This window comes from Tateyamaria sp. syn59, from assembly GCF_007995245.1.
Taxonomy (GTDB): domain Bacteria; phylum Pseudomonadota; class Alphaproteobacteria; order Rhodobacterales; family Rhodobacteraceae; genus Tateyamaria.
Window position 1 is genome coordinate 1 of record NZ_VCBA01000020.1, and the last position, 45,997, is coordinate 45,997.

General features: G+C 57.9%; 45 protein-coding genes. 23 read left to right on the forward strand and 22 right to left on the reverse strand.

The genetic code is table 11. The features are described 5' to 3' along the window. The 3 genes from FD715_RS20800 to FD715_RS20815 form a co-directional block, all read right to left on the reverse strand. A partial coding sequence (locus FD715_RS20800) for a hypothetical protein (protein ID WP_223275019.1) occupies nt 1–810 on the reverse strand: 810 nt, incomplete at its 3' end. Then, nucleotides 807–1,259: a hypothetical protein gene (locus FD715_RS20805; protein ID WP_147114674.1), complete on the reverse strand. Its 453-nt coding sequence runs from the start codon at nt 1,257–1,259 to the stop codon at nt 807–809. The genes FD715_RS20800 and FD715_RS20805, both read right to left, overlap by 4 nt. 238 nt (nt 1,260–1,497) lie before the next feature. After that, nucleotides 1,498–2,442: a toll/interleukin-1 receptor domain-containing protein gene (locus FD715_RS20815; protein ID WP_147114677.1), complete on the reverse strand. Its 945-nt coding sequence runs from the start codon at nt 2,440–2,442 to the stop codon at nt 1,498–1,500. A 333-nt stretch (nt 2,443–2,775) separates the two neighbouring features. On the opposite strand from FD715_RS20815, the gene FD715_RS20820 reads away from it, so the two are divergent. Then, nucleotides 2,776–4,155, forward strand: coding sequence for an IS1182 family transposase (locus tag FD715_RS20820; RefSeq protein ID WP_147114678.1), 1,380 nt, complete (start codon nt 2,776–2,778; stop codon nt 4,153–4,155). A gap of 387 nt (nt 4,156–4,542) precedes the next feature. Then, nucleotides 4,543–5,163: a hypothetical protein gene (locus FD715_RS20825; RefSeq protein WP_147114681.1), complete on the forward strand. Its 621-nt coding sequence runs from the start codon at nt 4,543–4,545 to the stop codon at nt 5,161–5,163. 115 nt (nt 5,164–5,278) lie between these two features. Here the strand turns inward: FD715_RS20825 and FD715_RS20830 are convergent, their stop codons facing one another. Together FD715_RS20830 and FD715_RS20835 are read right to left on the reverse strand one after the other, a co-directional pair. Continuing rightward, complete coding sequence (locus tag FD715_RS20830; RefSeq protein ID WP_147114684.1) at nt 5,279–6,478, reverse strand: glycosyltransferase family 2 protein; 1,200 nt, start codon at nt 6,476–6,478, stop codon at nt 5,279–5,281. 25 nt (nt 6,479–6,503) lie between these two features. Next, complete coding sequence (locus tag FD715_RS20835; RefSeq protein WP_189799588.1) at nt 6,504–7,319, reverse strand: UbiA family prenyltransferase; 816 nt, start codon at nt 7,317–7,319, stop codon at nt 6,504–6,506. A gap of 300 nt (nt 7,320–7,619) precedes the next feature. Between FD715_RS20835 and FD715_RS20840 the strand changes: the two genes are divergently transcribed. Both FD715_RS20840 and FD715_RS20845 read left to right on the forward strand, forming a co-directional pair. Then, nucleotides 7,620–8,810, forward strand: a complete 1,191-nt coding sequence (locus FD715_RS20840; RefSeq protein ID WP_147114690.1) for a hypothetical protein — start codon at nt 7,620–7,622, stop codon at nt 8,808–8,810. Next, nucleotides 8,807–9,358, forward strand: a complete 552-nt coding sequence (locus tag FD715_RS20845; protein ID WP_147114692.1) for a hypothetical protein — start codon at nt 8,807–8,809, stop codon at nt 9,356–9,358. The genes FD715_RS20840 and FD715_RS20845 overlap by 4 nt, the downstream gene beginning before the upstream one ends. 722 nt (nt 9,359–10,080) lie before the next feature. Here the strand turns inward: FD715_RS20845 and FD715_RS20850 are convergent. From FD715_RS20850 to FD715_RS20875, 6 genes are all read right to left on the reverse strand, one after another. After that, nucleotides 10,081–10,434, reverse strand: coding sequence for a hypothetical protein (locus FD715_RS20850; RefSeq protein WP_147114695.1), 354 nt, complete (start codon nt 10,432–10,434; stop codon nt 10,081–10,083). Between the two features lie 3 nt (nt 10,435–10,437). Beyond that, on the reverse strand, nt 10,438–11,352 hold the full coding sequence (locus tag FD715_RS20855; RefSeq protein ID WP_147114698.1) for a hypothetical protein: 915 nt from the start codon (nt 11,350–11,352) through the stop codon (nt 10,438–10,440). Next, nucleotides 11,349–11,627, reverse strand: coding sequence for a hypothetical protein (locus FD715_RS20860; protein WP_147114701.1), 279 nt, complete (start codon nt 11,625–11,627; stop codon nt 11,349–11,351). Before FD715_RS20860 ends, FD715_RS20855 begins: the two co-directional genes overlap by 4 nt. Before the next feature lie 58 nt (nt 11,628–11,685). Beyond that, nucleotides 11,686–13,428 (reverse strand): heme peroxidase family protein, encoded by a 1,743-nt coding sequence (locus FD715_RS20865; RefSeq protein ID WP_147114704.1) that lies wholly within the window; start codon nt 13,426–13,428, stop codon nt 11,686–11,688. A 225-nt stretch (nt 13,429–13,653) separates the two neighbouring features. Then, a complete protein-coding gene (locus tag FD715_RS20870) occupies nt 13,654–15,987 on the reverse strand; it encodes a hypothetical protein (RefSeq protein ID WP_147114706.1) in 2,334 nt (777 codons plus the stop codon). Next, the gene (locus FD715_RS20875; protein ID WP_147114709.1) at nt 15,981–16,982 is read right to left on the reverse strand and encodes a phosphatase PAP2 family protein; all 1,002 of its coding nucleotides are present in this window, start codon (nt 16,980–16,982) and stop codon (nt 15,981–15,983) included. The genes FD715_RS20870 and FD715_RS20875 overlap by 7 nt, the downstream gene beginning before the upstream one ends. 24 nt (nt 16,983–17,006) lie before the next feature. On the opposite strand from FD715_RS20875, the gene FD715_RS22615 reads away from it, so the two are divergent. Further along, nucleotides 17,007–17,312 carry a hypothetical protein gene (locus FD715_RS22615; protein WP_189799589.1) on the forward strand — a complete coding sequence of 102 codons (306 nt, stop codon included), beginning with the start codon at nt 17,007–17,009 and terminating at the stop codon, nt 17,310–17,312. An 18-nt stretch (nt 17,313–17,330) separates the two neighbouring features. Then, on the forward strand, nt 17,331–18,980 hold the full coding sequence (locus tag FD715_RS20885) for a hypothetical protein (protein WP_147114712.1): 1,650 nt from the start codon (nt 17,331–17,333) through the stop codon (nt 18,978–18,980). 10 nt (nt 18,981–18,990) lie between these two features. Here FD715_RS20885 and FD715_RS20890 read toward each other — a convergent pair whose 3' ends face one another. After that, complete coding sequence (locus FD715_RS20890; protein ID WP_147114715.1) at nt 18,991–22,815, reverse strand: hypothetical protein; 3,825 nt, start codon at nt 22,813–22,815, stop codon at nt 18,991–18,993. Between the two features lie 1,376 nt (nt 22,816–24,191). Continuing rightward, nucleotides 24,192–24,746, reverse strand: coding sequence for a fasciclin domain-containing protein (locus FD715_RS20895; protein ID WP_147114718.1), 555 nt, complete (start codon nt 24,744–24,746; stop codon nt 24,192–24,194). Nucleotides 24,747–24,913: 167 nt separating this feature from the next. On the opposite strand from FD715_RS20895, the gene FD715_RS20900 reads away from it, so the two are divergent. From FD715_RS20900 to FD715_RS20920, 5 genes are all read left to right on the forward strand, one after another. Beyond that, nucleotides 24,914–25,714 carry a cytochrome b/b6 domain-containing protein gene (locus FD715_RS20900; protein WP_147114721.1) on the forward strand — a complete coding sequence of 267 codons (801 nt, stop codon included), beginning with the start codon at nt 24,914–24,916 and terminating at the stop codon, nt 25,712–25,714. Then, entirely contained in the window at nt 25,707–26,498 is a 792-nt protein-coding gene (locus tag FD715_RS20905) for a molybdopterin-binding protein (protein WP_147114723.1), read from the forward strand. Before FD715_RS20900 ends, FD715_RS20905 begins: the two co-directional genes overlap by 8 nt. A gap of 88 nt (nt 26,499–26,586) precedes the next feature. Next, nucleotides 26,587–27,063: a hypothetical protein gene (locus FD715_RS20910; RefSeq protein ID WP_147114726.1), complete on the forward strand. Its 477-nt coding sequence runs from the start codon at nt 26,587–26,589 to the stop codon at nt 27,061–27,063. Nucleotides 27,064–27,193: 130 nt separating this feature from the next. Continuing rightward, a complete protein-coding gene (locus FD715_RS20915; protein WP_189799590.1) occupies nt 27,194–27,712 on the forward strand; it encodes an RNA polymerase sigma factor in 519 nt (172 codons plus the stop codon). Further along, entirely contained in the window at nt 27,709–28,224 is a 516-nt protein-coding gene (locus FD715_RS20920) for a cupin domain-containing protein (RefSeq protein ID WP_147114732.1), read from the forward strand. The genes FD715_RS20915 and FD715_RS20920 overlap by 4 nt, the downstream gene beginning before the upstream one ends. On the opposite strand, the gene FD715_RS20925 is transcribed toward FD715_RS20920, so the two are convergent. Next, nucleotides 28,221–28,682, reverse strand: coding sequence for an A24 family peptidase (locus FD715_RS20925; protein ID WP_147114734.1), 462 nt, complete (start codon nt 28,680–28,682; stop codon nt 28,221–28,223). The genes FD715_RS20920 and FD715_RS20925 overlap by 4 nt on opposite strands. 235 nt (nt 28,683–28,917) lie before the next feature. Here FD715_RS20925 and FD715_RS20930 point away from each other — a divergent pair, with 235 nt between their 5' ends. Together FD715_RS20930 and FD715_RS20935 are read left to right on the forward strand one after the other, a co-directional pair. After that, nucleotides 28,918–30,546 (forward strand): DUF4331 domain-containing protein, encoded by a 1,629-nt coding sequence (locus FD715_RS20930; RefSeq protein ID WP_147114738.1) that lies wholly within the window; start codon nt 28,918–28,920, stop codon nt 30,544–30,546. A 25-nt stretch (nt 30,547–30,571) separates the two neighbouring features. Beyond that, nucleotides 30,572–30,787 (forward strand): hypothetical protein, encoded by a 216-nt coding sequence (locus tag FD715_RS20935; RefSeq protein ID WP_147114741.1) that lies wholly within the window; start codon nt 30,572–30,574, stop codon nt 30,785–30,787. Between the two features lie 53 nt (nt 30,788–30,840). Here the strand turns inward: FD715_RS20935 and FD715_RS20940 are convergent, their stop codons facing one another. The 7 genes from FD715_RS20940 to gspL are packed head-to-tail and all read right to left on the reverse strand — an operon-like array spanning nt 30,841 to nt 37,428. Continuing rightward, the gene (locus FD715_RS20940) at nt 30,841–31,656 is read right to left on the reverse strand and encodes a general secretion pathway protein GspK (protein ID WP_147114744.1); all 816 of its coding nucleotides are present in this window, start codon (nt 31,654–31,656) and stop codon (nt 30,841–30,843) included. Continuing rightward, nucleotides 31,653–32,093 carry a prepilin-type N-terminal cleavage/methylation domain-containing protein gene (locus FD715_RS20945; RefSeq protein ID WP_147114747.1) on the reverse strand — a complete coding sequence of 147 codons (441 nt, stop codon included), beginning with the start codon at nt 32,091–32,093 and terminating at the stop codon, nt 31,653–31,655. The genes FD715_RS20940 and FD715_RS20945 overlap by 4 nt, the downstream gene beginning before the upstream one ends. Next, nucleotides 32,090–33,190, reverse strand: coding sequence for a penicillin-binding protein activator (locus FD715_RS20950; RefSeq protein ID WP_147114749.1), 1,101 nt, complete (start codon nt 33,188–33,190; stop codon nt 32,090–32,092). Before FD715_RS20950 ends, FD715_RS20945 begins: the two co-directional genes overlap by 4 nt. Next, on the reverse strand, nt 33,187–34,392 hold the full coding sequence (locus FD715_RS20955; RefSeq protein WP_147114752.1) for a type II secretion system F family protein: 1,206 nt from the start codon (nt 34,390–34,392) through the stop codon (nt 33,187–33,189). Before FD715_RS20955 ends, FD715_RS20950 begins: the two co-directional genes overlap by 4 nt. Continuing rightward, complete coding sequence (locus tag FD715_RS20960; RefSeq protein ID WP_147114755.1) at nt 34,389–35,864, reverse strand: GspE/PulE family protein; 1,476 nt, start codon at nt 35,862–35,864, stop codon at nt 34,389–34,391. The genes FD715_RS20955 and FD715_RS20960 overlap by 4 nt, the downstream gene beginning before the upstream one ends. Next, complete coding sequence (gene gspM, locus FD715_RS20965) at nt 35,861–36,307, reverse strand: type II secretion system protein GspM (protein ID WP_147114757.1); 447 nt, start codon at nt 36,305–36,307, stop codon at nt 35,861–35,863. The genes FD715_RS20960 and gspM overlap by 4 nt, the downstream gene beginning before the upstream one ends. Beyond that, nucleotides 36,304–37,428 carry a type II secretion system protein GspL gene (gene gspL, locus FD715_RS20970; protein WP_189799592.1) on the reverse strand — a complete coding sequence of 375 codons (1,125 nt, stop codon included), beginning with the start codon at nt 37,426–37,428 and terminating at the stop codon, nt 36,304–36,306. The genes gspM and gspL overlap by 4 nt, the downstream gene beginning before the upstream one ends. Before the next feature lie 95 nt (nt 37,429–37,523). Here gspL and gspG point away from each other — a divergent pair, with 95 nt between their 5' ends. The 8 genes from gspG to FD715_RS21010 all read left to right on the forward strand — a co-directional run bounded on the left by gspG (nt 37,524) and on the right by FD715_RS21010 (nt 43,608). Next, entirely contained in the window at nt 37,524–38,000 is a 477-nt protein-coding gene (gspG, locus tag FD715_RS20975) for a type II secretion system major pseudopilin GspG (protein WP_147114763.1), read from the forward strand. After that, on the forward strand, nt 37,997–38,467 hold the full coding sequence (locus FD715_RS20980) for a prepilin-type N-terminal cleavage/methylation domain-containing protein (RefSeq protein ID WP_147114766.1): 471 nt from the start codon (nt 37,997–37,999) through the stop codon (nt 38,465–38,467). Before gspG ends, FD715_RS20980 begins: the two co-directional genes overlap by 4 nt. A 2-nt stretch (nt 38,468–38,469) precedes the next feature. After that, a complete protein-coding gene (gene gspI / locus FD715_RS20985; RefSeq protein WP_223275020.1) occupies nt 38,470–38,838 on the forward strand; it encodes a type II secretion system minor pseudopilin GspI in 369 nt (122 codons plus the stop codon). An 86-nt stretch (nt 38,839–38,924) separates the two neighbouring features. Continuing rightward, on the forward strand, nt 38,925–39,683 hold the full coding sequence (locus tag FD715_RS20990) for a hypothetical protein (RefSeq protein WP_370455437.1): 759 nt from the start codon (nt 38,925–38,927) through the stop codon (nt 39,681–39,683). 27 nt (nt 39,684–39,710) lie between these two features. Then, a complete protein-coding gene (gene gspD, locus FD715_RS20995) occupies nt 39,711–41,606 on the forward strand; it encodes a type II secretion system secretin GspD (RefSeq protein WP_223275021.1) in 1,896 nt (631 codons plus the stop codon). 10 nt (nt 41,607–41,616) lie between these two features. Further along, nucleotides 41,617–42,180, forward strand: a complete 564-nt coding sequence (locus FD715_RS21000) for a sigma-70 family RNA polymerase sigma factor (protein ID WP_147114779.1) — start codon at nt 41,617–41,619, stop codon at nt 42,178–42,180. After that, entirely contained in the window at nt 42,177–42,839 is a 663-nt protein-coding gene (locus tag FD715_RS21005) for an anti-sigma factor domain-containing protein (RefSeq protein WP_147114782.1), read from the forward strand. Before FD715_RS21000 ends, FD715_RS21005 begins: the two co-directional genes overlap by 4 nt. A gap of 43 nt (nt 42,840–42,882) precedes the next feature. Continuing rightward, on the forward strand, nt 42,883–43,608 hold the full coding sequence (locus FD715_RS21010) for a DUF4198 domain-containing protein (RefSeq protein ID WP_147114785.1): 726 nt from the start codon (nt 42,883–42,885) through the stop codon (nt 43,606–43,608). A gap of 253 nt (nt 43,609–43,861) precedes the next feature. Here the strand turns inward: FD715_RS21010 and FD715_RS21015 are convergent, their stop codons facing one another. Beyond that, nucleotides 43,862–44,779, reverse strand: coding sequence for a LysR family transcriptional regulator (locus FD715_RS21015; protein WP_147114789.1), 918 nt, complete (start codon nt 44,777–44,779; stop codon nt 43,862–43,864). A gap of 94 nt (nt 44,780–44,873) precedes the next feature. Here FD715_RS21015 and FD715_RS21020 point away from each other — a divergent pair, with 94 nt between their 5' ends. Then, nucleotides 44,874–45,302 carry a DUF6326 family protein gene (locus FD715_RS21020; RefSeq protein ID WP_147114792.1) on the forward strand — a complete coding sequence of 143 codons (429 nt, stop codon included), beginning with the start codon at nt 44,874–44,876 and terminating at the stop codon, nt 45,300–45,302. Beyond that, nucleotides 45,292–45,997: class I SAM-dependent methyltransferase (locus FD715_RS21025; RefSeq protein WP_189799593.1), on the forward strand; the 706-nt coding region annotated here is incomplete at its 3' end. The genes FD715_RS21020 and FD715_RS21025, both read left to right, overlap by 11 nt.

Sequence of the window (45,997 nt, forward strand, 5' to 3'; positions counted from 1 at the left end):
CACTGCCAACTGATCAAGCGCTGCTATGATGTCGGCAGGCAGTTGATAGAGGTGCCAAAGCTCTTTTTCCTCTAAGTGCCGCGCAAAGGCATCGGCGTGATCTGCTGCATAAAGACGCGCAAATTCGATGATCTCATTTCTGGACAACGGTAACAGCGCGAGAACTTTTACAGGTTCTTCTGTATCGTCACTTGTTTCCTGGCCGTCATCCGGCTGTGTGCCGCTATCACGGGCAATCACAGCGGTGAATATTTCTTCCCCAGAGGGAGCCTCGGAAACCTCGGCGATTCTTTCTATGGGCGCGACCAAAGCGGCCACAGCCTGTAAATCCAGTTCGTCAGTCCAATCATTAGGTCGACATGAAACGAAGAAGCGCGCTCGGTGCGTCTGGGCACCTACCGCAGTCTGGATTTTTCGCAAAGCCCTACGAAGCGTGCCTTTGCGCAATTTTAACTCGTCGACCGCGTCCAAAAAAAACACAGCCTCTGCGTCAGACGTCTCTAGCCAGTCTCGAAATTCTTCCTCTTCCTCTGCGGTGATTGAGTCCAAAAACTCTCCGTCTTGAAGCAATTCAAGTGGAACAATAAACGCAGCTTGTCCCTGATCTTGGAGCGCTTGCTTTTGCTGCTTGAATTCATGGGTCTTACCACACTTCCCCTCACCTAAGACGACGACACAGCGGTAAGCATAAAGGTCGCTCCAACGTAGGGAGCCGTGCTCATAACTCCCCCAGATAGATAAATAGTCAGGGTCACGCAGTTGCTCTTCTGATGGGTGCGCAAAACGACGTTCAAATGGGACATGGATCATGTCGCGGTCCACAGGACACGCTTGTCTTGACCCTTCCCAAGAACAATCTGCCAATTCGCAAACTTAGCCTTTGCTTCTCCCGTTGAATCCAGTCCTTCGTGCAAGGTGATTTGGACTTGACCGAACGATCTTTCTGATCTCGCCGCCACAACAAGTTTTGTGTCGGCCCGAGTCACAGAAAGCAATGGCGCTTCAGAGGAGTATTCGTCAACGAAGCTAGTCTCATCGATCTCAATTCGTACAGATGGAATAATCAGTCCACCCCAGCTTTCGTTGCCTTCGGTCTTGAAGAACATTGATTTATGCTGCCCTGAAAGAAACACCGCCGTCGGCAGGTCGTCGAGTTGGCCAACCAGCAACGTTTCCTCATACTTTGAGGTCGGCAGGATCAAGCTGAGCGGGTTTGCGTTACCGATTTTTCCGACTGTGAATTCACTTGGCGACAGCATTTTTCCTCTCAGAATAATGGCCCATGGGCGACAACTGGGATGATCATGAATGGCCCTGCAGTTTCGATTTTCGCATTCCCACTAATCCCAACCCTTTCGAATGTCGGTTCGGCGGCACTCGGGACAATGTACAGCTTTGGTCGGGCGATTGTCGCGGCGAGCTTCGCGTTGTTCGTCCTTGCTAAGCACAGCGGTTTCGAAACGGTGACCGCAATTGTTGCAGCGAAAGCGAGCAAGTTTAGGCATGACTAATACCTGCTTGCTCAATGAACTGGTTCCATAAGTACTCAGCAGCTTGGTCAGGATTTAGCCGGCTAGGCTCATTTCCGAACATTGACATAGTCACAACCAGGAATTGCTCGTATTCGTCGGACGAGACGTTGAAACCGCCGTTTGCCGTATTGTCTGCTGCGTTCTCATTGAATGAAAAATAGATGTCACCAAGCGCGAACCCCGCGTTTCGGCAGTGCACTGTGATATGTGCAGTTCCATGCTGCCGGCCACGATTGACAACGGTGCTGCCAAAGGAGTTCGTGCCTCGGTCTACAAATCTGCCCCGCAACCCCTCGACCGCGTCGATCTCACCAATCGCCAGCTTGAAATAGTTCCTGATCGCAGTGAACGCCGCGTCGCGATATTCACTGCGGTCGATTTCGTCGAAGTCGCGTTGAACGCGATAGCGAGGGGCGGCTTGTGGTGTTGTCGCCGGCTGTTTTTCATCAGCTGTTGAATCGAGTCCGTTCGACACAATCGCATCGATTATCCGGCGAATTTCCTGTATGACATCGAGGTATGCAGTATTCGCGTTTATCCATTCGGAGATCGGTAGACCGTCCTTCGGCACTGCTTTCAAACGTCGGAGCTGAGGCATTGCAGCCCAATCGCACGGTTCGACGATGATAGGTACAACCCGTGCTGCGCCCGCTTCGTGCCGCTCCAAGGCTCGTTGCATCTCCCGTTCGACACAATAGTTGGACGCTATGAAGTCGGGGCTAATCATCAGCAGAAAAAGCTCAGCTGCCTCTAGCTCTTCGCTGATTTCATCATCCAATATCTCGCCCGCCAAGATTTCGCGGTCGTACCATGTTTCGATCCGACCCTCCCGCTGAAGGTTCGCAAGATGAACATGCAGGCGGTCAAGTGCGTCTGCATCTCGATGGGAGTAAGAAATGAAGGCTCTCATGTGTCTGCTCGAAATGTTTGTATTTTGTTCTAATTTATCCAGGCGCGTCTAGATCGGCAACTAAGATTTGGGAGTTACTGCCCAATTCGCAAGTGGGGTATCACTTCCCAACCAATGTGTGCTCTTGTAATGCTGCAGTGCAGCGCGAGTTATCAAGGCCAAGGCCAAGGCCAAGGCCAAGGGCAGGTCTAGGCCGTCCTCATCGACGCCAGCCGGGCGTTCAGATGCTGCGTTCGCTCCGAGGTCCGCAGTGAGCCGATTGTGTTGAAAAACTCCTCTTGAGCGACGCCTTGGCGACTGATTCACTTCTCATGAGGCATGGGAGTTCTGGCAATGATGGGGCCGAGGCAGGTGGCGCAGGGCGCGCTGTTCTACGAGTTCTCGATCGAGGATCACGTGCCGCCAGATCACCTGTTGCGCGCGATGGACCGGTTCGTTGATCTCGTTGATATGCGCAGTTATCTGACGCCGTTCTACAGTTCGACAGGCAGGCCCTCGGTCGATCCCGAGCTGATGATCCGGATGCTGATCGTTGGCTATGCTTTTGGTATCCGGTCGGAGCGGCGGCTCTGCGAAGAGGTGCATCTGAACCTGGCGTATCGCTGGTTCTGTCGCCTCGATCTAACCGACCCGGTGCCTGATCACTCGACCTTCTCGAAGAACCGCCACGGCAGGTTCCGCGATAGCGATCTCTTCCGGCACCTATTCGAGAGCGTCGTCGCCCGCTGCATTGCCGAGGGCCTGGTCGGCGGAAAGACCTTCGCGTCAGATGCGAGCCTCATCCGGGCGGATGCCAACAAGCAGTACGCAGCAGCTAGGGCTGACTGGGACCCAGACCGGATCAATGTTCAAGCGGCACCCCGTGCCGTGCGCGAATACCTCGACGTGCTCGACGATGCCGCCTTCGGGGCGGCGAGCGAGGTTGCCCCGAAGTTCACCTCCTTCGCTGATCCGGCCAGCCAGTGGACCGGTGCCAGGAAAGGACCGGCCTTCTTTGCCTACTCCGACAACTACCTGATCGACACGGAACACGGCGTGATCCTCGACGTCGAGGCCACCAGGTCGATCCGCACGGCGGAGGTTGGTGCCACGCGGACGATGATCGAGCGGACCGGGGATCGCTTCGGCCTGACCCCGGAACGGCTTGCCGCCGACACAGCCTATGGGTCGGGCGAGATGCTCGGATGGCTTACGGAACGACAGATCGAGCCGCACATCCCGGTGATCGACAAGTCGGAGCGGCAGGATGGAACCTTCTCGAATGCCGAGTTCCGCTATCACCCGGAGCGAGACGAGTATACCTGCCCCGGTGGAAAGGCTCTCAAGAAGTATTGGCGCCAGATGAAGAAACCCCGCGAAGGGGTAAGCAAAGACGGCTTCAAAAGATACTACGCCCGACAGCAGGACTGTCGGGCTTGTCTGTTGAAGGAGAGATGCACGCCAAACCAGCCTGCGCGCAAGATCGCCCGGCACGTCCACGAGGCAGCACGCGACTTCGCCCGAACCATTGCGACCACCGACGCCTACGCCGATGCAAGCCGACGACGAAAGAAGGTCGAGATGCTCTTCGCCCTCCTCAAACGCATCCTCCGGCTCGACCGGCTGCGCCTCCGTGGACCCAACGGCGCCAAAGACGAGTTTCTCCTCGCCGCAACCGCCCAAAACCTCCGGAAACTCGCCAAGCTGGTCCGCGGGAAGCTGGCACCGGCCTGAAAGAAAGGCTGAACCGCACGCGACCGCGATCTGACCCCGTCACTTGAGTCGACTTCTTCAACACAATCAGCCCAGACTCACCGATGCCGCATCGACGACGAACGGCCGTTCTCTAAAATGAGCCACCTGCTCAACGCCGGCTCAAAAGACACCATGACATTGAGGCCGCTGGATCCTGATTGGCAAAACTTTCATTCACGGACATCTTTTTGGTGGCTCTTCCAGCAGCGTTCGCGCTTGGATAGGTTGTATTGGCATGGGCTTGACCGAGGCGGCTAGGAGCCGTTTGCTCAAATCACCAACAAACGGCATGGTTAATAGTTGAGACGAGAACTTGAGCGACATTGTTGCAAAGCCCTTGACCCACTTAGAATTTGTTGAGGAACAATGAACAAGCGCCGCATGTTTCTGAATGTCTTTGCAACGTTGCTGGTCTTTATTTTCATTTCCTTATACCTCGCAGAGGGCGCCATCTTTGTTTTTGTCAACCAAATGATAAGTGATATTACAGCTTCGCACGTAGTTGTAACCGATAGAGCGATTTTGGCGTGGACAACGGTCTATGTTGCTCTGTGCGGACTTGCACTTCCGACACCTGCTGAGCTACCATTAGCATTTTCAGAAAGAGTTAGTCTTGCAATGATCATTTTGGCATCAGCGATAAGCAAATCGATTGGCGCAACGATACTCTTTATTGTTTGCACCTCCGGGTTGAAGTTCGGAAATCACGATGCCTATGTTATGCAAAAAACACTTAGAAACGGGTGGGTAGGCAGACTATTCCATGGTGATCGTTTGGGTTTCATTTATGCTCTTTGTCAAGCGATCCCCTTCGCTCCGATGCGTTCCGCAACCGTTGCTTATTCGATTGTCTCGCCGCTGACATTGAAGACCGTGGCCATTGTAGCTGTTGGGAGTTTTTTTGGCACAGTCTCCCGAATGCTAATCTTTGCCGGTCTCGCTTTGGCTGGCTTTTCCTTACTAACGCAAACAGGTGTTCTGAGATAATAATCTGCTGGCGCAGTGGACACCAGTAATGTCGTTTGCATCGGAGCGAAGCAACAGAGGGTTGCCCGTGCAGTGGGGTTCGTTGCAGGCAGCACCCAACAAAAAACCGGGACACTCAAAACGTTTTACGCGTAGCGGGCCAGTTAGATCCTGTTCCCAGCGCAAAGCCAAAGATCGAAAGCGACTTCAACAAATCAATAAGAACCAATTGCGCGCTGAACCAAATTCGATGAAAAAGCGATACGTTGCGAGACCGACTTGAAGCTTCAAACACACTGGACATGCGACTTGATTTGGCATGCTTTCTTACCAACAGCTCAGAAGTGGCAAACTTGATCAGTACCGCAACCAGAAGCCATCCTGTAGACCACGGCAATATCAGGATCGCTGTGAAGGCAACAGGAAGAAAGAAGGTTACCCATACCAAGTAGCCAGCGATACGAATCTTCTGGTGCCTGGTCAGTTTTTTCGACGCAAGGACAGTGAACAGGTGCATGCGACATAAGTGCCCCCAGCCAAAGCTCCACCGGGATCTCTGTTTGAGTAGCTCCCATCGGTCCATGGGCGCAGCTTCAATGGCAAGTAAACGTGGCTCAAATCGAATTTTTCCCCCGCGACACAGTAGTCGAATTGTTGCGTCTATATCTTCGAGCGCCGTATCGACGCGGAAGCGAAGGCCTTTGATAGTCTCTGAGCGAAAATAAGCGTTCGTTCCACGGAATTGGCTGGTGCCTTCTTCTCCTGAAGAAAACGTTTCGCTCATACAGGCAGACACGAGAGACTCGTACTCACAAAAGAGACCGAACGAATTGAGACTTTGAGAAGCTGTGATATTGGATCCCTGAACGCAATCGGATTCCGCCAAGTGGTGCGAAATTAGGTCGAAATCAACTGCCTTTACGGGCCTCGAGTCGGCATCGAATATCGCGATAACTCCGCCGTCAGTTGCCAAGATGGCGTTTTCAAGGTTGTTAATCTTGGAGCCGTTCCCTTCTGTATGCCTCACTTCCAATCGGCAAGATGAGAAGTCAGCGTTGCCGTGCCATCTTCCGTTGCTAGAGATGAACAGTTTTCCGCCAGAGCCAGGGAAACTTTGGTTGAATACGCGTGTCCATTCGAGCGCAAATACCTCATCTTCAGGCACCTGGACCGGCACGACAACATCAATCTCATCTGCTTGCCTATTATTTGATGGGGTGTACGGTTTCCTGGGAACTTTCAGGCTTAAGGACCTAGCACGATTGAACACGACAAGATCCGGCAGAAGAAGGATCAACAATGCAAAGATTCCGCTAAAGAGCACTTGCACTGTCATCAAGTCGATCCCCAATGCTTGCCACCTACGAAAGGCTGATCGAAATGGCAACAACGGCAAACAACATGCCAAGGCGAGTTAGCAGAAGGCCTCGACCTGGTTCGGCCAAATAGATTTTGAAAGCGATTGCGTTAGCCAATGCAGATGCAGTCAAGAGCGCGGTTGACCAAATGCCGCTTGCCATCAGCGCCCCTAGTGTTGGGATGAGAACCAGTGCTCCCCAACAAGTATACTCAAGAAATTTTGGGTCCAACAACTGATCAATGGTCCAGACTCCCCAGTCGCGGTCACTTTCGGCATCTTGAAGATCGATAAGCAACTCCCGCGTAACGATAAACAAGAAGCCAAGACCGAGGATCGTAGCATCTGGCGCTAGATCGAGTGCAACCGAACTGAGGGCAAAGGGGCTCATGCACAGTGCCCCAACCCAAATCGGCTTGACCAGTGGATGAACACGCCCAAACGGAGAATAAAGCAGCAAAGCAGCCATCGTGCAGATCAGCACTAGAGTCGCGCTTGCGCCAAAAGTTGAAAGCGTTAGAACGAGCGCAAAAAGGCACGCAACCACGGTGGCAAAGGCAGCAAATTGTGGCGAAAGCTCTCCGGACGCAATCGGACGCATCTTCCCAGCTTGCCGATCCATATCTGCATCGTAGATGTCGTTCCAAACAAAACCCGACATTGTCACAAGCCACATGCCCAAGAACAGTGAAATGAGTTTGCTCGACGACACGTCGCCAGAACCTACTGCAGCAAGGGCAGCAGCGACGCCCGCGATAGCGGAGACAGGCCACCGTCCCGTCGAAAGAAGCATTCCCAAGATTGTGTCAGTGTTGTTCATCAAGCCAATCTGGTCAAAAGTACCGTCGCGTGCAACAAATTTGGAGTTTCTGATGCCAATAGTTCGGAAGCTTTGACTGAACCAAATTTCTAACCGCATGTTGAACCATGGAGATGAGACGGGCGATAGAAGTTGGGAATACTAAAGGAGTACCTAGTCTGGCCAAGGACAAGATCACTGCGCTTGGAGTTTTCGCGAAGCTTCGGGTATGATCTTCCAACGGCCTATCGCTCGAAATCCACCAACTTTCTAATCTGGAACCGAGCCTCTTACCGCCGGTTGGACAGTGTCCCGAGCGACATGGGCAGCGTCCAAAAGGCTAAGCTGTTCAATCAGTCGCTGTGGGGCGGCTTGGCATTGGCTACTGCTGACGACGAAGCAGATAATGGGAGCATTAACCCGCAGCAATTCCGAGAGCGTTTGCGCTTCATTTTTGAACTCATTTGGGCAAGCTTTCATTACTTCATCGGCGAAGAATTCGCCGAGCGTTTACGCGAACAAGAGATCTTGTTGTGCCCGATCCGAAACATAGAGTTTTCGCCAAGGGACGTCGAAGATCTCAGACATTTCGTTTTTCAGAATGCTCCCAAGCCACACACGATTGAACTCGATGTCAATACGTATGGAGCCATTCTCTTTGGTCGATCTTTAGCGGCGTACGTGAGTCTACTTCATGCCGGAGGTACGAGTTCCCGAAGAATTATTCATCTAGTCCACCTACTCTCAGTAACGCTTCATGAGGGCATCGAAGGGCAAGTCAGATCTTTGTCACTGATTGATGGAAGAAAGCTATCATTCAGGGAGTTTTTAGGGGTATCGCAAATGCTAGCTGTTCCAATTGCGAAAATACTTACATTCATCCGATCACCAGATTCATGCGAGAAGCTAAGAGCTCATTATAAAAGGTATGATCCTACCATTTTTCAGTTCATTCTCGACGATGTGCCCGATTACTTCGAGGACTCATCAACGGGGAAAACTGGAATTCTGCATGCTCTAATCTTAGAGCAAGCCGACTTGGGACGAAAAGTTCTCGCGGCCATGGAGAAAGGACGAGATTCAGTACAACTAGTTGGCGGCGCTTCGATGAATTTCTTGTGCCAAGGGAATTGGTCTTCGACCGCCAACTATGCGCGCACCGGTCACCTGCAGGTAGAGGTGCCGCTCAGTGAAATCCGATGTGCACTTGAAAACTGCCAGATGGATGTTGATATGGAGCTTGCGGCTATCGCCTCAAAAAGGATTGCCTTGGGTCGCCGATTGGCTTCTGCTTTAGATCGCAAGGATCTGAAAGAGTGCGCTAGGGTACTTTTGCAAAGCAAGGTCTTAAAGAAGGTCATCTCAGGTGTTTGGGAAGACCAGACACGAGTTCAGCCAGTCGAGGGTGTGACGTCAAAGGCTGTGAGCCTTTTCCCCTTGGTCACAGGATTCTTGGTTGCAAAGTGCCATTTGGCTGCTTGGGGTTACCGTGCAAGATGGAGAACGAGATGAGCAAATTGATGTCTCCGTCGGACGACGTAAAGTTCGCTATAGAGCGCTATAGCGACATTGTGAAGTTGCGAGCAGCTCAGGTGTTGGCATTGTTCATCGTCTATGCATTTTCCCTTCGCGGTTCGGAGGAGTTCCTCGATGGAGCATCCATTCTGGCGTTAGCGATACCTTTCGCGGCATGGATTTTCGATTTGATTGCGAGACGTCAATATATGTGTCCCTACGCATATGCTGCTGCTCACTACGCATTCCACGAATGTGAATCGCAAGACAAGCGGGAAGCGGTTGATAGCGTACCTAATCTCGTTCTTGACTTTGCAATGGGTCCACGCTCGGAAGCTCATAAGATATTTATGGAAAGCGACGACGAAATGACCCGTCGACGGCGATTCCAAGCGTGGTTCACTTGGAAGGATCAATCTGTCGCTGGACTAATTTTTGCTACATTTTTCGTAATCGCTCTCGCAGCAACTGGAGCTTTTAACCATTCCGAAGAGAATGTCTCAGTTCCCCCTGAGACAGAGACTTCTGCCCCTGCTGACGGCTGAGGCCGATGTCGGAGTTCGCATGCCAGCGTCTTTCTAACCAGAGGATTTTCATCCTCTGCTCCACAACCTAAAAACGTGGGCCCCGTGTCGATGCACAAATCTAGCATAGGCCTAGCACAGATTGGTTCCGGTCCAACAATATCAACGGCGAAACCCACCATGACGCGCACTGGAAATCCACTGCTACACGGTTGTTCTCAAGGTAATCTGACTGCCTTTGGCAGCTTAAAGATCAAAAGCAATGATCACCCGAGTGGACACGCGTCGGCACAGGGCGAACGGCAGCAAGGTCCCGCGATGCAGTCATCGGGCATGCGACTGGTTTTGCAGCTGCAGCGAATGTCTTCTTCGACGGGCTGCGCCGCAGCATGCCAAAGGGTGGGTGAATGGCCGGTTTGGGCCGTCCATGGCCGGGCGTTTTAGCAATTCAGGCCGAATGCTGCGAAGGCTCTGAGGTCGGCTTGGAACCCAACCTGTGAATACGGTTTCTTCGCTGCGCGTGCTCGCAGTGTGGAAACCGCTTCAAGCGCTCGGTTGCGGACGCTGCAGTGCTGCGGGAAAACCGGTCGTTCGAAGGCCACGCAGCGATGATTTGTCCGGTAATGAGCAAAGTGCGGACATACTGGACGTTCAGTTGGCGGCCTCAGCCTTTACATTTAAGTGCGCAAGAATAGCTAAGCCTCTGTATTCGCACATTGATTGGGTCCGTCCCGAAAGGGGTTTCACGCTAGAATTGAAGCAAGACGCCCGAGGATCTGAATCAACGTCGTTGCCTGTTTCAACACCTTGTCCAGATTAGCCATTGCTTTGTCTGCCGCCTTGGCATCGTTGGTCAGGCTTTTCAGCTTGGTCAGTGTCGGCCCCAATGACGCCGAGCGCAAGATTCTGTTCCTTGCGTTCACCGTGACGAGGTTCTTGCGTGTGATCGCGATCCGTGCCGATTTCAGGTCACTCAGGACCTGTGGATCCGTTGTGGACGCCCGCGCTGCTTTCAACCGTGCCATGACATTGCGCCTTACGACGATTATCTGGTCGATTTCATTTAGCGCGGATTGCTGTTGTGGGGTGAGAGGCATGGCTTAGCTCCGGTTGCGCAGCGCGGTCAGAATTTCGTCGATCTGCGACAAGGTCTGCAGAACTTCAGCGCTGTTTCGGGTTCCGTTGAGATGATCAAGGAGCAGGGCATGATGTCTCGCGAGGGCTTTTAGGGCCGTCGCCGGGGACTTCCCCTGTTCATTGCGAAATTCAGTATGTGCCGATTTCATCGCTTTGACCGCTGCGCGATGTGCGATCGGGTCTTTGTTCCGTACCGCGTCGTCTGCCTGCTGCCAGGCCAAGAGCAGGCGGTCCTGCGCCTTGCGCATCGAGCTGTCCTCTCCGTCGAAATAAACGGAGGCAAATGTCACACCCTCCACGATAACCGGATGGGCTTTTGCCACGACACGACGCAAGGCGGTAGTACGGTATTGGTTTGCTGCGAAACCGGATAACGCTGGCACCGTTCCCTTGTTCCTGGCGCCAAAGTCGGCCAGTTTGCCCAGCGCGTCCGAACGCCCCTGCCCGGTCGTTTCGAGCGCTGCCAAAAGTGCGGCGCTTTGGGTCTGAATGGAGTCGGCTGTTGTGCTTGTCGCAAGGTTCGCCAGAGCCGCAAAGTAACCATCCAACAGATCGACAAACTCGAGAACGCTGTACGCGTTCACATCCCCGAGGGTCGGGTCCGCGAAACTGATCAGGCGACAGTCAGGCATTTGCGCATCGGGGTCGATATCATCCAGCGGATCGCATCCGCTCAGGTCCAGGACAGCCTTGTTTCGCGCGATCAGAGCCTCTTCGGCAGCTTGCCTGTCAGCAGCGGCGCGTTGGGCCAGGCTGGCCTGCAGCGGTTTTTGCAGCTCGCGGGTCAGCGTCTGCGCCGTTTCGATGTTGGATGTGACATCGGGGGTCGTGCAGCCCGCGAGGGCTGCACTGCACAATAAAAGCGTCAGACGTGTCATGGGGTTGGCCCCGCGACCGGGTCTTCGGCGACAAAGGTTTCAATACCGTCATGCGGTGACGGTGGTACGCTCCAACCCACCACGAAGGGCACAACAAACAGGATCACGGTCGCGAGTGCACCTGCAACTTCTGCCGGTATCGGCTCAGACACGATCCAGGTATTGAGAACCCACAGGACTAGAACGGTCAATGCCGAGGCGAGGCTGGTTGCCATGACTTTGCGCGCAGGCATGATCCTTCTGGACATGCGCGTTTTGACGATTGGTTCGGGCATTCTGGATTTCCTTTTCTGCTGAAGGGACGCACGCGGAGCGATGCCGCGCGGGCATGGATCACATCAGGCCGGCGGCACGCATCATGTTGGGCATTCCGTCGATGCTGATGCCGCTGGGTGTGACCGAGTGTTCGGGCCGCCAACCATCGCCGCCCGGCGCCGCGTTCAAGTAACTTTGAGCATCGTGACGCAATAGGCCGATCAGGGTGTCGGCCACCAGAAGTGTTCCCAGGGGACCCAACCGGTTTCCGTTTCCGACAATTTCGGCTTCCTTCAGCACATAGAACCACAAGGGGGTATGCTGGTGGAAATTGCCGGCCTGAATGGCACTGGCCGTGTGGCCGGAGGCGATTTGCTCGGCGGTGAGGGGATCGATATGGATGTCATGTTCTGCTGCAAGCGCTTCAAGACATCCCTGCGCGGTTGGAATGCTGAGTCGATAGCCACGGCGCAGGTTTCGCTTTGCCAGGTTTTTCATGACCCCAAAAAGACCCACCGGTTCGTTGTCCATTTTGTGAAGTCGGGGCACCAGCAACGTGTCGATCTTGCGCGCGGCGCGGTCCGGCATGGCGGCTGTCGGTTCGAAAACAAAACGTTCCTGCTCGATCGGCCAATGCTCGGGCAACCGCAGTTGGGACATGCCTGCACTGGTGAACTCAAACAACTGCTGGAACGTAGCCCGCTGGGTCAGCGGTGCATCGCCGCGGCCAAAATTCCGGCTCCAATCATATTCGGCGCGTACCATGGTGTGTCCAAAGCGAAACGCGGCAACCGAAAATTCAAGCGGAAGCGGCATGGCGTCTGGATGTGCCGGCGGGTGACGTTCGAAAAAGGCAGAATAGACGGGCGCTCCGGCCGCCCGCACCGTCTCGAGCATGTCAGGATCGCTGATCGAAGGCAGGTAGGCGTTCATCACCAGCCACTGATAGATCCATTGCGTGGTGGTCTTCGCCCAGGCATGTATTGCTTCGCGATCGTGCAGTGGCAAAGATGCCGGCGCGGCATCCACGATCTTGTTGTGAAGGCGAACCATGGCAAGGTGAAATTGCGCAACGGCCAGGTTCTCGTCATTCCGAAGGTCGCCGATGATGGCGCGCTGATCGCGCGGAGTACCGTCCGCATTGAAGAACGCGTCTCGCAGCTCTTCAGGGATGCTTGCAAGGTCATCATCGGTGATCTGGCCGCTCTTGCGGGCCCAACCCAAACGCATCAGGTCTCGGGCCCGATCCTTGGGAAGCGGGATCTGAGGAAATGGGCTGTCGCTGTCCGTTCCGGCCTCTAGTTTGGCCCGGTCCTCAGGCCAGCGCAGGGCCTCTTGCATCGCTCGGGCAAACGCGCCTTGCAGAGGCGCGCCGCCATACAGGCTGTCCAGGTTAAGAGCACCGAAACGCAAATTGCCAAGGCCGGCTTGGACCTTATCGCGACCGACAGGCGTGACAGTTTCGACGTCGATGACTGACACCCCAGTCTCCCGGTCGGTATTGGCCGTGATATCGTGATCAATGAACTGACCCATGTAAGTGAACACAGGCGGGATCGAAGAATTGGCAGCGCTTGGTGGCTGGTTATCGATCATCTGCACGGCCAGCGCGTCAAGCGCGGCGGTCTGGTCGTGGTCTTCGGGCAGGCCAGTGGCGTCCGGGAAACTGTACGAAAACAACCCCAATCGGTTGCCCACGTCATAGGCTTCGTCCGGGCGAAAACCACATGCAGCTGCGGCTGACATACACTTACCGTCGGGATAGGCCGACATATCGGCGTCGACAACCGGCTGGATACCATGACCTTTAATGAAAAGCATCGAATGCGCTCCTTGATATTGCTTAGTCAACGGGCAAGCTGCAGAAATTTGCTTGCCGCCTCATATCTTCAGGATGCCGGCAAACCGCGTGTCGAAGAAGCAGGGGCCGCGTTAAAACTCGGTTAGAACTGCGTGAATTTCCATGGGTTCACAGGCAGCGGCCCAGCTACAAAAAAAGGCGCAGCGGGAGGAGCGCTGCGCCTTGGCCGGTGAAGAGAGATCGCGCTAGCGTCTTCGCTCCCGGACCCCACGATGGAACCGACCCAGTTTTTCTGGCAATTTTGATGCGTTCATGCGACCGCTGCCCGCTTTCACATCAACAACGCGTCCGGGATAACTAGCCGCCTTTTCTTCTTTGTCCGCTTCCACCTGCAGTTCCTGAATCTTCTTCTCGGGGATGAAACTCACGGTGCTCATCAGATGATCGACAAATCGGCGTGTCATCATCGCCGCGGCGACACTGGTGCCCTGCAAGGCCACAGCCGAACCATCGCGTCCACCGGCAGCGATGCGGCCGAAATGCCCCGTACCATCTCTGCATGGCATGGATGCCGTGGGCTCGCCCGGTACGGTCGTTCCTTCGCCACGTCCGCGCGATGCAAATTTGACGCCGGTCGAGGAATAGGCTTCCATCCGGCCGTCGCTGAACCGATGTCCTGCAGTCAGCAACGTCCAGCGTTCCTTGCCAATTGCATTCAACGTGCCGTGGCGCCGAATGAGGTTCGAGCTGTCGAGTGGCACGGGCGCGCTTACCTGATCCATCGGGTAGGAGTAGCTGTCCCTCTCACGTCCGGTCTCATCAAAACGCTCATAGTCCTGATGATCGAAATAGCTGCGCTGGTTCGTCACCGAATTCGGCTTTTCCGTCTGGTCGGTCTGCGTGCTTACCACCACCAGCATTGGGGCGCTTGAGCGATTGCGCAGGCGGATACGCCATAACCCGGCAAGCCCCAAGGTCGGCGGCGCCGCACCGGTGTGCATCTGGGTCCATCGGGTCGCCAGCACATAGGCCTGTCGCCCGCGTTCCCGCGCAATGCGCGCTTGCTCGTTCTCGCAACTGGTGTCTGATGAATCCGGCTTGTCCTGCTCTGAATTGCCCATTGGCAAGGCATACAGCCGGGCGAGGGGACCTTTACCCGCGCACTGAAATGTCCTCTGCAACTTGCCGGTGGCACTGGTCAGGTCCAGCCGTTCGCCGGTTGGCGCCGTGATTTCTATATCCAGCGGTGCGGGCGCAAGCGCATCATCGGGCTTGGAGTACTCTGCCCAAATCTCAAGGAAATTAGCCGACTGATCTTCGGGTAACACACGCCAGTCGATGGACACCACCGCCCCGGCCTGAAGCCGCGTACGGGCGTTGCCACGCTCCAGGTTTTCGTTTCCTGCTGGCATCGAAAGATAGATCGGCTTCAGCTTGGCCCTCTCGCGCGCCATGTTTAGATCGCGAAGTACCTCAGCCAGCAAATCCGTTCCATCCCGCGAACTCGCTTGTTTGCCGAAGCTGAGATTGACGACGGTGTGGTACCCTTCTTTCCTGTCTTCGCAGGATGGGCTCTCGGTTTTTTCTTCACCGACGCGTTTTTTGTTGGCAAACCAGACGGCATCCGACAGGATCGCAATGCGAAGCAGCCCGAAGATTGCAAAGAATTCAAGATGTTGTGCTGCGTGGCCAACCAGTTCGCGTGATGGAAGATTGACCGCAATGATGCGGCGCGACGCAGCTTGCGACTCATTGTCTTTAACCGTCGCATCATACCCTGCGGCACAATCAAGAATGTGCGTCCCGTGCGGCGCAGCCAGCCCAAGCTCTCGGTGTCCCAGCGTGCGCCAATAATCTTCGACGCACGTGGCGCGGTTGAAGCCCTCTTCGTCAAAATGCTGATCCAGCGTGTATTCGTGGATCAGGTCGTTGATCTCGGTCGCCAAGAGCTCTTCCCCGAAAGGCAGGTAGCTTTGCACGCCGTTCTCCACGCTGCGCCGTGGTGCAGTTTGCTGCCAGGCCGCAAGGAAACGCGTCTTCGTTTGGTCCTTTTGTCGGGTGCGTTGCTGACCCAAAGCCACACCAAGGTCGATCACACCGATAATCGCGCCGTTTTCGTCCAGATGGAATGCGTCGTCTAGTTTGGACTGCTTGAAGGCCTGTTGAACCGTTCCGGTATCGAGGATCGAATGGAAGTACTTCAGCAATGCGTCTGAATCTTGGCTATATGCCGCATCTATCGGAAACGGCGGCATGGCACCGATGGACGCGCGCAACCGGAACAGCACTTTTATGATCAGTTCGGTGTAAATCTTGTCCAGCAGGCCGAGCCGGTCGTCAGGCGGTGCGTTGACGATTTGGTCCAAAAGGGTCTGCAAGGCCGCTTTGTCGACGTCATCACGGGGCGTATCATCGGTCCCGCTGAAAGAAAGAAACTGCTCGCGACCAGGGATATCGACAAAGGCAAGTTTGCCGCGCGCGCCACGGGTTATCGCCGTCAGGCCCATCAACACTTCATCCCAATCGATATAGGGCGAATCGCTGTATTCGGCCCAGTCGGTCCACATCGGCTTTACCATTCCCGACCCACCACAACCTTGTATGCCGCGGTGATCGGACCCTGCACGATATGGTAGGGTTCGTTTCGCACCCAATCTGGCGGCGTGCGCGGTAACAGGAAATCGGTATCCAGCTCGTCGCTGCCGGGCACATCATAGTTACCGCGCCAGTTCAGAACTGGGTCTTGCCCTTCGGCGTCTGTTTCAGGGTTGAAGGATGCGCTTTGCAGCATGGACCAAATCGCTTCGCCCATCATGCACCCCAGGACCATGCCTGCACCGCTGTCGATCGGATAATGTACGCCTGCCACGGTACGATTAACGGCAACGCGATGGGCCAGACGGAACGGCATGGTTTGTGCCGCGACAGCTGCATGCGCGGACGTCCCGGAGGTCAGCCGCTCAATCAGCGTCGCCATGGCAAAGGCTTCGGTTGCATGACCGCTGGGAAAGCTTGAATGATCCGGCGTCTGGATAACCGGTTGAACACGTGACGACAAATCAATCGGGCGCGGGGTCCAAGTCAGCCACTTCACCCTCATCTCTATGGCATAGACCACCTGGTTGGCCGCGCTCAGAAATTCGAGCGTGTGCTGCCTGCTTGCCGCGTCCAGGCGGGTCACCGCCCCGAAAAAGGATGTGATATCATCTAATTGGCGATTGATTTCCGAAAGCCGGTCAAATCGAAGATCAGCGTAATTTCGCAGCCAAATAAGCTGCTTTTTAAGGACATCATGTTTCGGCCCGGTTGTTTCAAAGATCGGTTTATGATCGGCGACAACCGTGGCGTGTCCCGGTTTGAATTTCGTCGGGTCATCATCGGCTTCCGGGCCACTGCCCGTGACATTGAAACGTGCTAACAATTCGGCGCTGAGCAGATCAATACGCCGCGTCGGATCCAACGACTTCAACGGGTCGTGTGCTGGAGGAATATTGCAAAACGGATTCTTCGTGTCCGGCTTTCCGTCCCAATACCCAACAATGGCATCATGCGTGGTTGCCAGTGCTGCATTCAAAATCGGGGACGACCCGCCGCCGGCATGACCAAGACCGCCCGCGCCACCGCCACCGGCCCCGCCACCGCCTGCACCCCCGCCGCCAGCACCGCCACCACCGGCACCACCACCGCCTGCGCCGCCGCCACCCGCACCGCCGCCACCTGCACCGCCGCCGCCTGCACCGCCACCCATTGCTGTCATATCTATTCCTCCAGTGTTTTCTTGCTCTCAATTGCAGCGGGAGATGTCGAAACTGTCAAATCCGCGTATATTTCTTCACGAATAATTCACGAAAGCGGCTCTGCGTTTGATTTGAATCCGGTTTTGTGGTCTATTCTGCGCAATTGATCCAAAGGGTATTGTGTCGTGCCGAACGACAATCGAACATCGGCAAGTCGGCTGCAATTCAGTTTGTTTGGCAGCTTCTCCATTCGCGACGGCAATGGCAGGTCTGTTTTGCCGAAAGGGTCAAAAACCCGCGCGCTTGTCGCTATTCTAGCGACCTCACAGGATCTGTCTCGACCACGCGCCTGGGTTCAAGACATCCTCTGGAGCACCCGCGGGCAAGAACAGCGCGCCGCCAGTCTCCGTCAAAGCCTTGCTGAATTGCGGCGCTGCTGGGCTGACTATCCCGGTCTCCTCAATGCCGACCGGCAACGCATATGGCTGGATCCGGCACAGACGGAAATTCTTGCTGACCAACAGGGCATCTTCCTTGAAGATTTGAGCGTGCGCGACCCTGCATTCAACGCGTGGCTCGGGTTGCAACGCCTGCAACGCGCGGACCCAGAGATGCCGAACCTTACCGAGGCGCAGGGCGACGCGTCCGATGATCCGTTTCGCAAACGCAGGATTGCCATCGCATGTGATCCCGCGCTGGACTCGGCGACAATAAACCTGGTGTCCACAGCTCATGATGTGCTGAACAAGACGTTGTATGAAACCGGAACAGTCGACCTTGTGCGTTCTGGAGCGCTTGACCGTGTCCACCTGGACAGGCTGATTTCGATCGTTAGCACGCGCTCCGGTGACGAAACAGTACAACTGCGTTGCGTGATAGAAGCCCCGAGTTCGTCCCGCGTGATCTGGACTGGTCAATGCGCGGTTGTGGGCTCAAGCGTGGAACCGGCAGTTAATGCGCAGTTGCTGTCGTTCTGCAATCAGGTTGCAGAAGCTGCTTGCCAGTCTGGTGTGGCCCTGCATGCCGGCGCAGTGAAACCAGACGCGCAAGAGCATCCGGACCTGACCAGCAGGATTAGTCTGGCGGTCTCGTCGATCTTCTCAATTCGCAGCGATCTTCTGAGTTCCGCGGTCAATACGCTCGAAGGTCTTCTGGCAGATCGCCCGCAACCGATCCTCTATGGATGGTTGGCCCAAGCCTATACAATTCAGTATGTTGAGCGATACCGGCCCGCCGACGCCGAATTGCGGGAACGCTGCGAAGCCGCATGTCGCGAGGCGCTGGCAGGCGGCGCGCAGAACAGCAATGTTCTTGCGACGGTCGCGAACGCGCGCACGAACATCAGTCGAAACTATCTTGCCGGGCTGCAACTGGCCGAACAAAGCGTCCGCCTGAACGCCGCAAACCCGCTGGCATGGTGGGCGCATTCGAATGCCCTGCAATGCGTGGGCAGATCCGAACTGGCGTATCGTGCTGCGCGCAATGCACAGGTGCTGGCGGAAACAACGCAGCTTCAGTTCTGGACGGATTTTCAGGTGTCCGTGACCGCTGCATTACTGGGGCAAACTGATGTGGCGATCCAAAACGGGGAACGGTCGGTCGCGCTGGTGCCCGATTTCCGCCCGCCGTTGCGATATCTGACGGCGCTCTATGCGATGGGTGGTGATCTTGATGGCCTGTCACGGTCCGCATCCGCGCTCAAATCGGTTGAACTGGACTTCGACATAACGCAGATGATCGAGGACAAGGATTATCCCATCGGCATGATGCGGCGCTACGGTCAGAATTTGACCCGTGCGCTGCGCGACGCGTCCCGAGACACGGGATTGTTGTAGGAACAAGCGGCTACTCGCAAACGTAAACAAGCGCGGCCCGATGACTTGGATCATCCTCTGCACCGGAAAGGCCGCGCTCCGTCAGCCAACCGGCCTCGCCAAGGTTCAGGGCGATGGGGTCGAGGTTCGGGTTCAGTTGCTTCAATCCGGCGGCAACAAGGTTCGCGCGCGCCTGCGACAGCGCCAGATTGTGCAGCGGGTCACCTTGCCCGTCCGCAAGCCCCAGAACATACAACGGCTTCTGCTCACTGGCCTCTAGCAGCAGCGCGCCACGCACCCCGTCTGGCTGATTGATTGGCTTGCCCCGCACACTCCAATTGCCCGCCCATACCAACGGAGTCTGATCACGCGCCGGTTCGTTGACCTCAAAAAACCGCGTTGCCAAGTGATTGCACTTTCCAAGTGCGCCGACCAGCCCGCCTGCGGTCATGGACAGGTCGATGTCTACAAGTGGCCGCGACATCAGACCGCCAAGCCAGGTTTGGCGTTGTTCCGGGAACGTTTCGAGGAGGCGGCGGGCCAGCGCCATCTCATGAAAAAATTGCTCGGCATTCGCGCGCACGACCACCGGGTCCGCGTGTCCCAGAGCGCCTAGACGCGTCTCGATAAGCCCGATATCCTCCAAGATTTGGTTAATGTCGGCGGTCAGAGGTACTTGGCGCGGTTTGGCGGATATGGACACGATTTCGTTCACTTCCCGCATTCCTTCAAAGAAACTGTCAGCGTTGACGCCTACGGAAATGCTCGAATGCGCCTTCAGGTCTTCCAGGGCGGCAATGGTGCTGTAAATCTCGTCAGTAAAATCGGACAAGTCCTCACGCAGGTTTCCGAACCCGTCCGACATGATGTTGATCTGCGCTCCCTGCGCGCAGTGGCGCAGGAAGGGGAACATACAGACATAGGTGGTGCCACCCTTGGGCCCGCCGCCCCGGGGCAGACTGTCCTCTATGCGGCTCAAGCGTTCCACGACATTGGCGTATTGCTGCGCGATCTGGTGCTGCGCGTGTCCCAGCGATCTGGCGTTTTCCGTGCTGGTGACCTCAAGGCAGTCGATCAGGCTGGCGGCAAAAACAGCTTGGTGCAGCAGCTGCAACTTACCTGTCTTCACGGCATTTTCCATCTCATCCTCCATCGCAATGCACCCTTTATGGTCCGGCATCGACATGGGCGATTGGGCTTGGGATGACGCGTCGACAAGCTGCGTGGCGGCCTGTTCTGCTTCGGCATAGATCGGAGGTTCGAACCCACGTTCTGTCCTTCGTTCGCCGATTCTATTCAACATGCTTTGCACAGCCGAATAATCAGTTCCAACATCCGGTTTCATGCCGTTGAGCGGGCTCAGCATTGACACCAACGCCACAAGTGTGGCGTTGGTTGCCGATTTTTCACCAAATTGCCTGTCGGCCCGCGCCCGCTGGTTTTGGAGGCGCGCGCGCAGCGTTTCGATCTGACCGGTGATGCGATGCACAATGGGCGAGTTCGGCACAGCGCCGAAATGGGTGCCCGCCTTCCAGTTGTCCTCGATGGCATTGACCCAATCCAATCGGTCTTGCACCAACCCGCGATCAACAAGGAGCTGCGACAGCATCACATAAGCTTGGCGCAGGAGCCCGGCAGCCACCACAGGCAACGTCCATACGGCATTGACCAATGCTGAACGAAAACTGGCCGCGCCCGGTTTCAGCGTTTTGTCCGGGGTCCAGAATTCAATCCAAGCGGTTAGTGCTTCGACCCAAACCATGTCAGGGCGCGGAACAATTGCGACAACGGCTACAAGAAACAGGATGGTCGGGCCAATGCAAAACGCAGCCCGGTGGCCGAAGGACACGTTCAAAAGCCACAGGCGAAAGCGTTTCCACGGGCGCAGATCGCTATCGGACAGGTTCTGGTCGCGGGTCATGCCAATCGTCATGCCGATCAGCAGAAACCGCCATAACGCAATCAAAAAGAACACGAACGAAAAGAGCCACAAGTCGGTGCGCGACAGATATGGCGCGGCGTACATCGTGCCGATGGCACCGAACAACCAGATCAGGCTCAGCACCAGACTGGACACCATGAAATACGAAACCAGCCGGCCTAGCGCATCGGCCGTGTTCAGCCCCTTGCGATCTTCCGACAACGTGTCGCCCAGGCCATACATCGTTTCCAGCTTGAGCTGGGTGAGATTATGGAACCTGTTTTCGAGCATCTGGTACAGTGTCGCGTCTTTCGGAGGTGCCTGTTCCCAACCAAGCATCCAGTTTTCAGGCTTGGCACAGTCCCAGGCCGTGCCGCTCATTGCCTTTGCCAACCCGGATCCCGTCGATATCCGGGATGTCGCGGCACGGCCCCTGGGCTTGACCTGAAGCGGCCAAACACAATTGCCCGGTATTTCAAGTCGCGTCTCGTCTGACAGAAGGGCCTCAGGATATTCGCGCGCGTGACCCAAGCCGTTGATGGCGTGATCCAAAATGGCAACCACCAAAAGCGCCATCAACCGTGCGGTGTTGATTTCAGATTGGGGTACGTCGGGTACACCGGTTGTGCTCTTGCGCAATGTGATCGCGATATAGACCAGCCCATCAGCCTTGATGGAGGCCGAGATTTTTCTGCCGGGTACCTGCTCCAGCCAATGCGTAATATTGCGAAGACCTGCGTGTTGCTCAAGCCCCTCAAGTGCAGTCAGGCTCAGTGTTTCGGAAGCCATGGATTGTCCGCGCATATCCGCTGCAAATTTGGTGACGACTTCACGGATGCTTTTTTCCTTCGCGGGCAGGTCGATCTGCTCATTGGGCGACAACCATGCTTTCGCGGAATGCGTCAGCGGAATGCGGTCGGCGAAATACATATGCTTGACCGGGGCTGTCAGCTCTTCCGAATATGGGTCTAGCGAACGTGCTGCACGAGCCTGCTTTTTCAGTTCGGGCGATGCGCCGGTCCATTTCTTCTCAAAATCAAAAGCCCCGCCGTCCTTGAATGATCGTGATTGCAACCAAATCGAACCATCGGGATCGACCACGGTCGAGATTCCGTTGATCGTCTGATCGACACGAAAAGTGTTCGAGTTCAGAAACTCGGGCGCGATTTCGTGTCGCGGAATGCGTTCGCCGTCGCGTAGAATGCGCATCACACGCTCGGGTTCGTTCTTGCGCCGCCAGATGCTTCCGCGAATCCGGCTGCCTTTTTCTTCTTCGAACCGCACTTCGAACGCGTTCAGTTCTTTGGCATAGGCCTCGTGCAGCGCATTCCTGAAACTCACGGTGGATGTCCTGCGCAGGTTCACTGCGTGCCCGTCGTCCATTTGGTTCAGCTTGCGGACCACGTCTCCGTTGAAGGCGCGGTACCACATACCGCGACGCTTCTTGTCTGTCGGATGTATCGTTCGCAGGGCCGCCGTCAGTTCTTTCAAGCCACGTTTCGCCGACCTGCGTACATTTGCACGCGCCGCCGCAAGCGCTTCAGCCTGTGCCTGTTCCATCAGTTGCGCCTGGGCCACCAGCCTTGAAACAACCGACGGCTGAACCTGCAACCGCCCTCTCAGATCCTGTCCCGCATCGTCCAGCAGCGCTTGGACAAGCCGTGCATCTGCGGACACAAACGCCGCTCCCATCTCAGCGAGTTCCAAATCTTCGATGTTTTTCCAATCACTGACCACATCTTCGGCCTGCAAAGGGTGGACGATCAATTCCAGTCGCTTCTCGCGGACGGCTTCGACAGCACCCTGCACCGTGGCAATTGCGGAACTGAATGCTTGCGCCTCGGGGCTGACAGCCTTCAACTTTGTGCTCGAAATCGCTGAAACCAGATCGCGCGTGTGCGTAAACGCATTCGCGACAAAGTCGAATAGCGCCATGTGTTTCCCTCCGTATCGAAATCGGCGCGCCAAGCAAAAAAGTACACGCCGCAATATTGCGGCGATGTCACGTGGCAAGGTGCCGACAGATCAACGTTTCGGAAGGAATTGACAGGTTTTTTACGGATTTTTTACGAAGCAAAGCTCGCAGAGACCCTTGTTCCGCGGTGCCGGGCAAAATACCCTGTACGGGTATCGTGAACCTCGTGATGGTTTTGGGCGTCTGCGTTTTCTTGGATTACCGGTCCGTTCCGTGTAGGTACCTACTTTCGTGGTGCCTGCTGGTCGTTCGCTAGGGAAGTGGATTTGCAACTTCTGCTGGGCGTTCCAGCGCAGGGTTGTAAGGCCGAAATGCTTGTTACATTCCACGGTTCAGCTAGCGGTCGAACCACAATTCCACTCGAGCTGAACTGCTTTGCCTCGCGGCACCGTTCTGCGCGGAGCGTAGAATACTGGTTGATGACTACCGTTCGTGCGCCATGATGCCGATCTCAGCCGTAATTTTATTCAAGAGCCAGCGCTCGCATCAACACTGCGCATAGACATCGTCGGGTCACGCGATGGTATTTCGTCCGAAACCTGGCATCCGGTTTTAGTCAGGTTTGTCCTGCGACCTGCGAGTTGCCACCATGATCTTAGCCGTGCCGCGCGTCGATGGCTGGTTTTACCGCTACCGCGCGGCGGCCTTTGCTGGGCAAATGCAACGATTCTCGTGCTGCACGCGCGCACAACGCAAAAACAACGAGCGGGTTGGGGCTCACAGTAGGCATGCGGCGACGCAGCGCCGTCGGGTTCAGGACGGATTTCCGCTCCGCGGACACTTGCTGCATAGCAAAAGATTTGGTGCCGCACATGCGAAGGGATGCTGCGTCAGCGAAGGTTGGAAAACGAACGGTCGCTTTGTCCCGCAACTCGCTGGTCTGACCAGGTTGCGGCGAATGTGCGGTCTCGGTACGGACAGTGTTAACGCTGGTGAACGTCCGGTTCGGTGACCTTCGCTGCGAGGCAGCAGTCTGCCTGCCGCAACCGCAATAGGATGCTGCGTCAGCAATAGCCGCATGTGTACAAGTCTGGTTCTCCCGCGAACCGGACCTTCGAGGACGTGGCAGCCTCGCATCCGCGGCGAATGGCAGGTTTAGTGAAGCTGCGCTGCAGCGGTGAGCAGTGTCACGAACGGCGGGATAGGGCCGGTCAACCCTTTGAAACCGCAGCGCGCGAGACCATTTCGGTTTTCTGTAGGATTATCGAGGCCAAGGAGCGGCCTTCAGATTTGCGGACGATCTGTTGATTGCGCCCGGTTCGAAAAGGCTTGTACGCGCCATGCTTGGATTTCCGGGCAAGTGCTCAGTATGCCTCCTCGCCCGGAAAGTGTCCTGCTATTTCGGCAGCAAGACCTTGTTTACCACGTGTATGACCCCGTTGGATTGATCCACGTCGGCAATCGTGATCTTGGCCGCGTTGCCGTTTTCATCGAAGACAAACACGTTGTTGCCGCGTACTTGTGCGGACAATGCGTCGCCTGACAGGGTTTCGAGGTGGACAAAGCCGTCGCTGCTGCCTGCCGCTTGGGCTTTGATGTCTTGGGCCGAGATGTCACCGGCCACGACATGCGCGGTCAGGATCTTGGTTAGCTGATCCTTGTTTTCGGGCTGCAACAGAGTTTCAACGGTGCCAGCCGGCAGGGCAGCAAAGGCGTCATTGACAGGTGCGAACACGGTGAAGGGGCCGTCGCTCATCAGCGCATCGACTAGTCCCGCTGCTTTGACGGCGGCAACCAGCGTTGTGTGGTCTGCCGAGTTCACGGCGTTTTCGATGATGTTCTTGTCGGTGAACATGGGGGCGCCGCCGACGTCGGGGTTTGCGGCATATGAGGCAGTTGCGCCCAGTGCGAGGCACAGAAGGGCGGCGGCAGTCTTGCGGGGGGTGAACATGAAAATTCCTTTCGATTGGTTCAGGTGTCCCGGTGGGAACAGCGGACAAGACGGGGCGGGCGGCGAAAAAGTTTCGCGGGCGCAATTTTCACAGCAAATGGGACGTGCGCTGAAACTCTTGGCGCTCAGGCGGCGTACAGCCTGACACCCTAGAGGAGACCGAAATCATGGATACATCCATTTCACCCGGCCCGCTGGTGCGCCGCCACACGCGCATCACGCGGATCACGCATTGGACATGGGCCATCTGCCTGTTCTTCCTGTTGCTGACCGGATTGCAGATCTTCAACGCGCATCCGGTGCTGTATTGGGGGGATCAGTCAGGTTTCGACTTCGACAATCGGGTTCTGTGGATCGGGTCCGAAGACGGGCGCGGGTTCGTAGAGCTGTTAAACAGGCGGCTCAGTGGGCTTGGCATCTTTGGCGCATCCGATGGGACGCTTCGCGCCTTTCCGCATTGGGCCACGATCCCAAGCGGCGTGGACCTTGCGACAGGGCGGGTGATCCATTTCTTCTTTGGCTGGGTTTTCCTGGCGACATTGCTTGTGTGGTTTGCGGGCGCTGTTGTGGCGGGCCACCTGCGCCGCGATCTGCTGATGGGACGTGCGCATTGGAGTCTGTTGGGGTCCGACCTTGTCGATCATCTGCGGTTTCGCTTTCGCCATGGCAGGCGGTACGGGCCGTTACAACGGTTGAGCTATGGGCTTATGCTGTTTGTTCTGTTTCCGCTGATGATAATGACCGGGTTGGCGATGTCGCCCGGCGCGAATGCTGCTGCGCCCTGGTTGCCCGAGATACTGGGCGGGCGGCAGTCGGCCCGAACCTTGCATTTCGTCGCTGCCGCCGCGCTGTCGGGCTTTTTTGTCGTGCACATTGTGATGGTGGTCCTTGCCGGACCATTGAACGAGATGCGTGCCATCGTGACCGGCTGGTACCGCGCAGATGCAGAGGAGACGCACGATGCCTGAGCCGATCCTGACACGCCGGGCCCTTTTGCGCGCTGGCATGAGCGGTGCAGCCTTGTCTGCCCTGGGCGGATGCAAGGTGCTGGATGGTCTGAGCGCACCTGACCACCAGTTGCGCCGCTTCATGGAGCGGGCGAATGATCTGACGAAGGCGATGCAGCGCGGTGTGCTGGATCGAGACGCGCTGGCGCAAGAGTTCCAGCCTGCCGATATTCGTCAGCCGCAGCGGCCCAATGGTGTCACCGATCCGCAGGACGACGCCTATCTCGCGCTGAAGTCCAAGGACTTTGCGAACTATCGCCTTCAGGTTGGTGGGATGGTGCACCAGCCTTTGTCGCTGTCGCTTGATCAGCTTCGGGCCATGCCGGTGCGCCGCCAGATCACGCGCCATGACTGTGTCGAGGGGTGGAGCTGCATCGCCGAATGGGCAGGTGTGCCGCTGGCTCATGTACTGAGCCTTGCCCGTGTGCGCATCGGTGCGCGATACGTCCTGTTCCATTGCTTTGATACGATCGAGCGGAGCCTGACCGGCGCGGTGCGGTATTACGAAACCATCGACATGGTGGACGCAAACCATCCCCAGACCATTCTCGCATGGGGCATGAACGGAGCGGCCTTGCCGGTGCCCAACGGTGCGCCCCTGCGGGTGCGGGTGGAACGCCAGCTTGGGTACAAGATGGCCAAATACATCCGCGCCATCGAACTGGTCGACGGGTTTTCGGACATCGGGCGTGGGCGCGGTGGGTATTGGGAAGACCGCGGCTACGAATGGTATGCAGGCATATGAGTTGGGTGACGTGAGGGCAGGTGAAACTCACGGGTCGTGGTGCCCGTATGGTCAGGCACACCCGCACGTTTCCCGCGAACAGTTCGGCATGAAGAAGTTGTTACATCGTTTGCGCGCCATCTTGCGACCGGCGCGGACGTCGCGCCCGGATGTGGACGCGGCGGCACCGTTGGTGCATCTGCTGAAGGACGCGGAGCCTGCGCCAGACCTTCTTGCTCGCATCGAAGCCCAGATTGATCAGCCGGACTATCCGCGCAAGGACCTAAAAAAAAGTGGCGTCATCATTGCCGCTTTTGCGGCCGGTTTGGTTGCTGGTGCAGCCGTGGTGTTTGTGGCGCAAGACAGGCAAGAGATCGTGGCGCGCCCAAGCGCGGATGCGTCTTGGGTGCCATTGGGGTCGGTTACGCTTCGCGGTGCGGGATTGCGCGGTTTTGTCCGCGCGAAATGCGAAGGGCACACACATTTTCTGATCACCATGCACGGCCATGCGCCTACCGATGACCATGACGAGGCGGTGCCCTTAATGGGCGCGGACGAAAAAATTCTTATGGAGTGCATCTTTTGATCCGTGGGCGCCGTAGTGCTAAGAAACGGAGCGAGCGAAAGGACCGGCTGTGGGTGTGACCAAATTGGTGCCCAGGTCTCAGGAACATGGAGGCGCGAGGGCGAAAATGGGGGCGGCGGATCAGTCCAGAGTGCTGGCTGAACTGCTGAAAGCCTGTGCGGCAGGCGACCGGGTGGCGTTCCGACGATTTTATGACGTGAGTTCGCGTTATGTGTTCGGCGTGGTGCTGGGCATTTTGCGAGACCGCGAGATTGCCAGCGAAGTTGCGCAGGAGACGTATGTGCGGATCTGGAAGCGGGCGGGACACTTTCAGGCCGATTGTGGCAACCCGCTGTCTTGGATCGGGTCCATCGCCCGCAACTGTGCAATCGATCGGTTGAGATCCGAACGGGCGCGCGGCTTTGTCCAGTTTTCAGACGAAATCCCGGATATCAGCGGTGATCCCGACCCTGCGAGCACGACCCTGGATACGATGGTGATCCGCAAGCTGCTTGACGAACTGCGACCCGAATACAGGCAGGCGCTGCTGCTGAGCTATTTCCAGGGGTATACCTATATCGAGTTGGCCAGCGTAATGGATGTTCCGGTTGGAACCGCCAAAAGCTGGGTGCGCCGCGGAATCGCGGCTTTGAAGGAAGCAATGATATGAAAAAGTCCGACGCCGCACATTCGGCAGATGTATTGAGCGCTCTTCTGGGTGGGTTGGACACGTCCTTGCCCGGCACGCGTCCCGATCTTGCGGACGAGGCCACGGCCTTTGCCCAGCACCTTACTCCGTTGCTGTCGCGGTTGCCCGAGGCGGCACCGCCGGAGGGTCTGTTCGATGCTATTGAGGCAGAACTTGATGGCGAGGCAGAAGCCCCCTTTCAAAGCGTGCGCGCCGAAGAAGGGGAATGGGAGCAGCGGACAGAAAAGGTCTGGAAAAAGGTGCTGGCCCAAGACACGGAAACGGGCCGATCCATGTACCTGTTGCGGTGCTTGCCGGGGGCGTCGATCAGGCCACATATCCACGAACGCGCCGAACATCTGTTCATCCTCGAGGGTGAGTTGTGGATCGACGGCAAACTGTATTCAGCCGGAGATGCGCAAGTTGCCAAGCCGGGCAGCGTTCACCCCGAAATCACCATGCCTGCCGGATGCCTTGTTCTGGTCAGCGCCTAAGCGCTGATCCGTACCAGCCATATCACCCAAAATGCGCAGGCCAGCCACGGGCCAAAGGCGATCCTGCGTTGCCGTGTCAGAACCGCGAAGGCCAGTGCGCTGACCGCCGCAATCGCCACAAGCACAGGCAGATCACGCAGGCCCAGCCATGCGCCCGCCGCGGCCAGTAGCTTGGCATCGCCAAGGCCGAGCCCATCCTGTCCCGTCCGTCGAAAGAACAGCGCACCGATCCCGGCAAAGATGCCGTAGCCCAGTGCCGCAGCAAGCAGTGCAATCGCAGGCGTGACCAGAGCCGACCATGGGCTTAGGCCCAGCCCCGCCGCAACAAGACCAAGACTGGCCGCGTCGGGAATCTGGAAGCGGCGCAGGTCCACAAGGCTGACCCAGGCCAGCGTGCAACCGAGCCCAACGGAGGCCAGCATTTCCATCATGCCGACGTGTTCCAGTCCGATTGTCATGTGTTGGCCCCTTGTGCTTCTGACCCCCTATACGGATGCGCCCACATTCTTGTTTCAGAACCTGAAACTATTTCTGTTGCCGCTCCGTCTTGTTGGATGCAGCACCTGAAGTCCCAAAGCAGCGCGCCAATGCGCCAGGGCTGAAATCCGCTGTCGAACAGCTTTTTCACGCAAGAACGGTTGTTTTTGCGACCGGAGAAGCTGTGCGCAAAAACGATCTGAGAGGACAAGACACATGAAGATCAAAAAGGCATTGACCCTGACCTCGGCCCTGGTGGCCGTCGTGGCGGCCGCAACAGGGCCTGTCGGGGCGTCATCGCACCGCGAGGCACCTGCCATCACCGAGCATCCGAAAGTGGATGGCACCGATTTCTATATGTTCCGCAGCTACGAACCGGGCCGCGATGGCTATGTGACGTTGCTCGCGAACTACCAGCCGTTGCAGGTGAATTATGGCGGTCCCAGCTATTACACCATGGATGCGGACGGTATTTACGAGATTCACATCGACAATGACGGCGATGCGATCGAAGACCTGACCTTTCAGTTCGATTTCGAGAACCAGCTGGCCAACAACGGCGCGGGCATCGGGCTCGACATCGGTGGCGTAAACGTTGCTATCCCGCTCAAATATGCCGGTCCCATTCTGCCCAATGACCAGTCTTTGCTGAACGAAAGCGAAAGCTATGAACTGACGCTGATCGAAGGCGACCGCCGCAGCGGGACGCGCAGTGCCATCACGCGGTCGGGGTCGGGTCAGACCACCTTTACCAAGCCACTGGATCATGTCGGGTTGAAGACGCTGCCGGATTACGACGGCTATGCGAACCAATTCATCTATGATTTCGACATGTCGGGTTGTGACCTGCCGGGCCGTGTCTTTGTCGGCCAGCGGGCCGATGCGTTCGCCTTGAACCTCGGTGAAGTGTTTGACCTGATCAACTTTGTACCCATCGAAGGCGACAGCGTGCCCGGTGCGGGTGACGGGGCTGGATTTGACGGCGGCATTACCCAAAGCCGGGTGAACGACGACGTGTTCGGCAAGGTGAATGTGACGACGCTTGCCCTAGAGCTGCCGATTTCCTGCGTGACCGAAGGTGATGATCCTGTGATCGGGGCCTGGACATCCTCAAGCCTCGCGCAGGGTGAGTTGGAAAATCCGTCGCCCAGCTACGAAGACACGTCTCGGGTGGGCGGCGCGCTGGTCCAGCAATCGCGCCTGTCGACGCCGCTGGTCAACGAGGTTGTCATCGGGATCACCGACAAGGACCGCTTCAACGGCTCAGAACCGATTGATGATGCAAGCTTTGCCACTTACGTGACAAACCCGACCTTTCCGCGCCTTGTGGAACTGTTGTTCGGGCCTGACCTTGGACTGGTAGATAATGTTGCACCCAAGAACCTGCCGCGGACCGATCTGGTGGCAACCTTCCTGACCGGTTTGCCGGGCCTGAACCAGCCGCAAAACGTGACAGCGTCCGAGATGATGCGTCTGAACACAGCTGTCCCTGCAACGCCGCGCGATGATCAGCATACATTTGGTGTGGTGGCTGAGGACCTTGCCGGATTCCCAAATGGGCGCCGTCCCGGGGACGATGTGATTGATGTGATCTTGCGCGTGGCGCTGGGTGCGTTGTGTCACCCTGTTCCTCTGGGCGCCGAGTTGGGTGTCGAAGGCGCCGAGGAAGACACCGCCACCGACCTGATCAACCTTGGCTTCTGTACGCCGGATCAGGCGCCGATTGGCAATGTCGCTCTGACAGATGGCGCACCAATTTCGGCCAGCGAACTGCAAAACGCTTTTCCCTATCTGAACTCGCCGATCCCCGGATCGCCCAACGGCACTGTGGCTGTTGCCAACTGATCACATGTCCAGAAAGGAGCATCGCATGAACCAAACATATCTGCGCCTTGTTTTTGGGGGTCTCGGTCTGGCCATCCTTGCAGCCTGTGGCGGTGGCAATGCCAGAGGTATCGGCGAAAACATCGGAAGATTGGGCGCCACTTTCCAGCAGGCGTTTGCGCAGGGGCCGAATGACGTGCCCATTGATATCGCCAACGCCGATCTTGTTTTGAGTTTGACGGAAGACCCGTTCGAGCTTTGACACTTAGGCAATTCAAGACATGGCGCCGCCGGGATCATCCCGGCGGCGTTTTCTTATGGCAAGGCCAGGCTTTCAATGACACCGGTGTCAGGATCGCGCACCAGTCGGCGCACCAGAATGGCACGGGCATCACCGATAGACGCCAGCGCCCGAACGTCGAACACATGTGATGTGTATCCGGCCAGTTGGGGCTGCGACAGGCCAAGTGCCGCCAGGTCGTTTGCCGTCAATTCCCCTTGTCCCTTGCGGCGCGCGACAAGAACGCGGGCGGCAATGGGGTTGCGTGTCAGCGCCACCATCAGCGGTTCGGACACGCTGTTGAGGTTCAGTGGGCCGGGTGTGTGCGTGGCAGTGACATGGGGCAGGAGACGGTTCACATCGGACGGCGCGATCCCGTGATCCAATAGCACCTCTGGGCCAGTCAACGGACCATGCCGCGAGACGATTTGCGTGATCTGACTGGCCAGAACGTTTGGCAATTCGAGCGCGGCAAGCAATGCCGTGAACAGTCGGACTTCTGGCAACGCCGCGGGGTGCAGTGTGTTGAGATCGAACTTGCCGCGAGCATCGGTGATCGAGACTTCGAACTGTCCGAAATCCAGGGCAATCCTCTCTTGTGCCGCGCCCGCCCATGCTTCGTTCAGGTGATCGGCCTCTGGGTTCTCTCGCGCATCCCTGCGCAGGCCGACCGCAACAGATGTCACGCCGCCTTGCGCCAGCGCACGTGCCTGGGCGGCGCTGGTCGCCTCCTCAAGGCGCAGGATTGACCCATCCTGGTCCCGCAGCATGACCTGCACAAGGCTGGCGCCAACCGCGACGACTGCCAGAACATTCAGAAGGCTGACGCCCGAGTTGCGATCACGTCTCATTCCAAAGGCAGGGCTGCGAACGGGACCAGTCGCCAGACGTCCGATTCCGGGAGCTTGAGGGAGATCACGCCGGGCGCGTGATTGGACAGAATGGCGGGGTCGTTCAGGATGCCCTGCCGCACGACCTGCCCATTTGCGTCGGTCAGCACACGAACAATGCCGGTGCCTGATGCCTGCCAGGTGATCAGGTGTCCGGCCACCTGAACGTCAAGCACCTCGTTCAATCGCATGTGTGTTGCATTCGCCAGGTCGAGGGTCAGCAACCGAAAGGCCCTGTCTTGCGCCTCAAGTCGGGCGAGCCGACCTGAGACGGAGGCTTCGGCGCGTGTCACACCTTCCAACAGTGCAAACCCCGCCACACCGATCAGGGCTGAAATGGTAAGCGCCACCAGCATTTCGACAAGCGTGACCCCTGCGTTATGCCGGCGACCTGTCATAGCACCGGGCGCACTGTACCTTCGTCGATCCGCAAAATGGCCAAGGCGCGTTCGCAGGTCTTGTCCCGATCAAAGCGGGTGTTCCCCAACAGCCCCTGATAGCCGGTGCGCGTGCTGAGCGTTCTGGCGCTGCCCACCGATTGCGCGAGGCCCACGGCATCGACTGCAAGTGCCGCAATCACACCCATCTCTTCGTCAAGCTGGGCGCGGAAAACCGCGGACATCCGGTCAAAGCGAACCGGATCCGGACCAGTGAAACAGGCCTTGTCCAACCGATCGAATTGGTCCTGCCCAAGCCCGGACCATTGCAGCGATCCGATGGTGGTTACGCCTGTTTGGACAGCAGCTTCGGCCTGGCGGAGCGTGGTGTCACCGGCTTCGGGAACATAGACGATGTCCGGCATTGATCCGCCTCCCGCCTGGCGCAACGCCTCGTCCATTTGGTCTGGTCGGGTGGTTGCTGGAATGGATGGTAAAGGGGAAACGCGCGCGCCCCGCGCGCCAAAATGCAAGGCCTGGGTTGCGTGGTGACCCAGCGTACCACCTGTTTCAAGAACGGTGATGCGCTTTGCGCCGGCGCCTTGTGCAAAACCGAGAACCGCGTCGACGGACTGTGCTGGCGTCACGCCAAACACCCACGCGCCTGTGGCGCTTAGCGCCGTGTCATTGGACAGCGACATCACGGTAACCGGCCCGGCGGCTTCGACCACAGCAGGAGTTTGATCGCGGAACAGGGGACCCACGATGATGTTGGCCCCTTTGGATACGGCATCATGCGCGGCCTGGGCTGCCGCCTGCGGCGTTTCCCCGGCATCAAGCACCATCGTCGTTTTTGGAGTGCCGCCAAAATCCTCGGCCAGCCATACCGCCTTGGCCATTTGCTGACCCAACGTCGCCCGCGCTCCGGACAAGGGGAGCAGCAAGGCAACACTTGTATCCTCTGTTGTGCCGAACGTTCGACGTGCAGGTGTCGTAGCAAGTGAACAGGCTGCCACAACCGGGGCCGTTGCCAGCATAGCCAGGCATCTGCGGCGATGGATATGTGGATTTTCCGACATGTTAGAACCCCCTCGAACTGGCGTTGGCGCGGTCATCATCCGACTAGCGAATTCAGGTTGACGATGGGCAGAAGGATTGCGAGTACCAGAAGCATCACGACTCCGCCCATCCCCAGCAGGACCAATGGTTCCACCAACCCGACCAGCGTTTTCACGCGCGCCTGGAGCTCTTGCGCCTGATCGTGCGCAAAACGGCCCAGCATTGCGGGCAAAGTGCCGCCCGCTTCGCCGCTGGCGATCATAGTGATCATCATCGGTGGAAACCCGGTCTGGCGCGACAGTGCGCGTGACAGGACCGCGCCATCACGAACGTCGCGAGTGACATCGCTCAAGATCCTTCGCGCAGTACTGTTGCCGACCGTTGCCGTGGCCGCAGACAGGGCTTGGGCAAGCGGTACACCGCTTTGCGTCAAAGTGGCGAGCGTGCCTGAAAACTGCACGATGGTCATCTGTCGCGCCAACCCGCTGCGCCACATCGCATTGTGGCAGACCCGCTGGGTCACTGTGTGACGCAATCCGACTGTCCCGCCAGCAATCAGCGTCAGCATACCGCCGATCACCAGCGCCGCGTTGCCCGTCAGAAAATCGCTGAGGCCGATCATCAGTTTCGTGAGTGGTGGCAGATCGGCACCCCGCGCAGCAAAGACGCGGACAATGTCGGGCAACAGGAATGTGAGCAGGCCAATAACGACTGCGACTGAGACAACTATCAGGATGGCAGGGTAAATCAGTGCCAATGCGACCGTCTGGCGGTTGCGCAGCCGTCCTTCGACATGGTCGGCAAGATGCGCCAGAACCGCACCTTGCCGACCTGCCTGCTCGCCTGCCTGTACCGATGTCAGATAGAACCGGTTAAACCCGGCACGTGAATCCCTGAGCGCTGTGCTGAGGCTTGCGCCATCAACGATGGACCGGCGCAATGTCCTGCATGTCGCGCCAAGCCGTGGCGTGGCCTGTTGCGCCAGGGTTCCTAGCGCGGCTTCGACCTGCACGCCGCTGCCCAACAGCGTTGCCATCTGGCGTGTGAAAACTGCAAGATCGGTGGCCGAGAGAGCGCGCGCGCCGTGGCGGTGAAAAAGCGCTGCGACATTGATGTACCATCCATCGGCGGGTGATACGGACAACGGCAACAGTCCTTTGTCGCGCAAGGACGCGCGCGCGGCTGCGTCCCCCGCTGCCTCGATCCGACCGGCATGTGTCTTACCCGCGGTGTCCACCGCCTGATACCGGAACGAGGTCATCTTCTGGCATCCGCTGATGCGTCGAACACGACCCGCGCGACTTCGTGGGGCGTGGTTAGACCATCGCGTATCTTGTCCAAACCGTCCGACAACAGCCCGCGATGCGTAGGGGCAAGGCATTGCATCAATTCCGCCTCGGACGCGCCATTGGTGATCGCAAGTTCAAGGTCCGGTGTGACGTCGATCAGCTCATAGAGGGCAAGGCGACCGCGAAAGCCGGTATCGTTGCACGCCGCGCATCCAGATCCGGCTAGAGTGGTTTCGCCAATGACCAAGGCATCAGACAGGAGACGGGCTTCGGTTGCGGTGATCGTGCGCGGGGTGGCGCAGCCTGCGCAATTTTGCCGAACCAGACGTTGCGCAATCAAGCCGCGCAGCATCGGCGCAAGCAGGAACCGCTCGACCCCGAGATCAATCAGGCGCGCAACAGAGCCAATGGCGGAGTTCGTGTGCAGTGTCGACATGACCAGATGTCCTGTCATCGCGCTTTCAACTGCGACCCGCGCGGTTTCACCATCACGAATCTCACCAACCATGATGACGTTTGGATCCTGCCGAAGGAGCGCGCGTAAGCCGCGGGCAAAGGTAAGCTGCGTGGCAGGGTTCACCTGCATCTGCGCGATACCGGGCAGCGCGTATTCGATCGGGTCTTCGATCGTCATGATGTTGCGTTCGTGATCGTTGAGCGCGTCAAGACCGGCGTAAAGAGTTGTGGTTTTTCCGGATCCGGTTGGCCCGGTGACCAGGATCAGACCGTCAGGACGGTTGAGCATTGCCTCAAACGTGGTTCGCATCTGGTCATTCATGCCCAACCCGGCCACGCCGGTTCGTGTCTGGCCGCGGTCAAGCAGCCGCATGACCACACGTTCGCCGTGTTGCGTGGGAATGGTCGAAATGCGCGCATCGAGGTGAAATTCTGCCACCCGCAGAGACACGCGCCCATCCTGCGGCAGACGCTTTTCAGCGATATCGAGGCGCCCCATCACCTTGACGCGGCTGACCAGTTGCGGTGCCAGGCTGCGGTTTGATGTCAGTGCCTCGCGCAGCACACCGTCGACGCGAAAGCGCACGACAAGTTGCGTTTCCTCAACCTCGATATGCACGTCCGAGGCCCGGGCGCGGATCGCTTCAAGCAAGATCGCGTTGATCAGTCGGACAACAGGCGCATCCTCGCGTTGGTCTAGAAGGTCGTCGACCGACGCGGCCGTATCGGCAAGCGACGCAAGATCAGTCGAGCCGGCGTCAGAAGCCTCTTCCGCCGCACCTGCCGCCGCACTGGCACTGTCACGATAGGTTTCTTTAATGATTTCGGCCAGATAGGCGACCGACGCGACCCGAAAGTCCAGGGTTTGTTCAGTGGTGCGTTGTGCCTCGGCCAACGCAAGAAGCGGAGTTTGCGATGTGAAGTGGCCCTGATCGTCCGTGACGACCATATCGTTGGCCCGTGCAAAGCTGTAAGGCAGCGCGGTCATTGGCCGTCCTCCATCACGATCCGGGCGGACACGATACCCGGTTCCGGGCGGCGCCCGATTTCGGCTGAATAGATTTGGACGCCCGCGTTGGTCGTGAGGGTTTCAAGCCACCCAAGAAGCACCGGGAACGCAACGGCGTCCAAGGACACCGACAGCGCCGTTCCCTGTGGATCAAGGCGGCGAATGTCGATGGATGCGTCGCGGGCAGACGCCGTGATCCGTTCGCGCAAGGGGGCGGTTGGTTCAGCGATTGGCGTGGACGCGGTGTCGGGCAGTTGGTTCAGAACGCTCCAAAGAATGTCGATTTTTCGCAATTGCGCGAAACTATCGGCCCGCGACGCAAGAGAGGGCGAAATCACCACGGTCCATGCGATAACACCGCCGATCAGAATTGCCGCTCCTGCACCAAGCGCGCGTTCTCGGGGGGACAGTTTGCGGATCATGTTGCCTCCGACAGGGTCAGTTGCATTTCAGCGCCAGAAACGCCGGTCGACGCCGCCCCACTTGTGACGATCAATCCACCCGCGCGCAGCGCGTTTTCGGTCTGTTGCAGGGCGACTAGGTCAGCGGCGCTGATCAGAATGGTCAGGGTGCCAAGGCTTGCGTCGTAGCGAACGTCACGAAATGAAATGTCGTCGCGGCTTGTTAGCGCATCGCCGGTTCTTGCCATCAATCGCAAGAACGGGTCGGGCGATGCGCCCGTAGCCGTACGTTCCGCAAGGGTTGCGGTCAGTATGCGGGTCGGAAGACTGAGATCCAGTAAAAGACCCCGCGCAGAGGCATGGTCGACAAGTGCAGCGGTTCGCTCCGTCGTCATATGGTCCAAGGCGCGCGCATCTGCTTGCAGAACCGCGATATGTGCAAGGCCCGCAAATGCGCTGGCGGCCATGGCAAACCCCAGATGTGTGCGCCAGCGTCCACGCATTGATGACCGGTTCAAAGCCAGGTCGAGGGCGAACACGGTTTCACTAACGGGGGGTAAAGTGCCGTGGCGCTGCGCGATGCACACGTCGACAGGCGGCGTGCCGTGCCACAGCTCAAGACGCGGGCGATCAAAGGCGCGCCATACGTCACTGAAGGCGTCGAAGGAAATCACACATCCGCTGCCATCAGACGTCCGGATGTACACGGCACCGGGGCTGCACCAAATGCCCCACGCCGTCTCTTCGAGAGGCTGGGGAACCGCGCACAGATCGGGCAAGGCGGCTCCAGCGCTTTCAGTGTGAACGTGTTCGCTGCTGCGGTTGATCGCAGCACATAAACGAGTCGATCCTAGCAAGACAGGCCCCACTGCGATGTGGGTCTGGTCGAGCGATGTCGCCAGGAATGGTTCTGCCGCAAAACGGGCGGCTGCGCAGCGCTTGCGCCCGGATTTCAGAGGCAGATCCAAAGGAAGCAAAAGGACGGCGGCACCCGGGATCACGCGGGGGGAAGGACGGTCCGAGGCCGCCGCCGCACGCATCAAGCGCGCTTTCAGTTCAGGATCGGTTTCGCGAAAAACATCGCGCGATGGCAGGGGGAACACTGCCGTCGAGCCGATTTCCGAGCAACCAGGATCATCCATGCTAACATATTGATTTAGCATATTTTTTTACCTTTACGGCACTGATTTTCGCGCCTATGTAACCGACAATACGAGCCGCAAAGGGAAATAGTTTCATGTTGGATCTGACGTCTCATACCCGCAGTGCACAGACCAGGCGCGACCCGCTGGCCGGTGTAACGCTGATCGAAATGATGGTGGTGCTTGTGATGATTTCCGTGGTTGCCGCACTGATTGTGCCGAACGTGATCGGGCGCCCGGATGAGGCGCGCGTTTCGGTCGCCGCGACCGATATGCGGTCGATTGCCGGGGCGCTGCAGCTCTACCGATTGGACAATGGCACCTATCCGACGACGGCACAGGGGCTGGATGCGCTGGCGGTCCGGCCCGTAACCCCGCCTTTGCCAAGGACCTGGCCTGTGGACGGCTACTTGACCGTCGTGCCGCTCGATCCATGGGGCACGCCCTATGTCTATCGCGCAGAGGGGGGCCGATTTGACCTGATCTCGCTCGGGGCAGATGCCGCGATTGGAGGTGAGGGTGTGAATGCCGACATCCCGTTGCGGGATGCGCAAGCACGGGCGGGTCTGTGACCGCCACACGCGTCAGAACAGCGGGTGTGAGCCTGATCGAAATGCTGGTGGTTTTGGCGCTATTTGGTGTTGTTGCGGGCGCAGTTGTGATGTCGGTCCCGAGCGGTGCGCGCGCGACGTCGACCGATGCTGCGGCACGGGCGCTGGCCGCCCATCTGGATCACGCCGTTGATCACACGCTGATCACTGGCCAAGGATTTGGCATCGTGCGCGATGGCAAAGACATCCGATTTGTTCAACGCGGGCCGAATGCCACTTGGGTGGCGCATTCCGACAAACGCCTCGGACAGATGAAACTTTCTGCTGCGCCCTCCCGTATCTCAATCAAAGAAGCAGAGGTTTATGCCGTGTCCGCCCAGCTGATCCCGAACAGTGCAATACCGCTCCGCGTCGACTTTGGACGGGGCAACAGTCTGGAAACCGTACTATTTGACGGGGTTGGCGTGCATCGGCAGCCAGGGTCATGACCATGGCTGCGACTGCGACAGACGGGTTCAGCCTGATTGAGACGCTTGTGGCGATGAGCGTACTTGCTGTGTCGTCCTCTGTCATTCTGTCAGCAACAGAAGCGCACACGCGGTCCGTTACCGCGGTAACCGAGCGCACTCTCGCCCGTTGGGTCGCCCAGAACGCGATAACTGAGATTGAATTGGGCGGCATCCTTACACCATCCGTGCAGCTGGGCGGCACCAGTTGGATCGTGCGGCTGGAACGCGCAGCAACCACTGACCCCGATCTTGGACGCGCAGATGTCATCGTAACGACTGCGTCCGATCCGGGTGTCGTACTGGCCCGATTGACCGGCTTCATAGACCTCGAAAAAGGCGCGGGCCAATGATGCGCGCAGGCACAGTTGCGCGGGTGGCTTTGGTTTGCGGCGCCCTTGGATCGGTTGTTTGGGCTGCGGTGCCGATGACACGTCATATGGCTGGAATTGTCGTGCTTGACGCGCACACGGCGCCTGCCGTGCCTGTCGCTCACAGAGAAGTTGCACCTGACCTGACGGCCATACTTACGCTCGCTCCGTTCGGGCGCGTGCCAATTACGCCGCAGACACCCGATCAGGGTATCTCGGACCTGCCCGACATTGTCCTGCGGGGCATATTTGCGGCGCGTGACGCGGATTCGACCGCACTGCTTGATGTTGATGGCGAACCGGGGCTGTACCGTGTGGCGATGCAGATCGCCGACCGGTTGGATGTGGTGCGGATCACACCCGCGCTGGTCGAACTGGCCGATGGCGCGCGCACGATCACACTGCGTTTCGACACCGGTGCCGCGATTGAGGACACACCACAGGTTGTCGAAGGTTCGTCACTGCACGAACGCCTGTCGACCGATCTGGTTATCCCCGCGACATACGAAAAACCGAACAAGCCCGAAACAACAGCCGAATATATTGATTACTGGCGCCACAGGGTGCGCAAGAATCCACAGGCCGTGCTTGACGAAATTGGACTGCGACCGACGGATCAGGGCTATGTGATTGCGGAGACCCATGACGTGGGTGTGCGCCTTGCCGGTTTGCGGTCGGGTGATCTGGTTCGGACGGTGAATGGCCGTGCCGTTGGTGATCCGGAAACAGACCGCCGTTTTTATGACGAGATTGCCGCGGCCGGGCAGGCCCGGATCGAAGTGGAACGCGGTGGCCAGGTTCTTTCTTTCTCATTTCCGTTGAGGTGACGCATGTTTGGTCGGCTTTCCACACTGATGCTTATCCTCGCCCTTGCCGCACCTGTCTCGGCGCAGACGACTGAGGCGACCTATACGATCAACCTGCGTCAGACTGACATCACCATTCTGACAGAGCAAATTGCCGATATCACCGGTCGCACCTTGATCTTGCATCCCGACCTGCGGGGGGAGATCACCGTGGTGTCGGCTGAACCGCTGGACAGTGCAGGTGCGTGGGAACTATTCCAGTCGATCCTGCGCGGCCGGGGGTTTCACGCTGTCCAAAGTGGCGTTGTCTGGCAGATCGTGCCTCTCGAGGCGGCGCGTGCCGCCGCGCGAGTCGAGATGGGAGAGACACGCGCGGGCAGTCAGGATTTTGTAACACGTCTGATCCCGCTTGATAATGTGCCTGCCAGCGAAGCCGTGCGCGTGCTGCGCCCCCTTGTAGCGACTTCGGCGTCGCTCGAGGCATTGGAGGACCCGAACGCCGTTCTGATCACAGATACCGCAGAAGGGGCCGCGCGTATCCTGAGCATCGCGCGTAGCCTTGACAAGGACGAGGCGCGTACGTCGCGTATTATTCAGTTCCGCAACACTCAGGCTGCGGTGGTCGGGGCTGCGATTGCCGAAGTGTTGGGACCGAATGCAACAGGCGCGCGGCTGTCCGTCGATCCCGGATCGAACACGCTGATCATTCGTGGCACCGACGACGAACTGGACGAGGTCGAAATGCTGGCCAAGGCCATGGACGTGCCGCCTGTTACAAACCCGCAAGTGGCGCTGACGACGCGGGTTTTTCCGCTCCGGTTCGGCGAAGCCGAGCAATTGGCCGGAATTTTGACAACGGCGCTGACTGGTGCAGGCTCTGCCGCCACCAACGCGGTTGCCGGAGAGTTGCAGCAGAACGGATTGAACGCGGCGGCACCTGTGTCTGATGTGCCCGACGTGACCGTGGCAGCGGACGAAGCGCAGAATGCGATTGTGGCCCGCGGGACCAAGGCGCAGCTGGCAGACGTCGCCGCCTTGCTGCAACAGCTTGATCGCAAACGCGCCCAGGTTCTGATCGAAGCGGCAATTGTCGAAGTGTCGGGTGAGACGGCGCAACGGCTGAGCGCGCAACTGGGCCTCGGAGAGCTTGCACTACCGGGCGGGTTGGCGGCCACGTCCTTCGGCAACGGGGGTGCTGCTTTGGGAACCTTGCTGGCTGCACTGGGAACACCGAATGCCGCCCTGGCCACGGCGGGGGGCAGCGCAACGATCGGCGGCAACAGCTTTGGGCTTTTGCTGCAGGCGTTGAGCCAATCGACAAATGCCAACCTGTTGTCGACCCCATCGCTCATGGCGCTTGATAACCAGCCTGCCTCGATTGTCGTCGGGCAGAACGTGCCGTTCCGGACCGGCACATTCACAACCGATGGAAACACCGTTCAACCCTTTACCACCATTGAACGGCGCGACGTCGGACTGACCATGAACGTGCTGCCGCGGATCAATGACGGAGACACCGTGCGGCTGAACATCAGTCAGGAAGTGTCATCGCTGGTGAATGCGAATGTCGAAGGTGCGGCCGACCTGATCACAAACCGTCGGTCCATCGAAACCAGTGTGTTGGCCCGCAGCGGATCCACCATTGTTCTGGGCGGGCTGATCACGCGCGATGATCTGCAAAGCCTGCAAAAAGTACCGGGTGCAGGGGACATCCCGCTGCTCGGCGACCTGTTCAAATCGCGTAGCGGCAGCAAGACGCGCCGGACACTGTTCGTCTTTCTGAAGCCGACCGTCCTGCGGTCCGAGCAAAGCCTGAAGCTGACCTACGAAAACCGTCTGAACACTTTGCAACAGGCCCGGTCCAAAAGTGTGGAAGGCACCCGAAACAACAGGGTCACGCGGACCCAGAAGCCTGTCAGGCTGGAAATCGGTGGGATGTACTAGGGGGGGCGTGATGGACGCGACACCAAGTATACTCGATGACCTGGACGGGCTGATTGCGCGTGTTGCGCTGGCCGACCGTCAGGCATTTGATCAATTGTATGCCATGACATCCGGCAGGCTGTTTGCGGTGGCTTTGCGCATGATGAAGAACCGCGCCGAAGCCGAGGACGTTCTGCAGGACGCCTATGTCAGGATCTGGCAGCGCGCAGGCAGTTTTCGTCCCGGAGACGGGCGGTCCATGCCATGGCTCGTGACCATAACACGCAATCTGGCCATAGACCGGATGCGCTTGCGTTCAGCGCCTGTGGCCCCCATCGAAATGGCGCAGGACGTACCTGATGCCGGACCCACGCCCGAAGCAGCTTTGGCCCAAAGCGAAAGTCGCGCCCAGATCGACGCGTGCCTTGAAGAACTGGAAGACCGGCGGGCCGAAGCCGTGCGTGCGGCCTATCTGGAAGGCTGGTCTTACCAGGAACTTGCAGATCGTTTCGACACCCCGTTGAACACCATTCGGACGTGGTTGCGGCGCAGCCTGTTGCGTCTGCGCGATTGCTTGGAGCAGGCACCGAGATGACGGAAGACACCGAAACACGCGATGATGACGGCGCACTGGCGGCCGAGTACGTTATGGGCCTGCTCACAGCAGAAGAACGCAAGGCGGTGGAGCTACGACTTGGACGCGACGCTGAGTTCACAGCCCAAGTAGATGCCTGGCAGGCTTATTTTGCTGGACTGAACGAGGAGTACGGAACTGTGCATCCCCCAAGCCGGGTGAAGGCAAGTATCGACAAACAGCTGTTTGCGCCCAAACCTGTCTGGCGCAACTGGTGGAGCAGAACGGGCTTGGCAGTGGCCATGAGCCTTGCGGTGGCGATGCTTGGCTTGCTGTTGCTGACCATGCCCGGCGACACGCGACTTGTTGCGCAACTGGCAAGCAGCGAAAGCGCCTACAGTTTTTCGGTATCGGTGGATGATCGCAGTGGCGTTGTGGACATTGCATTGACCGGCGGCGAACTGGCGCTGGATCGGACCTTTGAGTTGTGGGTCATTGCCGATGACGGGGTGCCACGATCAGTCGGCACATTTGATCAGGCGGGACAACTGCCGCCGCTCGGAGCAGCCAGCCTTCTGGAAGGCACACTTTTGGCTGTCAGTCTCGAACCGGTGGGAGGGTCACCTACTGGCGCACCAACCGGCCCGGTGCTTGCGACAGGAGCGCTTGAGGATGCTTAGGTTCCGGCCTTGCTTTCTGGTTTGTCTTTCCATCGCAAGCACGGTGGGCGCGCATGAATTCTGGTTCGAACCATCAGCCTCTCACAAGGCGACAAACCCGTCGTCACTAATGGTGGACGTTCTTGTTGGCGAAAACTTTGCAGGCATGGTCTTTCCATTTGAGCCGCGCGCATACCAAGGGGCGTACTGGATCGGGCCAAGGCAGGTCGTCGCCCTGCACACACGGCCGCTTTCGGAAAAAACTCCGATGCTGGTGTTTCAGGGTGATGGGCTGCACACGCTTGCTGTTGCCACCTACGCCACCGACTTGGAACACGAAACAGTCGAAGACTTTCAAGCCTTTGCGCGAGAGATAGGCGCCGGGGATGTCCTTGCGACCTTTCCACCCATTCCAAATAAAGACGGGGGCGTGAAGGAAAAGTACCGACGATTCTCAAAGATGCTGATACCGCACGGTCAAACGGAGGTTGGAGATGTCCGCCACGGGTTTGAATACGAGTGGGTGAAATCGCCCACTGGCCTGACACTTTTCGCACTGAACCACCCGGCAAAACATCACCCGATTGATCTGTTCTGTCGGTCCTCGGACGCGAAAGTCACGTACGAAAGGCACGTGACTGACGCAGATGGTGAGGTTCCGTTTCTATCGGGCAAATTTGATCGTTGTCTGGCGAATGCCGTGTTTCTTGAGGCGTCCCGGTCCGGTCAAGCGTGGTCAAGTACTTGGGTTTCGTTGACATGGGAGCCTAAAGTCGAAAAGCCGCTGTAGGATGCATTTTCTTAGGCGCCCTGAAGTGTTGCAACGAGCGCCAAAAGGTGGAACCGATGCAAAGCGGAAGCGTACAGGTCCTGTACAGGCATTGGTAGTAGACGAAAGTGCCGGGACCCTCCCACATAAGCGAGCGCGCTCATACGCAGAGCTCGTATTCGCGGCGAAAGCCCGCTACGTGCGCCTGCGCGCTGCAAGTTTGTCCGCCTTAACTCCCGACGCAGACGCGGGGTGCTCGATACAATCAGGTTCACTAGGAGCGCGCGATAAGGCTTGCCCAACGGTCCTTGGCAAGCTCTTGGGCGAGGTGATCGAACGTCAGACGTATGCGACGGCTGGTCTGGATTTCACGATGCGTGACCAGCCATGTCTCCATGTTGAAGGTGGGCGCATTCGGCAGAATGCGTTTTAACCCTAGGCGCCCCTCTGCCACGATGGTCGGCAAGAACGCAATCCCTGCGCCTTCTCGCACCAACTCATACATCGCGCATCCGTTCGATGTCGTAACGCCGAAATTGTCTACCGTGACAGGAAAACCCATTGCCGACACCTGGGGGACCAACCTCTCCGGCGATCCATAGCCAATAAAGTTCGCCTTGGCGAAGTCGCCCGGACCGCTCAGGTTGCCCAATTCCGCAAGGTATGACTGCGACGCAAAAAGCGATACTTCGATATCAGCGATGCGCTTTGCCACAAGGTCCGGCTGTTCCGGTCGTGCATGACGGATGGCGATGTCCGCTTCGCGGCGGGTGAGGTCGCTCATTTCGTTCATTGGAACCAGTTCAATGCGAATTCTCGGGTGACTCAGCCGTAACGAGGTGACGCATCTGGGAAGGGTGTAGGCGGCTAAAGCGTCACTGGATGTGATCCGTACGGTGCCCTCGACCGCTTGGCTCTGACCGGCGGCGACGCGAGAGATCTGAATGGCGGCATCGGCCATCGCCTCGACATGTGCCAAAAGTTCTGCCCCCGCATCGGTGATCTGCATGATTCGGGGTCCACGCTCAAACAGCGTGAGACCGAGCACTTCCTCAAGCGCAGTGATTTGCCTGCTCAACGTGGGCTGAGTTTGCTTCAGAGCGCGCGCAGCACCTGATAGCGAACCATGCTCGACCGTCGCCAGAAACGCCCGGATGTGGTTCCAATCGAAGGAGATTGCGTCCCAATTCATAAATTTATGTATAGCAGCGATCCGAAAACAGGCAATTCCATACGTCTGTGGGACAGGTAAACAACGGCGAAACCTGATTATGGAGCCGCCTGACATGACCCCCCGCCCGAATGACCTCCGCCCGACACTCGCGGTACTCTGGCTGTTTGCCATCCTGAACATGGTCTTCCGCGATATCCATGAGTTCACGATGGCCAGCACGATTAACGAAATTCTCTCAGGTAACGTGAATGGCAACCCAATGTCGGAGACAGTTCTCCTTTTCGGGGCCATCGCCGTGGAACTGTTGTTGCTCGCCTTTCTGCTCACGGCGTTGTTGCCGACACGATGGTCAAGAGCACTGAACCTCACGCTCGTGCCAGTTGCGGTCGCGGGGATGTTCTTCATCCCGCCCGCGGACCCGGACGACTATTTCTTCGCCGCGGTCGAACTGTGTGCCTTTGCCGCGATATTCACGTTGGCCTGGCGTTGGAACACAGGCCAACGGTCATCCCTGCTGGATGGAGAACGTCATGCGGTTTGAAACCGAAGTCGCAGGGGTGCAATCCCTTGTGCCGGTCTTTTCCCGATCGCTCGGAAGCTGGCGACTGTCGGTCGAGCGCCGCCCGTATTCCGAATCTGATCTGGCTGACCGCTACGACCGGAAGTCTGGCGCCTGGCACAAGATCATCGAACGCCACCGCTTTCACGATGCCTATCGTGACGTGATAGATCGGGTCATGCGCCAACCGCGCTATCGGCAAAAAGCGCAGGATTTAAGGGTCCTCGATGCAGGGATCGGCACCGGCGCGATGTCATCGGCCTTTCATCAACAGCTGGGCCGCCGGTTCCGTCTGAACGGGATCGACATTTCACTCGCAATGCTCGGTCAGGCCGATGCACGGCTCAGCGGCGAGGAGATCGACGTCGCACTGACGGTCGCCGATCTCACATCTCTCCCCTACGCTGAAAACTTATTCGACGTTGTTTTGGCCGCGCACGTGATCGAGCATCTGCCAGTCCCCCAAGCCGCTTTGAAAGAGATGTTTCGCGTTCTGAAGCCTGGCGGAATTGTTATCTGCTGCATCACACGTCCATCCGCGACAGGCGCGTATATTCAACTGATGTGGCGAACGCACCGAGTATCTCGATCAACTGCGCTCGGTTGGTTCGTTGAGAGTGGCTTCGAAATGGCCCGGGCATTTCCACTTCAAAAGCGCACGGCATCCCGACGGTTTT

Coding starts and splice junctions, on each gene's coding strand:
- FD715_RS20805 (WP_147114674.1), bottom strand. CDS start 1,259: ATGCTGTCGCCAAGTGAATTCACAGTCGGAAAAATCGGTAACGCAAAC.
- FD715_RS20815 (WP_147114677.1), bottom strand. CDS start 2,442: ATGAGAGCCTTCATTTCTTACTCCCATCGAGATGCAGACGCACTTGAC.
- FD715_RS20820 (WP_147114678.1), top strand. CDS start 2,776: ATGATGGGGCCGAGGCAGGTGGCGCAGGGCGCGCTGTTCTACGAGTTC.
- FD715_RS20825 (WP_147114681.1), top strand. CDS start 4,543: ATGAACAAGCGCCGCATGTTTCTGAATGTCTTTGCAACGTTGCTGGTC.
- FD715_RS20830 (WP_147114684.1), bottom strand. CDS start 6,478: ATGACAGTGCAAGTGCTCTTTAGCGGAATCTTTGCATTGTTGATCCTT.
- FD715_RS20835 (WP_189799588.1), bottom strand. CDS start 7,319: ATGAACAACACTGACACAATCTTGGGAATGCTTCTTTCGACGGGACGG.
- FD715_RS20840 (WP_147114690.1), top strand. CDS start 7,620: ATGGGCAGCGTCCAAAAGGCTAAGCTGTTCAATCAGTCGCTGTGGGGC.
- FD715_RS20845 (WP_147114692.1), top strand. CDS start 8,807: ATGAGCAAATTGATGTCTCCGTCGGACGACGTAAAGTTCGCTATAGAG.
- FD715_RS20850 (WP_147114695.1), bottom strand. CDS start 10,434: ATGCCTCTCACCCCACAACAGCAATCCGCGCTAAATGAAATCGACCAG.
- FD715_RS20855 (WP_147114698.1), bottom strand. CDS start 11,352: ATGACACGTCTGACGCTTTTATTGTGCAGTGCAGCCCTCGCGGGCTGC.
- FD715_RS20860 (WP_147114701.1), bottom strand. CDS start 11,627: ATGCCCGAACCAATCGTCAAAACGCGCATGTCCAGAAGGATCATGCCT.
- FD715_RS20865 (WP_147114704.1), bottom strand. CDS start 13,428: ATGCTTTTCATTAAAGGTCATGGTATCCAGCCGGTTGTCGACGCCGAT.
- FD715_RS20870 (WP_147114706.1), bottom strand. CDS start 15,987: ATGGTAAAGCCGATGTGGACCGACTGGGCCGAATACAGCGATTCGCCC.
- FD715_RS22615 (WP_189799589.1), top strand. CDS start 17,007: ATGACCAAGACCGCCCGCGCCACCGCCACCGGCCCCGCCACCGCCTGC.
- FD715_RS20890 (WP_147114715.1), bottom strand. CDS start 22,815: ATGGCGCTATTCGACTTTGTCGCGAATGCGTTTACGCACACGCGCGAT.
- FD715_RS20895 (WP_147114718.1), bottom strand. CDS start 24,746: ATGTTCACCCCCCGCAAGACTGCCGCCGCCCTTCTGTGCCTCGCACTG.
- FD715_RS20900 (WP_147114721.1), top strand. CDS start 24,914: ATGGATACATCCATTTCACCCGGCCCGCTGGTGCGCCGCCACACGCGC.
- FD715_RS20905 (WP_147114723.1), top strand. CDS start 25,707: ATGCCTGAGCCGATCCTGACACGCCGGGCCCTTTTGCGCGCTGGCATG.
- FD715_RS20910 (WP_147114726.1), top strand. CDS start 26,587: ATGAAGAAGTTGTTACATCGTTTGCGCGCCATCTTGCGACCGGCGCGG.
- FD715_RS20920 (WP_147114732.1), top strand. CDS start 27,709: ATGAAAAAGTCCGACGCCGCACATTCGGCAGATGTATTGAGCGCTCTT.
- FD715_RS20925 (WP_147114734.1), bottom strand. CDS start 28,682: ATGACAATCGGACTGGAACACGTCGGCATGATGGAAATGCTGGCCTCC.
- FD715_RS20930 (WP_147114738.1), top strand. CDS start 28,918: ATGAAGATCAAAAAGGCATTGACCCTGACCTCGGCCCTGGTGGCCGTC.
- FD715_RS20935 (WP_147114741.1), top strand. CDS start 30,572: ATGAACCAAACATATCTGCGCCTTGTTTTTGGGGGTCTCGGTCTGGCC.
- FD715_RS20940 (WP_147114744.1), bottom strand. CDS start 31,656: ATGAGACGTGATCGCAACTCGGGCGTCAGCCTTCTGAATGTTCTGGCA.
- FD715_RS20945 (WP_147114747.1), bottom strand. CDS start 32,093: ATGACAGGTCGCCGGCATAACGCAGGGGTCACGCTTGTCGAAATGCTG.
- FD715_RS20950 (WP_147114749.1), bottom strand. CDS start 33,190: ATGATGACCGCGCCAACGCCAGTTCGAGGGGGTTCTAACATGTCGGAA.
- FD715_RS20955 (WP_147114752.1), bottom strand. CDS start 34,392: ATGACCTCGTTCCGGTATCAGGCGGTGGACACCGCGGGTAAGACACAT.
- FD715_RS20960 (WP_147114755.1), bottom strand. CDS start 35,864: ATGACCGCGCTGCCTTACAGCTTTGCACGGGCCAACGATATGGTCGTC.
- gspM (WP_147114757.1), bottom strand. CDS start 36,307: ATGATCCGCAAACTGTCCCCCCGAGAACGCGCGCTTGGTGCAGGAGCG.
- gspL (WP_189799592.1), bottom strand. CDS start 37,428: ATGGATGATCCTGGTTGCTCGGAAATCGGCTCGACGGCAGTGTTCCCC.
- gspG (WP_147114763.1), top strand. CDS start 37,524: ATGTTGGATCTGACGTCTCATACCCGCAGTGCACAGACCAGGCGCGAC.
- gspI (WP_223275020.1), top strand. CDS start 38,470: ATGGCTGCGACTGCGACAGACGGGTTCAGCCTGATTGAGACGCTTGTG.
- FD715_RS20990 (WP_370455437.1), top strand. CDS start 38,925: ATGGCTGGAATTGTCGTGCTTGACGCGCACACGGCGCCTGCCGTGCCT.
- gspD (WP_223275021.1), top strand. CDS start 39,711: ATGCTTATCCTCGCCCTTGCCGCACCTGTCTCGGCGCAGACGACTGAG.
- FD715_RS21000 (WP_147114779.1), top strand. CDS start 41,617: ATGGACGCGACACCAAGTATACTCGATGACCTGGACGGGCTGATTGCG.
- FD715_RS21005 (WP_147114782.1), top strand. CDS start 42,177: ATGACGGAAGACACCGAAACACGCGATGATGACGGCGCACTGGCGGCC.
- FD715_RS21015 (WP_147114789.1), bottom strand. CDS start 44,779: ATGAATTGGGACGCAATCTCCTTCGATTGGAACCACATCCGGGCGTTT.
- FD715_RS21020 (WP_147114792.1), top strand. CDS start 44,874: ATGACCCCCCGCCCGAATGACCTCCGCCCGACACTCGCGGTACTCTGG.